This is a genomic window from Actinomadura meyerae, from assembly GCF_900188445.1.
Taxonomy (GTDB): Bacteria; Actinomycetota; Actinomycetes; order Streptosporangiales; family Streptosporangiaceae; genus Spirillospora; species Spirillospora meyerae.
This window is the reverse complement of the sequence record NZ_FZOR01000031.1, coordinates 1-54,672: the sequence shown is the minus strand read 5'-3', so window position 1 is coordinate 54,672 and position 54,672 is coordinate 1. Positions and strand designations below refer to the sequence as shown.

The 54,672-nt window shown below is 74.2% G+C and carries 55 protein-coding genes (1 of these 55 only partly in view); 34 read left to right on the top strand and 21 right to left on the bottom strand.

The window, feature by feature from the left end; all coding sequences use genetic code 11:
- Together CHF16_RS27310 and CHF16_RS27305 are read left to right on the top strand one after the other, a co-directional pair.
- Nucleotides 1-126, top strand: partial view of an FtsX-like permease family protein gene (locus CHF16_RS27310; RefSeq protein ID WP_089329005.1) — the 3' portion only. Its footprint begins 1,743 nt before the window's first position; 126 of the gene's 1,869 nt are visible here — the last part of the coding sequence; its start codon lies beyond the left edge, outside the window; the stop codon is at nt 124-126.
- Between the two features lie 678 nt (nt 127-804).
- Nucleotides 805-2,034, top strand: coding sequence for a hypothetical protein (locus tag CHF16_RS27305; protein ID WP_089329004.1), 1,230 nt, complete (start codon nt 805-807; stop codon nt 2,032-2,034).
- 90 nt (nt 2,035-2,124) lie between these two features.
- Here CHF16_RS27305 and CHF16_RS27300 read toward each other — a convergent pair whose 3' ends face one another.
- The gene (locus CHF16_RS27300) at nt 2,125-2,913 is read right to left on the bottom strand and encodes a hypothetical protein (RefSeq protein WP_089329003.1); all 789 of its coding nucleotides are present in this window, start codon (nt 2,911-2,913) and stop codon (nt 2,125-2,127) included.
- Nucleotides 2,914-3,091: 178 nt separating this feature from the next.
- Between CHF16_RS27300 and CHF16_RS27295 the strand changes: the two genes are divergently transcribed.
- Nucleotides 3,092-4,021 (top strand): aldo/keto reductase, encoded by a 930-nt coding sequence (locus CHF16_RS27295; RefSeq protein ID WP_089329002.1) that lies wholly within the window; start codon nt 3,092-3,094, stop codon nt 4,019-4,021.
- 100 nt (nt 4,022-4,121) lie between these two features.
- Nucleotides 4,122-4,994: a serine/threonine-protein kinase gene (locus CHF16_RS27290; protein ID WP_218826857.1), complete on the top strand. Its 873-nt coding sequence runs from the start codon at nt 4,122-4,124 to the stop codon at nt 4,992-4,994.
- A 12-nt stretch (nt 4,995-5,006) separates the two neighbouring features.
- Here the strand turns inward: CHF16_RS27290 and CHF16_RS27285 are convergent, their stop codons facing one another.
- Nucleotides 5,007-5,669 (bottom strand): thiaminase II/PqqC family protein, encoded by a 663-nt coding sequence (locus CHF16_RS27285; protein ID WP_089329000.1) that lies wholly within the window; start codon nt 5,667-5,669, stop codon nt 5,007-5,009.
- A gap of 129 nt (nt 5,670-5,798) precedes the next feature.
- Here CHF16_RS27285 and CHF16_RS27280 point away from each other — a divergent pair, with 129 nt between their 5' ends.
- The 5 genes from CHF16_RS27280 (at nt 5,799) to CHF16_RS27255 (ending at nt 10,046) form a co-directional block, all read left to right on the top strand.
- A complete protein-coding gene (locus tag CHF16_RS27280; RefSeq protein ID WP_089328999.1) occupies nt 5,799-7,082 on the top strand; it encodes a citrate synthase in 1,284 nt (427 codons plus the stop codon).
- A gap of 192 nt (nt 7,083-7,274) precedes the next feature.
- Nucleotides 7,275-8,024: a phosphotransferase enzyme family protein gene (locus tag CHF16_RS27275; protein ID WP_089328998.1), complete on the top strand. Its 750-nt coding sequence runs from the start codon at nt 7,275-7,277 to the stop codon at nt 8,022-8,024.
- A gap of 158 nt (nt 8,025-8,182) precedes the next feature.
- The gene (locus tag CHF16_RS27270) at nt 8,183-9,085 is read left to right on the top strand and encodes a hypothetical protein (protein ID WP_089328997.1); all 903 of its coding nucleotides are present in this window, start codon (nt 8,183-8,185) and stop codon (nt 9,083-9,085) included.
- A gap of 11 nt (nt 9,086-9,096) precedes the next feature.
- Entirely contained in the window at nt 9,097-9,750 is a 654-nt protein-coding gene (locus CHF16_RS41530) for a nucleoside triphosphate pyrophosphohydrolase (protein ID WP_245869298.1), read from the top strand.
- Nucleotides 9,751-9,815: 65 nt separating this feature from the next.
- Nucleotides 9,816-10,046 (top strand): hypothetical protein, encoded by a 231-nt coding sequence (locus CHF16_RS27255; protein ID WP_089328996.1) that lies wholly within the window; start codon nt 9,816-9,818, stop codon nt 10,044-10,046.
- A 128-nt stretch (nt 10,047-10,174) separates the two neighbouring features.
- Here the strand turns inward: CHF16_RS27255 and CHF16_RS27250 are convergent, their stop codons facing one another.
- Nucleotides 10,175-10,870: a TetR/AcrR family transcriptional regulator gene (locus tag CHF16_RS27250; protein ID WP_089328995.1), complete on the bottom strand. Its 696-nt coding sequence runs from the start codon at nt 10,868-10,870 to the stop codon at nt 10,175-10,177.
- A 104-nt stretch (nt 10,871-10,974) separates the two neighbouring features.
- On the opposite strand from CHF16_RS27250, the gene CHF16_RS27245 reads away from it, so the two are divergent.
- A complete protein-coding gene (locus tag CHF16_RS27245) occupies nt 10,975-11,877 on the top strand; it encodes a TIGR03620 family F420-dependent LLM class oxidoreductase (protein ID WP_089328994.1) in 903 nt (300 codons plus the stop codon).
- Between the two features lie 22 nt (nt 11,878-11,899).
- Here the strand turns inward: CHF16_RS27245 and CHF16_RS27240 are convergent, their stop codons facing one another.
- Together CHF16_RS27240 and CHF16_RS27235 are read right to left on the bottom strand one after the other, a co-directional pair.
- Nucleotides 11,900-12,556, bottom strand: a complete 657-nt coding sequence (locus tag CHF16_RS27240; protein ID WP_089328993.1) for a response regulator — start codon at nt 12,554-12,556, stop codon at nt 11,900-11,902.
- A 9-nt stretch (nt 12,557-12,565) separates the two neighbouring features.
- Nucleotides 12,566-13,699, bottom strand: coding sequence for a sensor histidine kinase (locus tag CHF16_RS27235; RefSeq protein ID WP_218826856.1), 1,134 nt, complete (start codon nt 13,697-13,699; stop codon nt 12,566-12,568).
- Between the two features lie 157 nt (nt 13,700-13,856).
- Between CHF16_RS27235 and CHF16_RS27230 the strand changes: the two genes are divergently transcribed.
- Genes CHF16_RS27230 through CHF16_RS27220 form a run of 3 tightly spaced genes read left to right on the top strand, consistent with a single transcriptional unit; the run spans nt 13,857 to nt 16,326 of the window.
- Nucleotides 13,857-14,762 (top strand): ABC transporter ATP-binding protein, encoded by a 906-nt coding sequence (locus tag CHF16_RS27230; protein ID WP_089328992.1) that lies wholly within the window; start codon nt 13,857-13,859, stop codon nt 14,760-14,762.
- Nucleotides 14,759-15,547 (top strand): ABC transporter permease, encoded by a 789-nt coding sequence (locus tag CHF16_RS27225; RefSeq protein WP_089328991.1) that lies wholly within the window; start codon nt 14,759-14,761, stop codon nt 15,545-15,547. Before CHF16_RS27230 ends, CHF16_RS27225 begins: the two co-directional genes overlap by 4 nt.
- On the top strand, nt 15,547-16,326 hold the full coding sequence (locus CHF16_RS27220; RefSeq protein ID WP_089328990.1) for an ABC transporter permease: 780 nt from the start codon (nt 15,547-15,549) through the stop codon (nt 16,324-16,326). The genes CHF16_RS27225 and CHF16_RS27220 overlap by 1 nt, the downstream gene beginning before the upstream one ends.
- Before the next feature lie 98 nt (nt 16,327-16,424).
- Here the strand turns inward: CHF16_RS27220 and CHF16_RS27215 are convergent, their stop codons facing one another.
- Nucleotides 16,425-16,739 (bottom strand): hypothetical protein, encoded by a 315-nt coding sequence (locus tag CHF16_RS27215; RefSeq protein WP_089328989.1) that lies wholly within the window; start codon nt 16,737-16,739, stop codon nt 16,425-16,427.
- Nucleotides 16,740-17,316: 577 nt separating this feature from the next.
- On the opposite strand from CHF16_RS27215, the gene CHF16_RS27210 reads away from it, so the two are divergent.
- Nucleotides 17,317-18,183: a helix-turn-helix domain-containing protein gene (locus CHF16_RS27210; protein ID WP_089329041.1), complete on the top strand. Its 867-nt coding sequence runs from the start codon at nt 17,317-17,319 to the stop codon at nt 18,181-18,183.
- Nucleotides 18,184-18,214: 31 nt separating this feature from the next.
- On the opposite strand, the gene paaI is transcribed toward CHF16_RS27210, so the two are convergent.
- Nucleotides 18,215-18,655, bottom strand: coding sequence for a hydroxyphenylacetyl-CoA thioesterase PaaI (gene paaI / locus CHF16_RS27205; protein ID WP_342750132.1), 441 nt, complete (start codon nt 18,653-18,655; stop codon nt 18,215-18,217).
- A 145-nt stretch (nt 18,656-18,800) separates the two neighbouring features.
- Here paaI and CHF16_RS27200 point away from each other — a divergent pair, with 145 nt between their 5' ends.
- The 9 genes from CHF16_RS27200 to CHF16_RS27160 all read left to right on the top strand — a co-directional run bounded on the left by CHF16_RS27200 (nt 18,801) and on the right by CHF16_RS27160 (nt 27,453).
- Nucleotides 18,801-19,202: a nitroreductase family deazaflavin-dependent oxidoreductase gene (locus CHF16_RS27200; protein ID WP_089328988.1), complete on the top strand. Its 402-nt coding sequence runs from the start codon at nt 18,801-18,803 to the stop codon at nt 19,200-19,202.
- Nucleotides 19,203-19,370: 168 nt separating this feature from the next.
- Entirely contained in the window at nt 19,371-20,450 is a 1,080-nt protein-coding gene (locus CHF16_RS27195) for a phosphotransferase enzyme family protein (RefSeq protein WP_179271722.1), read from the top strand.
- Nucleotides 20,451-20,570: 120 nt separating this feature from the next.
- Entirely contained in the window at nt 20,571-21,437 is an 867-nt protein-coding gene (locus CHF16_RS27190; protein WP_089328986.1) for an NAD(P)-dependent oxidoreductase, read from the top strand.
- 104 nt (nt 21,438-21,541) lie between these two features.
- Nucleotides 21,542-21,931: a VOC family protein gene (locus tag CHF16_RS27185; protein ID WP_089328985.1), complete on the top strand. Its 390-nt coding sequence runs from the start codon at nt 21,542-21,544 to the stop codon at nt 21,929-21,931.
- A gap of 13 nt (nt 21,932-21,944) precedes the next feature.
- Nucleotides 21,945-22,577: a class I SAM-dependent methyltransferase gene (locus CHF16_RS27180; protein ID WP_089328984.1), complete on the top strand. Its 633-nt coding sequence runs from the start codon at nt 21,945-21,947 to the stop codon at nt 22,575-22,577.
- 65 nt (nt 22,578-22,642) lie between these two features.
- On the top strand, nt 22,643-23,536 hold the full coding sequence (locus CHF16_RS27175; RefSeq protein WP_089328983.1) for a hypothetical protein: 894 nt from the start codon (nt 22,643-22,645) through the stop codon (nt 23,534-23,536).
- Nucleotides 23,533-24,627, top strand: coding sequence for a hypothetical protein (locus tag CHF16_RS27170; protein ID WP_089328982.1), 1,095 nt, complete (start codon nt 23,533-23,535; stop codon nt 24,625-24,627). Before CHF16_RS27175 ends, CHF16_RS27170 begins: the two co-directional genes overlap by 4 nt.
- Before the next feature lie 7 nt (nt 24,628-24,634).
- The gene (locus tag CHF16_RS27165) at nt 24,635-26,107 is read left to right on the top strand and encodes a hypothetical protein (protein WP_089328981.1); all 1,473 of its coding nucleotides are present in this window, start codon (nt 24,635-24,637) and stop codon (nt 26,105-26,107) included.
- Entirely contained in the window at nt 26,104-27,453 is a 1,350-nt protein-coding gene (locus CHF16_RS27160) for an AAA family ATPase (protein ID WP_089329039.1), read from the top strand. Before CHF16_RS27165 ends, CHF16_RS27160 begins: the two co-directional genes overlap by 4 nt.
- Before the next feature lie 41 nt (nt 27,454-27,494).
- Here CHF16_RS27160 and CHF16_RS27155 read toward each other — a convergent pair whose 3' ends face one another.
- Nucleotides 27,495-28,283, bottom strand: a complete 789-nt coding sequence (locus tag CHF16_RS27155) for an ABC transporter ATP-binding protein (protein WP_218826855.1) — start codon at nt 28,281-28,283, stop codon at nt 27,495-27,497.
- A 191-nt stretch (nt 28,284-28,474) separates the two neighbouring features.
- Here CHF16_RS27155 and CHF16_RS27150 point away from each other — a divergent pair, with 191 nt between their 5' ends.
- From CHF16_RS27150 to CHF16_RS27140, 3 genes are all read left to right on the top strand, one after another.
- A complete protein-coding gene (locus tag CHF16_RS27150; protein WP_089328980.1) occupies nt 28,475-28,990 on the top strand; it encodes a hypothetical protein in 516 nt (171 codons plus the stop codon).
- Between the two features lie 120 nt (nt 28,991-29,110).
- Complete coding sequence (locus CHF16_RS27145; protein WP_089328979.1) at nt 29,111-29,800, top strand: thioesterase family protein; 690 nt, start codon at nt 29,111-29,113, stop codon at nt 29,798-29,800.
- A gap of 139 nt (nt 29,801-29,939) precedes the next feature.
- The gene (locus tag CHF16_RS27140) at nt 29,940-30,155 is read left to right on the top strand and encodes a hypothetical protein (RefSeq protein WP_089328978.1); all 216 of its coding nucleotides are present in this window, start codon (nt 29,940-29,942) and stop codon (nt 30,153-30,155) included.
- Nucleotides 30,156-30,217: 62 nt separating this feature from the next.
- Here CHF16_RS27140 and CHF16_RS27135 read toward each other — a convergent pair whose 3' ends face one another.
- Complete coding sequence (locus CHF16_RS27135; RefSeq protein ID WP_245869295.1) at nt 30,218-31,855, bottom strand: coiled-coil domain-containing protein; 1,638 nt, start codon at nt 31,853-31,855, stop codon at nt 30,218-30,220.
- A 27-nt stretch (nt 31,856-31,882) separates the two neighbouring features.
- On the bottom strand, nt 31,883-32,884 hold the full coding sequence (gene pip / locus CHF16_RS27130) for a prolyl aminopeptidase (RefSeq protein ID WP_089328977.1): 1,002 nt from the start codon (nt 32,882-32,884) through the stop codon (nt 31,883-31,885).
- Nucleotides 32,885-32,947: 63 nt separating this feature from the next.
- Here pip and CHF16_RS27125 point away from each other — a divergent pair, with 63 nt between their 5' ends.
- Complete coding sequence (locus tag CHF16_RS27125) at nt 32,948-33,172, top strand: hypothetical protein (RefSeq protein ID WP_089328976.1); 225 nt, start codon at nt 32,948-32,950, stop codon at nt 33,170-33,172.
- A gap of 35 nt (nt 33,173-33,207) precedes the next feature.
- On the opposite strand, the gene hrpA is transcribed toward CHF16_RS27125, so the two are convergent.
- Nucleotides 33,208-37,155: an ATP-dependent RNA helicase HrpA gene (gene hrpA / locus CHF16_RS27120; protein ID WP_089328975.1), complete on the bottom strand. Its 3,948-nt coding sequence runs from the start codon at nt 37,153-37,155 to the stop codon at nt 33,208-33,210.
- A gap of 209 nt (nt 37,156-37,364) precedes the next feature.
- Here hrpA and CHF16_RS27115 point away from each other — a divergent pair, with 209 nt between their 5' ends.
- A complete protein-coding gene (locus CHF16_RS27115) occupies nt 37,365-38,810 on the top strand; it encodes a serine/threonine-protein kinase (RefSeq protein ID WP_218826854.1) in 1,446 nt (481 codons plus the stop codon).
- Between the two features lie 27 nt (nt 38,811-38,837).
- Here the strand turns inward: CHF16_RS27115 and CHF16_RS27110 are convergent, their stop codons facing one another.
- Nucleotides 38,838-39,746 carry an SDR family oxidoreductase gene (locus CHF16_RS27110; protein WP_089328973.1) on the bottom strand — a complete coding sequence of 303 codons (909 nt, stop codon included), beginning with the start codon at nt 39,744-39,746 and terminating at the stop codon, nt 38,838-38,840.
- Complete coding sequence (locus CHF16_RS27105; protein WP_089328972.1) at nt 39,743-40,516, bottom strand: SDR family oxidoreductase; 774 nt, start codon at nt 40,514-40,516, stop codon at nt 39,743-39,745. Before CHF16_RS27105 ends, CHF16_RS27110 begins: the two co-directional genes overlap by 4 nt.
- A gap of 54 nt (nt 40,517-40,570) precedes the next feature.
- On the opposite strand from CHF16_RS27105, the gene CHF16_RS27100 reads away from it, so the two are divergent.
- Genes CHF16_RS27100 through CHF16_RS27085 form a run of 4 tightly spaced genes read left to right on the top strand, consistent with a single transcriptional unit; the run spans nt 40,571 to nt 44,022 of the window.
- On the top strand, nt 40,571-41,317 hold the full coding sequence (locus tag CHF16_RS27100; RefSeq protein WP_089328971.1) for an enoyl-CoA hydratase family protein: 747 nt from the start codon (nt 40,571-40,573) through the stop codon (nt 41,315-41,317).
- An 11-nt stretch (nt 41,318-41,328) separates the two neighbouring features.
- Nucleotides 41,329-42,180: a CoA transferase subunit A gene (locus tag CHF16_RS27095; protein ID WP_089329037.1), complete on the top strand. Its 852-nt coding sequence runs from the start codon at nt 41,329-41,331 to the stop codon at nt 42,178-42,180.
- Nucleotides 42,177-42,908 (top strand): CoA-transferase subunit beta, encoded by a 732-nt coding sequence (locus CHF16_RS27090; RefSeq protein ID WP_089328970.1) that lies wholly within the window; start codon nt 42,177-42,179, stop codon nt 42,906-42,908. The genes CHF16_RS27095 and CHF16_RS27090 overlap by 4 nt, the downstream gene beginning before the upstream one ends.
- Before the next feature lie 52 nt (nt 42,909-42,960).
- Nucleotides 42,961-44,022 carry an NAD(P)H-dependent flavin oxidoreductase gene (locus CHF16_RS27085; protein ID WP_089328969.1) on the top strand — a complete coding sequence of 354 codons (1,062 nt, stop codon included), beginning with the start codon at nt 42,961-42,963 and terminating at the stop codon, nt 44,020-44,022.
- 82 nt (nt 44,023-44,104) lie between these two features.
- Here the strand turns inward: CHF16_RS27085 and CHF16_RS27080 are convergent, their stop codons facing one another.
- The 6 genes from CHF16_RS27080 to CHF16_RS27055 form a co-directional block, all read right to left on the bottom strand.
- Nucleotides 44,105-45,085: a quinone oxidoreductase family protein gene (locus CHF16_RS27080; protein WP_089328968.1), complete on the bottom strand. Its 981-nt coding sequence runs from the start codon at nt 45,083-45,085 to the stop codon at nt 44,105-44,107.
- On the bottom strand, nt 45,085-46,095 hold the full coding sequence (locus tag CHF16_RS27075) for an aldo/keto reductase (protein WP_089328967.1): 1,011 nt from the start codon (nt 46,093-46,095) through the stop codon (nt 45,085-45,087). Before CHF16_RS27075 ends, CHF16_RS27080 begins: the two co-directional genes overlap by 1 nt.
- A 140-nt stretch (nt 46,096-46,235) precedes the next feature.
- On the bottom strand, nt 46,236-47,096 hold the full coding sequence (locus CHF16_RS27070) for a helix-turn-helix transcriptional regulator (RefSeq protein ID WP_089328966.1): 861 nt from the start codon (nt 47,094-47,096) through the stop codon (nt 46,236-46,238).
- A 38-nt stretch (nt 47,097-47,134) separates the two neighbouring features.
- On the bottom strand, nt 47,135-48,316 hold the full coding sequence (locus CHF16_RS27065; protein WP_089328965.1) for an acyl-CoA dehydrogenase family protein: 1,182 nt from the start codon (nt 48,314-48,316) through the stop codon (nt 47,135-47,137).
- A gap of 26 nt (nt 48,317-48,342) precedes the next feature.
- The gene (locus CHF16_RS27060; RefSeq protein ID WP_089328964.1) at nt 48,343-49,119 is read right to left on the bottom strand and encodes an enoyl-CoA hydratase/isomerase family protein; all 777 of its coding nucleotides are present in this window, start codon (nt 49,117-49,119) and stop codon (nt 48,343-48,345) included.
- Nucleotides 49,120-49,168: 49 nt separating this feature from the next.
- Nucleotides 49,169-49,864, bottom strand: a complete 696-nt coding sequence (locus tag CHF16_RS27055; protein WP_089328963.1) for a GntR family transcriptional regulator — start codon at nt 49,862-49,864, stop codon at nt 49,169-49,171.
- 91 nt (nt 49,865-49,955) lie between these two features.
- Between CHF16_RS27055 and CHF16_RS27050 the strand changes: the two genes are divergently transcribed.
- Nucleotides 49,956-51,107: an acyl-CoA dehydrogenase family protein gene (locus CHF16_RS27050; RefSeq protein WP_179271721.1), complete on the top strand. Its 1,152-nt coding sequence runs from the start codon at nt 49,956-49,958 to the stop codon at nt 51,105-51,107.
- A gap of 16 nt (nt 51,108-51,123) precedes the next feature.
- Here the strand turns inward: CHF16_RS27050 and glpK are convergent, their stop codons facing one another.
- Nucleotides 51,124-52,650, bottom strand: a complete 1,527-nt coding sequence (gene glpK / locus CHF16_RS27045; RefSeq protein ID WP_089328961.1) for a glycerol kinase GlpK — start codon at nt 52,648-52,650, stop codon at nt 51,124-51,126.
- A gap of 42 nt (nt 52,651-52,692) precedes the next feature.
- A complete protein-coding gene (locus tag CHF16_RS27040) occupies nt 52,693-53,460 on the bottom strand; it encodes an IclR family transcriptional regulator (RefSeq protein WP_089328960.1) in 768 nt (255 codons plus the stop codon).
- A 247-nt stretch (nt 53,461-53,707) separates the two neighbouring features.
- Here CHF16_RS27040 and CHF16_RS27035 point away from each other — a divergent pair, with 247 nt between their 5' ends.
- Nucleotides 53,708-54,544 (top strand): MIP/aquaporin family protein, encoded by an 837-nt coding sequence (locus tag CHF16_RS27035; protein ID WP_089328959.1) that lies wholly within the window; start codon nt 53,708-53,710, stop codon nt 54,542-54,544.
- The last annotated feature ends 128 nt before the right edge of the window (nt 54,545-54,672 follow it).

Genomic DNA, 54,672 nt, shown 5'->3' with positions numbered 1-54,672 from the left:
GCGGTCCTGCTCACGGCGCAGCGCCGGGAGATGGTCCTGCCGACGGCGCTGCTCGGCGGCATCGCCGCGACCGCCGGGCTGGCCGGCGGCGCGACGATCAGCTCGGCGAGCCCGCTCAACCCCTAAAGCGCCGGCGTCTTCGCCGGCCTGCTCGCGCTCGGCGCGATCGCCCTGCTGGCCGCCGACCGGACGGCGCGGCCCGTGCTCGAACGAGCCGGCACCGATCTCTCCGAACGCGAATAGCCCGAACGCGCAGGGGACGCCCGAATCGGAAGGTCGCCACGTCGCCTGGCTGACGGGGGTACATTGCAAGCAATTCGTGTGGCGGAAGCACATCCCCCAGCACCCCGCGATACACCGGACATTACATCCGGGTGGACGAATCGCCACAAGCGCGGCAAATTAGCAGGAAGGCATCTCGTCCGCACTTTCCCCGGGGCGATAACACCGAGTGAGACTTATAACACCGTGTGGTCACCCATACATGCCGTCCCGCCGCCTTCCGGACGGGCCGGCCATTGTCGCATCATCCGCGAACCCGCCCCCCGGACCTTTCGGCCCACCGCCCGGGAAAGGCGAGCCTGCGGGCCGACACGCCGAGGATTTCCGCCTTTGCGGCACGTCGCCACGGCCCCTGCATGACATCATCTGTCTTTGCCTCCATCCACGACATAACACACATTTCCGCCGCCACCCCGGCAGCACGGATCGTTCAGTCGAGTGTGAGCAATGTTCAACGCTCCGTAGCCAAATTGACTACGATCGGCATTCTCACGGTGACCGACGCGATCCCCCGGGGCGAAGATGATCCGCTTTCTGGCACATCCCAGGCTCGCCGGCCTGCTCGGCGACTGGTTCCGCTGCACCTGCGGCGTGCTGGGCTGCACCGCGGTGGCCGGCGCGATCTCCATCGGAGCCGCCGCGGCGTCGCAGGCCGCCGCGCATCCCGAGCCGGGAGTGCGCAGATCCGTGCCGCAGGTCTGCCGCCACACCGTGACCATCGGCGACTGGCGCAAGTGCAAGGAGGCATGGCGGTCGATGTACGAGAGGTCTCGCAGAGGATCGGGCCGCGGCCGGGACTTCCCCCGCTGGGCGGGCCGGCACGGCTGGAAGCCCGAGTCCGGGCGGAAGAAGCCGCCCTCCCCGGCACCGCTCCTGAAGCCGAGCCCCCGCGGCGGGCGGCCGGATCCCCCGCTCGACGAGTCCCCGGCCCCCGACCGGACGCCGCCCCCTCCCCCGACAGCGCCCGCCCGCGAGCCGGCGCGCGTACGGGAGCGGGCGGACGAGGTGGAGTCACGTCCCCCCTCCCTGCAGCCGGTGCTGCTGCTGAGCCTGCTCATCCCCGCCGCGGCGGCGATCTGCTACCCCTTCCGGCACCGGCTCTACGCCGTCGCCGCGGGCCTGCCCACCCTCGGCCTCCCCGAGGAGGAGCCGGCCCCCGCCCGCTTCGGCCACCGACCGGCCTGCGACCCGTTCGCCGCCCCGGCCACGGGCCTGGCCGGGCCGGGCGCGGTCTCCACCGCGCGGGTCCTGGCCCTGACCGCCCTCGACGAGCACGGCGACGACTGCCTGGTCGTGGTCCCGCGCCCCGACGCGACCACCCTCTTCGGGCTGGCCGAGGACGAACTGCTCGACGACGACACGGACGGGCTCTTCATCCCGGGCAACCTCGACGCGGCCCTCGCCTACCTGGAGACCGAACTCGTCATCCGCGAGAACACCGGCGTGACGAGGGCGAGGCGGCTCCTCCTGGTGGCCGACTGCAGCCAGGAGCCCGACCGGATCCAGGCGCTTCTCACCCGGCACCCCGGCGGCGCCTCCGCGATCCTCCTCGGCCCGTGGCCGGGCGACCGGGCCGTGATCGACGACACCGGGCGGGTCACCGCCCCGGCCGGCCTGGCCGCCGGCCTGCCCGACCACGTTCCGGCGCTCTCCCGCACCGAGGCCCGCGACCGTCTCCTCGCGGCCCTGGCACGGCACAAGAAGCCCGAGAAGCCCTCCCCCAAACGCCGCTCCTCCCCCCGCCGTCCCTGACCTCGCCCCCTGGGCCGTCGCATCGAAGGCCCATGCCCGCCCCCTCCACCTGGCACCTCTGCCGTCCGGGCACGGCCCGGCAAGTCTGCGTCAGCAGGCGGCGGCCTCCCGGCGGCCCGCGAGTTCGGCTCTGAGGGCGCGGAGGTTCCGCAGGGCCCGGCTCATGACGCCGATGTCCGGCGGCTGCTCGGCGTCGCCGTCCACGTAGGCGAAGCAGCGCAGCATCCAGCCGCGCGCCACGTCCTCCGCATGGGATTCGGCCTCGCGTTTCCTGGCGAGGGCCAGGTGCCGTTTCTCCTCGGCGATCTCGCCGGCCAGGCGGTCGTCCGCCCTCAGCGCCTGGATGTCGGCGAGGGCGTACCGGCCGAGGCGGTCCGTCGCGAGCCCGCGCTCGCTCGCGACGCGGTCGAACGTGCGGCGGGGCCAGCCGAGTATCGCCATCGCGCCGCCCGTGTCGACGGAGTCCATGAGCGGGCCCTTCCGCGTCGAGACGACGGCGCGGACGGCCTCCGGGTCGAGGGCGTCCAGGTCGCGCAGGAGGTACACCGGGTGCCCGCGGAAGGTGCTGACGACGTCGAGCGCGCCTTGGGCGACCAGGACCTCGACGTCCCGCCGCTCCACGTCGAGGCTCACCCGCGCGGCCAGGCGGGCGGCCGCGCGCGAGGAGCCGACCGGCGGATCGTCGCCGAATCGGGCGATGACCTCCCGGCCGGCCTCCCGGGCCTTCTCGGCGAGACCGGCGGACCAGCGGCCGTCGTCCAGGTCGGGGCCGGGGAGGACGCCGTGCTCCAGGCCCACGCGCAGCTGCCACCGCGTGAGCCCGAGACGGACGGCGAACTGGTGGGGGCCGTACTGCGTGCGGTCGGTCTGCGCAGCCATTGCCGTGCCTTTCGTCGCGGGTTCGACATTGACGCTCCTCAGCCTCACGGACCGGACCTCCCGCGAGCTATGGAACGCGATTCTGTGGACAGTCCGCGGACGTGTGGCGGATTTATCGGAAAACCCGGGGCAATTGACCCGGTCTTCGGGAGAGGGCACGGCATGCGAGGCTGTATCCATGGAGCGCTTGGGAATCGGGCTCGCGGCCCTGGGGCGGCCCGCTTACATCAACGTGGGACGGGCCGGGGAACTGCCGCCGGAGCGCAGCGTGGACCTGATGCGCGAAGCCACGTGGAACGTCCTCGACACCGCCTATGCGGCCGGCGTCCGATGGGTGGACACGGCACGTTCGTACGGCAGGGCCGAGGAGTTCCTCGGCGGCTGGCTCAGCGCACGCGCACCCGATGGCGTGACCGTGTCCAGCAAGTGGGGCTACACCTATGTCGGCGACTGGAAGACCGACGCCGAGGTGCACGAGGTCAAGGAGCACTCCCTCGACCGCTACCGCGCCCAGTACCGGGAGACCCGCGAACTGCTGGACGGGCACCTTTCCCTGTACCAGGTCCACTCCCTGACTGAGGAGAGCCCGCTGTTCCAGGACGTCCGGCTGCAGGAGGCTATGGCCGAGCTGAGCGCCGAGGGCATCCGCGTCGGTTTCTCCACCTCAGGCCCCAGGCAGGCCGAGACGATCCGCCGGGCGATGGAACTGGACGTCTCCGGCCAGAGGCTCTTCACCTCCGTCCAGTCGACCTGGAACGTCCTGGAGACCTCGGCCGAGGACGCCCTGCGCGAGGCCCACGCGGAGGGGCTGCACGTCATGCTCAAGGAGGTGCTGGCCAACGGGCGGCTCGCCGTTCAGCCGCCCGCCGCAGTGCTGGCCATCGCGTCCGAGAACGGTGTACGGCCGGACGCGGTCGCCCTGGCGGCGGCCCTCGGCCGGCCCTGGGCCGGGACCGTCCTGATCGGTGCGGTCAGCCCGGCCCAGCTGCGGTCGAACCTGGCCGCGTCGACGCTGTCCCTCGACGAGGACGAGCTGGCGGCACTGGCGGAACTGCGCGTCTCCCCCGAGCGCTACTGGGCCGAACGCGGCGCGCTGCCCTGGACGTGACCTCCGCGAGCTGCCGGACGGGCGTCCGCCCATGGCACGATTGAGCGCGGCCCACCATGATCGGATCCTCCCCTTGCCCATGCAGTCAGAACTTCCAGACGTGATCGGCCCGTACCGCGTGGTCGCCCGGCTCGGAGCCGGTGGGATGGGCGAGGTGTTCCTCGGCGCGTCACCCAGCAGGCGCCTCGTCGCCGTGAAGGTGATCCGGCCGGAACTCCTGGACGATCCGCGGTGGCGGGAGCGGTTCCGCCGCGAGGTGACGTCCGCGCGGGCGGTCAGCGGGTTCTACACGGCCCCCGTCGTCGACGCCGATCCGGACGCGGACCGGCCGTGGCTCGCCACCCAGTACATCCGGGGCGTGAGCCTGGCCAGGGTCGTCCGGGAGAAGGGTCCGCTGCGCGAGCGCACGGCCTGCCGCCTCGGGGCGGGGCTCGCCGAGGCGCTGATCGCGATCCACCGGGCGGGCATCGTGCACCGCGACCTGAAGCCGTCCAACGTCCTGCTGGCGTCCGACGGGCCGAGGGTGATCGACTTCGGCATCGCGAGGCCGCTGGACGCGCTGCCGCTGTCGCGCACCGAGATTCTCGGCACTCCCGCCTACATGTCGCCCGAGCAGGCCCTCGGCGACCCCGTCCATCCCGAGAGCGACGTGTTCTCCCTCGGCTCGACGCTCGTGTTCGCGGCCACGGGAGCCGCCCCGTTCGGCACCGGCCACAAGGTCCGCGCACGCATCGTCCACGGCGAACCGGACCTCACCCCTCTGCCCGCCCCCTTGGTCGGGCTCGTGAGCCGCTGCCTGAGCAAGGACCCCGGAGAGCGTCCCACTCCGGAGCAGGTCCTCGTCGCCCTGTCCACGCTGCTGGACGCGCACTACGGCGAGGAATGGCCGCCCGTGGACGTCGAGCAGCTCATCGGCGCGCAGGAGCGGACCCTGGTCGACATCACCGGGGAGCTGCCCACGCTCAGGGAGTGACGGGACGCCCGGTTACGGCAGGTCCTGCGCGAGCACGTCCCAGAAGGCGGTCTCGTAGGCGTGCAGGAGGCGGGCCGCGCGCGCGGCCTCGACCGGGTCGTCACCGGAGGCCAGCCCGGACGCGATCACGTCGAGGGCCTGCTCCTCGAAGCCGGGCGGGGACTCGGCGAAGAACTCGAAGAAACCGACCGCGTCCCCGGAGAGGCCGTACCGGGTCTGGAGGGCCCGCGCCGTACGCGCACAGTACGAGCCCCACTCCGCGAGGTTGGCGAGCATGGCCAGGGCGACCTCGCTGACCGTCCCGAAGGCCGCCTTCTGCGCGAGGAAGGCCGGATAGGCCTGCGCCAGCGGTTTCGGCTCGTACGCCATGAGATTCTTCTCACTCTGGCCGAGCGCGGCGGCGAACTCCCGCAGCAGCCCCAGGGCGTGCGCCTCGCCCTGCGCGAGTCCCAGGAACAGCTCTCCCGAGGACGAATTCGGGAATCGCGCCGCCAGCAGGGCGAAACTTCGCCTATCGCTGCCAACGATCCGATACTCCTCGCCCGCAAGCCAGACCAGGCGTTCCCGGGGCACATCGCCCGTCTCCAGCATGTCGACGAAGCGGTTCGCCGGCGCCGCGCCCGCGAGTTCCCCGCGAGTGCGCGCGACGAGTTCCGCGGCCCTGTCATCGGTCACGCCTCCACGGGAGCACCCGAGCCGCCCCGCGGTCAACCGGGACGCGCCGGATCGGCGTTGGTGATCACGTGGATACGATGAGGAGCAGAACGTCTACGCAGGTGTGGACCCAGTTGGGAGTGAGCGAGTATGTCGGATTTCGAGCTCGACCACGCGGGCGGCCGGATGCCTCTGGAGGTCTCCGAGGCGACCGAGGGGCCGTCAGGGCTGGTCGTGGGCAGCCTCCTGAAAGAGACGGGGCATGTCACGCTCGATCCCGGCTTCACCAACACCGCGTCCACCACGTCGGCGATCACCTATATCGACGGTGAGGCGGGGATCCTCCGCTACCGGGGCTACCCCATCGAGGAACTGGCGGAGAAGTCGTCCTTCCTCGAGGTGGCCTACCTGCTGATCTACGGCGAGCTTCCGACGACCGACCAGCTCGACACGTTCACCGACAAGGTGCGCAACCACACGCTGCTGGACGAGAAGTTCCGCGCGTTCTTCTCCGCGTTCCCGCGCCGGGCCCACCCGATGGCCGTGCTGTCGTCCGCGGTCAGCGCCCTGTCGACGTTCTACCAGGACAGCCTCGACCCGTTCGACCCCGAGCAGGTCGACCAGTCGAGCATCCGGCTCATCGCCAAGCTGCCCACGATCGCGGCGTACGCCTACAAGACCTCCAACGGGCAGCCCCTGCTGTACCCCGACAACTCCCTCGGGTACGTGGAGAACTTCCTCCGCATGATGTTCGGGCTGCCCACGCAGCCCTACGAGATCGACCCCGAGATCGCCCGGGTGCTGGACATGCTGTTCGTCCTGCACGCCGACCACGAGCAGAACTGCTCGACCTCGACCGTGCGGCTGGTGGGCTCCAGCCAGGCGAACCTCTTCTCGTCGGTGTCGGCGGGCGTGGACGCCCTGTTCGGCCCGCTGCACGGCGGCGCCAACCAGGCCGTCTTGGAGATGCTGGAGCGCATCCACGAGGACGGCGACGACATCGACTCGTTCGTGGCGCGCGTCAAGAAGAAGGAGCCCGGCGTCAAGCTGATGGGCTTCGGCCACCGCGTCTACCGCAACTACGACCCGCGCGCCGCGGTCGTGAAGAAGGCCACGGGCAAGGTCCTGGACGCGCTCGGCAAGTCCGACCCCCTGCTGGACCTGGCCATGCGCCTCGAAGAGGTCGCGCTGAGCGACGACTACTTCGTCGAGCGCAAGCTCTACCCGAACGTGGACTTCTACACGGGCGTCATCTACAAGGCGATGGGCTTCCCGACCAACGCGTTCACCGTCCTGTTCGCGCTCGGCCGGCTGCCCGGCTGGATCGCCCAGTGGCGCGAGATGATGAACGACCCGGCCACCAAGATCGGACGCCCGCGCCAGGTGTACGTGGGCCCGGGCGAGCGCCACTACGTGGCCGCCTCCGAGCGCTGATGGCCGCACGCCCACCCCCGGGCGTCCAGCCGGACACCCCGGGGCCCTTATCAGCATGAGAACGATCGCCTCTGCGGGGCGGTACCCGAAAGATCGGGTGCCGCCCCGTTCACGTGCGGGTGCGTACGGGTGATCTGTGATCTTCGCGCCTGCACGGGACGCGGTCATGGCTCGCGGCGTGAGAATGAGGAGATGGAGGAGGACCTTCGCGCCTGGGGCAACATCCGGATCACGGGGAGGCCGGGCGGCGGTAACCGCAACCACGTGCGGGAGGCTGTCGCGGGCGATGGGCGGCGATTGGCGGTACGGCGGAGTAGGCGAACGGTAAGGGCACTGGACTGGGAGTTGGACCTCCTGGAACATCTGGGCGGGTGTGGCTTCACTGTCCCGGCTGTAGTGCCCACACTGGACGGTCGGCGCCACGTGCGGGGGGTGGTGGTGCAGGAGTGGCTCGATGGGCGCCCGCCCGCAGCTGGGGATTGGGTGGCCGTGGCCGCTGACCTGCGGCGGTTGCATGCGGTCACGCGAGGCTGGTCGCAGCGTCCCGGGTTCCGGTCCACCCGCGACCTGTTGCTTCATGAGTGCGGTGGGGACGTTGATCTGTCGGCGATGCCGCGGGCAGCCGTCCGGGCCTGCCGCGAGGCGTGGCGCGGGCTCGTCGGCGTCCCCATGGCGGTGGTGCACGGTGATCCCGGGCCCGGCAATATCCGGGTGACCCCGAGTGGCGTTGGTTTCCTGGACTGGGACGAGGCCCGGGTCGACCACGTTGACCTCGACCTGGCCGACCTGCCGATTCCGGTTCTGCCCGCCGCCCGGCAGGCACGCGCCCGTGCCGCCGTCCACGCTTGGGAGGCTGCCTGCGGCTGGCGCATCGAGAACGATTACGCCCGGCGACGCCTCGCGGACCTGAAGATCACCCGTAGGGCGGGAGAAGGCCGCTGACGGGTGAGCAGCCGGCGGCCGAGCCACCATGCGCGAAGGCGGGCGATGCGCCGCGCGCCTTGACCCGGATATCCACAGAACCCCGTTCTAGTGAACGTGCGCGGCGGCCTCCTCGACGCTGGACGACGAACGCCGGTCCAGGCAACGAGGAGGCTGCCATGCGCGTCACCATCACGGTTCCCGAAGAGACGACCGCCGGCTTCGTGATCGCGGCCGGCAAGGATCCCGGCGACCCCGCGGCGCTCCACCGCCGGCTCCCGGGCTCCCTGGGCACGGCGACGGCGGAGCGCCCCGGTACGCCGCACCTCGCGATCGCCTGTCATCCCGCCGAGGATTCCCCCTGGGACCTGAGCGACGTGAACGGCGACGATCGGGACGATGCGGAGCGGGCCCGCCGCGCCCCATGGCACATCGGCGTCACCGCCGTTCTTCCGTCCGGTGAGGTGCCGTCCGGTCCGCAGGTCGCACGCGCCACGGCCGGGGCGATCGCCGAGTCGCTCCGCGGGGTGCTCGTGGACCTCGCCACCGGCCGCACGCTGCCGGTGGCGCGCCTCGGCCGCCTGAACGGCTCCGCCCTCGCCGACGAGTGGCTCGGCGCGTGCCTGCCGCCCTACCGAGACTCCGGCCGCTGCACCGCCGACGAGGACGACATCGACGGCTGCGCCTGCGTCGCGCTCCGGACCACCGGGCTGCGCCGCTTCGGCATCCCGGAACTGGAGATCACCGGGGTGGCGTGCCCGCACGACCTGGCCGCGCTCAACCTCCTCCGCACGACCGCGCAACGGCTGCTCCCCCTGGGGCGGCACCCCGGCGACCACGTGCTCCCGGATGAGCTCAGGCTGACGAGCGCCGACTTCTCGGCCTTCTGGGGCATTCGGGACCCCATGTGGGACGACGGCCCCGTCCCGGTGCGCCTGGCCGAAGTCGCTCCCCACCGCCTGGGCATCCGGCCTCCGAGGAGCTTCCCGGGCACGCTCAACGAATGGCTCTGGGACGAACTACCGCCCATCCTCCACGAACTCGTCACCTGCGACCCCGACCGAACGACCGCACACGGCTAACGTCGGGGCCCATGGACGAGGTGGAAGCGCCAGGGGCGTTGGAAAGCGTGCTGGCCGATGTCAGAAGCGAACGTCATGCCCAGGACCGCATGTGGGGCGTGCAGGAGTTCCCCGACGGGAGCGGCCCGGAGTTCGGCGACGAGGCGGAGCGGGCCAAGCGAGAGTGCGCCACCGCCTGGACGAAGGGGGAGCTGACGTGGCGGCACATCCTGGCCGAGGAGTTCTTCGAGGCCCTCGCCGAGTCGGACCCGGTCGCCCTCCGGAACGAGCTGGTGCAGACCGCCGCCGTCGCGGTGAAGTGGATCCAGTCCCTGGACCGGCGGCACGGCGCGGTGGTCCACGCGGCCGAGGAAGGCGGCTCGACGGAGAAGCTCGTCCGGGACCGGATACCCGAGATCATCCGGGCGTCCGGCGAGGAGCCGGAGACGCGTGTCGCCGACCGGGCGGAGTACGCCGGGTGGCTCCGCGCCAAGCTCGTCGAGGAGGCGGGCGAGTACATCGCGAGCGGCGACCCGGGCGAACTCGCCGATGTACTCGAGGTCGTCCATGCGCTCGCCGCGACCCACGGGCTCACGCCCGCCGGACTGGAGCGGCGGCGTGCCGCCAAAGCGGCCGAAAGAGGCGGTTTCGACGAGCGGCTGATCCTTCGTCTCCGGAGCCGATGACCGTTCCTTCGACTGCGGCGCGTTTCCCCATCTCTCGAACACCTGTTCGGGTAGCGTGTCGTCCCGTGCTGATCGATGAACCCGTTTCCACGGAGACCACGTCCACCGGCCGACCGTCCCGCATCACCGGCCGGCGGGGCAGCTACCGGGTCCGCCGGGTGCTTGAGGAGTGGCAGGCCCCCGGGCAGGCGAGGTACTACCGCCTCCAGGTCGCCACGCCGGACGGCCTCGCCATCGCGGAGGTCCACAGCCCCGGTGGCGACGCCCCGTGGACGCTCCACAGGATCTGGTCCTGATCCTGAGGACGACGGCGCGGCCATGGCCGGAGCGGCGTCACCGCATTCCCAGTCCGGCCGCCAGCTCTGGAGGAACGGGCTCGCGTGGGCCCATGGTCCGGACAGGGTGCCCGAGGGCACGGCCGGGCTCAACCGGATTTCGGCGCGCCCCGCTTGCGCCGGTGGGCCTTCTGGCGGCATGCGGCGCCGCAGTAGCGGGCGGGGCGGCCCGTCGAGGCCGGCGTGAAGGGGGCCCCGCACAGCTCGCAGCGGGCGGCGTGAGTTTCGTTTCGTTTCGTTACTTCCGGGCGGAGCGCGTCGTAGGCCAGGGACGCCAGGCGGCCGTCGCCGCCCTGCCGGCGCTCCATGTACATCGCGGCCGACATGAGGGCGCGCACGTCCTGGACGCCGACGTCGCCGCGCACCGCGCCGGCGGCCTGGGCCCTGCACAGCAGCACGTCGAGCGCCGCGGTGAACCGCGCGTCCGCGCCGCACACGTCGAAGTCGCCCAGGTCGGCCGCCAGCGCCTCGCTCAGCGCGTGGTTCACCATGGCCCGCCGGACGATCTTCGTAACGAAACCGTGGAAGGCCGCGCCCGGGTCGGCCGCGTCCCCGAGCGCCTCCGCCTCGGCCACGATCTGCTCGACGCGGTCGCTGACGACGGCCGCGAACAGCGCCTCCTTGGTCGGGAAGTTCCGGTACACCGTGCCCGCCCCGACCCCGGCGCGGCGCGCGATGTCGTCGAGCGGGACGAGGCGGCCCTCGGCCGCGAACGCCTCGTACGCGGCCCGCAGGATGCGCTCGCGGTTCCGGCGGGCGTCGGCGCGCCGGGGCTCGCTGCTCACACCGTCCTCCTTCGCCGCGGCGGCGCGCCCGTCGCGTTGACAAGCGGGGCGGTCGTTCCGGTAACGTCCTAAGCGGGTTGTACGTTCCGATTATAGGAGGACCGATGACGGTCACTGCGGTACGGCTGATGCGGGAGCGGCTGGGCAGGGTGGGCGCGGGACTGATGACGCCGATCGCGCCCGCGGACGAATGGCGGCGGGCGGCCCGGCGCATCGAGGACGCGGGCTACGGGTCGCTCTGGACGAACGAGGCCATCGGCGGCCGCGAGGTGTTCACCCAGCTCAGCGTCCTACTCGGGGCGACGGAGCGGATCGTCGCCGGCTCGGGGGTCGCGAACCTGTGGGCGCGGCACCCCGCCGCCATGCAGGGCGCGGCGTCCGTCCTCGCGGACGCCCATCCGGGCCGGCTCGCGCTCGGCGTGGGCGTCAGCATGCCCGCGTTCGTCGAGCAGAGCGGGCAGCAGTGGACGAGCCCGCTGGCGCGGATGCGCGACTACCTCAACGGGATGGACGCGGCGGTCGCGGCCGCGCCGGTGCCCGAGGTGCCGTTCCCCCGGCTGGTGGCGGCGCTCGGACCGAAGATGCAGGGTCTCGCGCGCGACCAGGCGGACGGGGCGCTGCCCGCCGCGATGCCCGTCGAGCACACCAGGGCGACCAGGGAGCGGCTCGGCCCGGACAAGCTCCTGATCGTCTTCATCAGCGTGATCCTGGAGGCGGATGCCGCCAAGGCGCGCGCCGCCGCCCGCCAAGTGCCGCTCCTCTCCATTCCCGGCTCGCCCTACGTACGCGCGCTGCGGGAGCTGGGGTATCCGGAGGAGGCACTGGCCGACGGCGGCTCGGACGAGGTCGTCGACGCATGCTTCGCGTGGGGCGACGAGGCCGCGATCGGCAAGCGGGTCCAGGCCCATCTGGACGCCGGCGCCGACCACGTGGTCGCCATGGCCCCCGCACCGGATCTGGCGTCGTCCGCCGATCTGTACGAGCGGCTCGCCCCCGCGCTGGTCTGAGCGGCCCGCCCTCCGCGCCGGCCTAGCCGGGCTGGACCAGGCGCGTCTCGTAGGCGGCGATCACCAGCTGCGCCCGGTCGCGGGCCCCCAGCTTGGAGAGCAGGTGGCCGATGTGGGTCTTCACCGTGGCGGGGCTGAGGTGGAGGTGCTCGGCCAGCTCGGCGTTGGACAGGCCGCGGGCGATGAGCGTGAGGACCTCCCGCTCCCGGTCGGTCAGCGCCTCCAGCGCGGCGGGCGGCGGCTGGACGGGGGCGGGGCGGCGGACGAACTCGGCGATCAGGCGGCGGGTCACCGTGGGGGCGAGCAGCGCCTCGCCCGCGGCGACGGCCCGGACGGCGGACAGCAGGTCGGCGGGCGGGGTGTCCTTCAGCAGGAAGCCGCTCGCTCCGGCCTTCAGCGCCGCGTACACGTAGGAGTCCAGGTCGAAGGTCGTGAGGATCAGGACGCGCACGTCCGGGAGGTCGGCGCAGATCCGCCGGGTCGCCTCGATGCCGTCCATCTCCGGCATGCGGACGTCCATGAGGACGACGTCGGGGCGCTCCCGCGCGGCGAGCTCGACGGCCTCGGCGCCGGTGCCGGCCTCGCCGACGGCGCGGAGGCCGGGCGCGGTGTCGATGAGGACGCGGAAGCTGCCGCGCAGCAGGGCCTGGTCGTCGGCGACGAGGACGCGCAGTTCCAACTGTCTTTCCTAGGGTTCGTACGGGAAGTCGGCGGACACGGCGAATCCGCCGCCCCGCCGGGGCCCGGCGGTGAAGTCGCCGCCGTACATCATGACGCGTTCGCGCATGCCGATGAGCCCGTGGCCCCCGTCGCCGCCGGGCAGGACGCGGGTACCGGGCCCGTCGTCGGTGACGTCGATCCGCACGCGCCGCCCGTCGGCGCGGATGCGCACGTCGCACCGGGCGGGCGCGGCGTGCTTGACGACGTTCGTGACCGCCTCCTGGACGATGCGGTAGGCGGACAGGGCGACGCCTTCGGGCAGGGCGGGGGCGTCCACCTCCAGGTCGACGTGCACGCCGGCCATCGCGGCGCGCTCCGCGAGGGCGGTGAGGTCGGCGAGGCCGGGGGCCGGCCCGAGGTCGGTGTCGGTGCGCAGCACGCCGAGGAGGTGGCGCATCTCCGCCAGGGAGCTGCGGCTGGTCGTCTCGATGACGCGGAGGGCGTCGAGCGCCTCCTCGGGGCGGGCCTCCGCGACGTGGACGGCCACGCCGGCCTTCACGGCGATCAGGCTCATGCTGTGCGCGACGACGTCGTGGAGCTCGCGGGCGATGCGGAGCCGCTCGTCCGAGACGGCCTGGTCGACGAGGCGGCGGGCGGCGCGGCCGGCCTCGGCGCGGCGCTCCCGGACGACGCGGCCGAGCGTCCAGGAGGCGCCGAGGACGGCGAGCCCGAGCACCGCCTCCCCGGCGATCTCCGCGTGCCAGTCGGCGGGTCCGACGATGGCGCCGCCGAAGATCAGGACGGCGCTGGCGGCGCCGATCAGCGGGGTGGGGATCCAGCGGCGGCGCCGCCGGGCCAGCGCGACCGGGTACAGCGCGTACGCGGCGGCCGCGTAGGAGTCGAACGGCAGCCCGAGCAGCAGCGCCGCGGTGGACGCGGCCAGCACGGCGGCGAAGACGGGGACCGGCCACAGCCGCCGCACCGCGAGCGGCAGGCCCGCCGCGGCGGCGACCGGGACGGCGGCGAGCGCGGAGGTCTCCGGAGCGGCGGAGAGCGTCAGCATCAGCAGCGTGTAGACGACCGCGGCCCCGGCGTCCAGCCAGAGGAGGGCCCGCCGGCCGAACCGCCTGGCGAGCGGTGAGCGCAGTTCGGATTCGTCCACGTCACGACGGTAGCGGGCGGGGCGGGGCGGTGCCTCCGACCACCGGCCGTCATACCGGGGGCGGAGGCGGAGCCCGGTGCTCCCCGCAGGGGCGGACGGGCGGGTCCCGCCCGCGCTCCGATGCGCGGCGGGCCCGCCCGGCGGGAGCGTTGACCGCATGATCGAGGTACGCGAACTGACCAAGCGCTACGGCGGGACGACGGCGGTGGACCGCCTGTCCTTCGCCGTGCGGCCGGGGACGGTGACCGGCTTCCTCGGCCCGAACGGCGCCGGGAAGTCCACGACGATGCGCGTCCTGCTGGGCCTGGACCGGGCGGACTCCGGCGAGGCGCTGGTGAACGGCGGCCGGTACGCGGCGCTGCGGCGGCCGATGCGGGAGGTGGGCGCCCTGCTGGACGCGGGCGCCGTGCACGGCGGGCGCCGCGCGTTCGACCACCTCGGCTGGCTGGCGCGCAGCAACGGGATCGGGACGCGCCGGGTGGCGGACGTGCTGGAGCGGGTCGGTCTCGCCGGGGTGGCGCGCCGGCGGGTCGGCGGGTTCTCGCTCGGCATGCGGCAGCGGCTCGGCATCGCGGCGGCGCTGCTCGGCGACCCGGGCGTGCTGATGTTCGACGAGCCGGTGAACGGGCTGGACCCGGACGGCGTCCGCTGGATCCGCGAGCTGATGCGCTCGCTGGCCGCGGAGGGGCGGACGGTGCTGATCTCCAGCCATCTGATGAGCGAGATGGAGCTGACCGCCGACCGGCTCATCGTCATCGGGCGGGGCCGGCTGATCGCGGACACGTCGGTGCGGGAGCTGGCCGACCGGTTCCGGCAGGGCGTCCTGGTGCGCTCCCCGCGGCCCGCCGAGCTGTCGGCGGTGCTGGCCCGCGCCGGCGGCGGCGTCGAGTCCGCGCCGGACGGGGCCCTCATCGTCACCGGGCTCGACGTCGCCGCGATCGGCGACGCGGCCGCGGCGAACGGCATCCCGCTGTACGAGGTGACGCCGCGCAACGCGTCGCTGGAGGAGGCGTACATGCGGCTGACCGCGGGCAGCGCCGAGTTCGGGGCGGTGGCGCGATGAGCGGCCCGGCCGCCGACGCGATCGCGGCGGAGTGGTACAAGCTGCGGACCGTCCGCTCCACGGCCGCCGTCCTCGGCACGGTCGCCGCCTTCGTGCTGCTGTGCGCGCTGTGGTCGTGGTACGTGGCCCGCTACTGGGACGGGCTTTCGCCGGAGCGGCGGGCGACGGCGCGGGCGGCACCGGCGGAGCAGCCGCTCGTGCTCGCGCTGCCCGTGTGCGCGGTGGTGCTCGGGGCCCTGACGCTGACGTCGGAGTACTCGTCCGGGATGATCCGGACGACGCTGGCCGCGATGCCGCGCCGGTCCGGGACGTTCCTGGCGAAGGCGATCGTCGCGGCGGCCCTCATGGCGGCCGCGGCCGGGGCGGCGCTCGCCGCCGGCACGGTCGCGGGCGCGGTCATCGTCGGCGACCGGGCGGTGCCGACGTTCCAGGGGCGGACGGCCGAGGTCGCGGCGCACCTGCTGTGGGTCGGGCTGGAGACGGCGGCGATCACCCTCGTCGCGTTCGGGCTGGGCGCGGTGCTGCGCTCGACGGCGGCGACGATCACCGGCGGCATGGCCGTGCTGTTCGTGCTGCCCCCGCTCGTCCGGCTGCTGCCGTCCCCGTGGGACGAGCGGATCTGGTCGGCGCTGCCCGGCGGGCTGGCGAACCAGATCGCGGCGGCGCCGGGCTCGTCCGGCGACACCGGGGTCCTGTCCCCGCCGGCGGCGGTGGCGCTGCTGGCGGCCTATGTCGCCGTGGCGCTCGGAGCCGGCGCTTACGCGTTCACGAGGAGGGACGCCTGATGCCGGACGTTCTCGCGGCCGAGTGGTGGAAGCTCCGCTCGGTCCGCTCCACCTACGCGGTGCTGGCGGTGACGGCCGCGTTCACCGGCATCGTCGTGCTGCTGGCGTTCCAGATGGCGCACGTCTGGGACGGCCTCGACGCCGACCGCCGCGACGACCTCCTGCTGCGCCCGCTGCAGGAGATGGCGAGCTGGGTGGCGTCGCTGAGCCTCGGCGTGCTCGGGGTGCTGTCGGCCACGTCCGAGTACCGGACGGGCATGATCCGCACGAGCATCACCGCGGTGCCGAGGCGCACGACGCTGCTGGCGGCCAAGGCCGCGGTGGTCGCGGTGGTCGCCGCCGTCGCCGGGCAGGCCGCGGCGGTCGGCGCGTTCCTCGGCACGCGGGCCGTGATCGGCGACCGGCCCTTCGCCGACCAGCGGGCGCCCATCGCGCAGGACCTGCCGGACATCGTGCTCGCCGGGACGGTGGTGCCGGTGTTCGCGCTGCTCGGCCTGGCGTTCGGCGTCCTGCTGCGCTCCGCTGCGGGAGCCATCGTGGCGCTGGTCTTCGTGTGGCACATGCTTCCGGTGCTCGTCCAGCACCTGCCGGGCCCGTGGGGAGAGCGCGCCGGGTCGGTGATGCTCGCGGGCCTGCCCCGGCAGATGGCCGGGCTCAGCGCGGAGAACTCCATCTACGGCGATCTGCTGTCACCGGGGCAGGCCGCGGCCGTGCTGGCCGGGTACGCGCTCGTCCCGCTCGCGCTCGCGGCCTTCGTCCTGACCCGGCGCGACGCCTGACCTCACGTGGCAGGATCCCGCGCCCCGCGCGCGCCAGGATCCGGCGCGGCGGGATCCGGCGCGGTGCCCGAGCCGGGCCCGGTCAAGGGCCCGGCTCGTCAGAACCGGCCGGCCTGGAGCGAGGTCGCCCGGACGGCCAGGCGCTCGCGGAGCATGTCGATGGCCTCGTCGATGCGGGGCGCGGCGGCCTGGGCGCGGACGCGCCGGCCGTTCAGGTCGACGACGGCCTGCGCCAGCGCCGGGCGCGGCAGCGACGGGTCGTTGACGACGCTCAGCGTGACCTGCACGGAGGTGGCGCCGCGGGCTCCGGCGAGCGCCGTGCGGACGGCGCGCTCCGCCGCCGCGCGCTCGTGCGCCGAGACGTCGCCCGAGGTCAGGAACCGGATCTCCGGCCGCTGACGGGTCGCGTTCATGGTTCCCCCAAATGGATGGTGGTTGCCGTCTGATCGGCGGTGCGGCGGCGCGGCCGCCGCCTCGTCCTGATCAACGCCTCGCGGCCCGGAATCTTGCCCGCGCGGGACGAGAGCTTCGTCACGCGTCCGGACGCCGCGCCCCGTACTCGCCGCCGAAGGTTCACCAAAACGCGTGACGTGCGACATTCACGCGTATCACGACGGATCTGGGAATGGCCTGTCAGGATTTGCGGGCCAATGCCGAGAACGGCGCGTAAATGGCCGGCCGGCGGCACCGCGCCCTCCGGTGAAATGGGCCGGGAGCCGGCTTCACCCGCCCGCGAGCGCCACGGTCCGCAGCCGGACCGCCACCGACAGCACAGGTCATCGGGCATCTGCACGTGCACGGCGGCGCACCCCTGCCGCGACGCGCCCGCGGACGAGCGCGTTTTCCATCCCTCCCAAAAAGGTGCCCGCATCCTCTAACATAGGGCGGTGCCGTGCGGCCCACACGCAGACCCGTCGACTGGCTGGTGACCCCTTGTCGCAGGATTCAGCTGCCCCAACACCTCCGTCCGAAGGTGATCCGGCCGGACGGCTGATCGATTATCCCCGGCGCGGCGGCCCCACCGTCCTGCGCATTCTGCTCGGCGCGCAACTGCGGCGCCTGCGCGAGTCCCGGGGCATCTCCACCGAGCAGGCGGGCTACGAGATCCGCGGCTCGCACTCCAAGATCAGCCGGATGGAGCTCGGCCGGGTCGGCTTCAAGGAGCGCGACGTCGCCGACCTGCTCACGCTCTACGGCGTCTCCGAGCCTGACGAGCGCGCACCGCTGCTGGCGCTGGCCAAGGAGGCCAACAACCCCGGCTGGTGGCACCGCTACGGCGACATCCTGCCGAGCTGGTTCGAGGTGTACCTCGGCCTGGAGGAGGCGGCCTCGCTGCTGCGCACCTACGAGCTGCAGTTCGTCCCCGGGCTGCTGCAGACCGAGGACTACGCGCGCGCCGTCGTCCGGCTCGGCTACTCCGACGCCTCGGAGGAGGAGGTCGAGCGGCGCGTCCAGGTCCGCACGACGCGGCAGGAGCGGTTCACCTCCCCCGACGCGCCGACGCTGTGGGCCGTGCTGGACGAGGCGGTCGTGCGCCGCCCGCTCGGCGGCCGCGAGGTGATGCGGGCCCAGATCAGGCATCTGATCGAGGTGTCGGAGCTGTCCCACGTGACGCTGCAGATCGTGCCGTTCGGGGCGGGCGGGCACGCGGCGGCGGGCGGCCCGTTCACGATCCTGCGCTTCGCCGAGCCCGGCCTGTCCGACGTCGTCTACCTGGAGCAGCTCACCAGCGCGCTCTACCTCGACAAGCCGACGGACGTCGACACCTACATGCGCGCGATGAACAACCTGTGCATCACGGCCGCGCGGCCCGACGACACCACCAGGATCCTCGCCGACATCCTCAAGGAACTCTGAGCCGCGCCGCGAGCGTCCCGGAGGCCCCCGGCTAGAGGGCTTCGCCGCCGATGACGCGCGCGCCCCGGCTGCGGCTGCCGCCACGGAACTCGGCGATGACGTCGCCGTCGGGGACGCGGCGCACCGTCACGTCGTAGATGCCGCTGCGCCCGAAGCGGACCCGTTCGGACGCGGACGCCTCCAGCACGTCCCCGGCGCGCGCGCTCGCCACGAACACCACGTCCGCCGACGCGGCGACCGTCACGGCGTCATGGGTGTTGCACGCGTAGGCGAACGCGGAGTCGGCGAGCAGGAACACGTAGCCGCCGTGCGCGATCCCGAAGCCGTTCACCATGGTCTCGGAGACCGCCATGCGCAGCCGCGCCCGGCCGGGCGCGACCTCCACGACCTCCATGGCGAGGTCCTGGGCGACCTTGTCCCGTGCGTACATCGTCTCGGCGCATCGCCGCGCCACCTCTGCCGCGTCGTCCACCGGCCCAGGGTAGAGGGCCGCGCCCACCCGCCGGACGGCCGCGCGGGCCTGGCTTGAGAGTCGCACCGCTGGGAAGGTCATCGGCATTCCGGAGGTTGCACCCGTGGCCGCGACAACGGCCGGAGCCATGAGGAGGAACGGGACCATGCTGTACGGCGACGAACACGTCCGGCGCTACCAGGAGACCGACGGCGCGGAAGGGCACGACTGGCAGGGCACGACGACGCTGCTGCTCACGACGAAGGGCCGCAAGACCGGCAAGGAGTACACGACGCCCCTCATCTACCAGCCCCACGGCGACGCCTACCTCGTCGTCGCGTCCAAGGGCGGCGCGGACGAACCGCCGTCCTGGTATCTCAATCTGCAGGCGAACCCGGAGGTGAAGGTGCAGGTGAAGGGCGACAAGTTCACCGCCCGCGCGCGCACCGCGACCCCGGAGGAGAAGCCGGAGATGTGGCGGAAGATGGCCGCGGTCTGGCCCGACTACGACGAGTACCAGAAGAAGACGAGCCGCGAGATCCCCGTGGTCGTGCTGGAGCGCGCCTGACACCGCCGGCCGCGGCTCGGCGCACCGCGGACGCGTTCGTCACGCCGCCGGACGCGGGCTCGCCGCCCACGGCCCGGCAGGTTCGCTTTCGCCGCGCGGGCGGGGCGTGTAGCGTCGTCGTAGAACATCCATTCGACCGCCGTCCGCCGACGCAGCCGAGGTGCCGGGGTGCCCACGTCGCAGAGCACTGAGACCCGACCGAGTGCCGACACCGATCCGGTGCCGCCGCGGCTGCTGCGGCGCTGGGACGTCGGCGCCGAGGCGGCGGCGAGCCCGCTGCCCGCCGGGCCCGGCGGCCGGTGCTGGCGGGTCGACGCCGCCGCGGGGGCGTTCTTCCTCCGCGAGTACGCCGAGCCCGACCGCCGCCGCGTCCGCTTCCAGCACACCGTCACCGCCGCCCTGGACGCGGCGGGGCTGCCGGTGCTCGCGCCGCTGCCGGCGCGCGGCGGCCGGACGCTGGTCACCGCCGCCGGCCGCGGCTACGTCCTGTACCCGTGGGTCGGCGGCCGCCGGCGCGGCGGGCTGGAGCTCACGTTCGCGGGGTGCGAGGCCCTCGGCGCGCTGCTCGGCCGGCTGCACGCGGCGCTGGACGAGCTGACCGGCCCCGTCCAGCAGAGCATGCTGGTGCCGACGCCGCGCGCCGCCGACGCGGCCGCCGCCGTCGAGCGGATGCTGGCGGACGTCCCCGGCGACGGCGACGGCACCGACTTCGACGCGCTGACCGCGCGCCGGCTGCGCGAGCGGCGCGACCTCCTCGCCGAGTTCGCCGGGCACCAGCCGCCCGACATCGAGGTGAGCACGGTCGGGCACCTGCACGGCTCGTTCCACGCGGACCACCTGCGCTACGGCGGGTCGGGCAACGTGACCGCCGTCCTCGGCTGGGACGGGCTGACGACGGGCCCGGTGGCCGGCGAGGTCGTCCGCTCGGCGGCGCGGCTGTTCGCCTGCGAGGACGAGCGCGGCCTCGACCTCGACCGCGTGCAGGCGTTCGTGCGCGGGCACCGCTCGGCCTACCCGCTGGACGCCGGGCAGATCCAGGCCGCCGTGCACCGCGAGTGGTGGGAGCGGCTCTGCGACGTCGCGCCGCTGCGGCACCGGTACCTCGGCGAGAACGGCGCCGGCGGGCGCGGGGCGGCGGCGCTGGTCGCGTGGTGGTCGGCGCAGCTCGACCGCACCCTCGACGCGTTCGCCGCGCCGTACACGGACGCGTACGCCGACGCGCCGGACGACGGCCACGCCTTCGGCTGACCGGCCCGGGGCTCGCCCGCCCGCCACCGGGTAGGGGACCCGTGATGCGGAGCGCACCGCCCTGTGCCAGGATGGCGACCGCACCATTATGAACTGTCTAGTCCAAAACTGGAGGGCGAGATGACGCAGATCGCGATGCTCGGCACGGGGATCATGGGGGCGGCGATGGCCCGGAACCTGCTGCGCGCCGGCCACCGGGTCGCCGCCTGGAACCGGACCGCCGCGCGGGCCGAGCCGCTCGCCGCCGACGGCGCCGCCGTGGCGGGCTCCCCCGCCGAGGCCGTGGCGGGCGCCGAGGTCGTCATCACCATGCTGAAGGACGGCGAGACCGCGCTGTCGGTGATGGCCGAGGCGGCGCCCTCGCTGCGGGAGGGCCAGGTCTGGGCGCAGATGGGCACGGTCGGCCTCGCGTCGCTGGAGCGGCTCGCCGGGTTCGCCGCCGAGCACGGCCTCACGTTCGTCGACGCGCCCGTCCAGGGCACGAAGCAGCCCGCCGAGCAGGGCAAGCTCATCGTGCTCGCCGCGGGCCCGCAGGACGCGCGCGGCGTGCTCGGCCCGGTGTTCGACGCGGTCGGCGCCCGCACGCTGTGGCTGGACGAGAGCGGCGCCGGCGGCGCGGGCACCCGGCTGAAGCTCGCGGCGGTCAGCTACGCCATCTCGCTGACCTCGGTCGTGGCCGAGTCCGTCGCGCTGACCAAGGGCCTCGGGCTGGACCCGGCGCTGCTCGGCGAGGTCCTCACCGGCGGCCCGCTCGACAGCGTCTACCTGCAGGCGAAGATGAAGGCCATGGTCGAGGGCGACTTCGAGCCGAGCTTCGCCGTCCGCAACGCGGAGACCAACACCCGGATCATCCACGAGGCGGCGGAGGCGGCGGGCATCCGGGTGGACGTCAACGACGCCGTCGGCGAACGGTTCCGGCGCGTCATCGAGCAGGGCCACGGCGACGAGGACATGGCCGCCACCTACCGCGCGAGCTTCCCGGCCTGACCCTGCCTCGTCCGGTCTGGTCCGCGGCCGGTCCCGTACGCGCGCGGCCCGGCGCGGGCGTGGCGGTGCGCCGGGGCCGGGCCGCGGCGGGCGAGGATGGGGGCATGGACGTTCTGAGCAGCCGCATCCTGCTGCGCCCGCCCGACCCCGCGCGCACCCGGGCCTTCTACCGCGACGTGCTCGGTCTCGCCGTCTACCGGGAGTTCGGCCCCGCCGGCTCCCCCGGCGTCGTGTTCTTCCTCGGCCCCGGCTTCCTGGAGGTGTCGGGGCACGGCGCGGGCGAGACCGGGGCGTCTCCGCTGATCTGGCTCCAGGTGCGGGACGTGCGCGCCGAGCACGAGCGGCTCGCCGCGGCGGGCGCGCACGTCACCCGGGAGCCGCGCGAGGAGCCGTGGGGCCTGGTCGAGATGTGGATCGAGGACCCCGACGGCGTCAAGATCGTTATCGTGGAGGTCCCGGAGGGGCACCCCCTGCGCCGCGACCCCCGCTCCTGACCCGGCGGTGACGATGACCCGCGACCTGCCAGACCACGGCCTGCCGAACGGCGACTACTGGAACCACAACGTCCACTACCACGGCCTCGTCCTGCGCAACGTGCCGCGCGGCTGCGGCGAGGCGCTGGACGTCGGCTGCGGGGACGGGCTGCTCGTGCGCCGCCTCGCGCCCCGCGCCGCCCGCGTCACCGGGCTGGACCGGTCGGCGGAGATGATCGGCAGGGCGCGGCGGCTGAGCGGGGGCGCGGGCAACGTCCGCTTCGTCGAGGCCGGTCTCCTGGAGCACGACCTGGAGGCGGAGCACTACGACTTCGTGTGCAGCGTCGCCGCGATCCACCACATGGACTTCGTCAAGGGCGTGACGGCGATGCGCGACGCCGTCCGGCCGGGCGGGAGCCTCGTCGTCATCGGCCTGGCGAACAACCGGGGCGCGCGCGACTGGGCGTTCTCGGCGCTCGGCGTCCCCGCCCACCACGCGCTGCGGCTGCGTCACCGGCGGCTCGCGGGCGACCCGGGCGCACCCGTGCTCGACCCGGCCATGACCTGGGGCGAGGTGCGCCAGGAGGCGCTCCGGCTGCTGCCCGGTGCCGTCTTCCGACGGCACCTGCTGTGGCGGTACTCGATCGTGTGGCGCAGGCCGCGCTGACCCGCTCCCCCGCCGGAAACTGGAAAACACTGGAATTGTCCGGAAGTACCTGTACTGTCTGCCGCATGTCCCCGCCCCCCGGCGGCGCGGCCGACGGCGCCCCGACCCCCGACGAGCTGGAGGCGCGCATCACCGGGTTGCGCGCCGCCGTCCGGCGGGCCGTGGCCGCGGGCGACCGGCGGGAGGCGCGCGGGCTGCGCGCCCGGCTCCGCGAGGCCGAGCAGGCGTGGGACGAAGCGGTCCTCGGCGGCGGCGAGGCCGAGCCGGAGCCCCGCCGCGACCGGCCCGCCCGCCCGGACCGCGGGCCGAGCGGCGGTGAGCGCGGCGGCGAGCGCGGGCTGCTGCCCGTCCGCGACCAGGTCCACCAGGCGCTGACGCTGCTCGGCGCGCCGGCCGCGCCGAAGCTGATCGGGTCGGTCTACGCGGCGTTCTTCCCCGGCGAGATCGCGGCGTCCCGGCTGACGAGCCTGCGCCGCGACGAGGAGCGCTCCTTCCGCACCGCGCCGTACGCGCGGCCGTACTACCTGTGCGCCGCGCTGACCGCCGACCTGCTCGCCCCCGCGCGCGGGCTGCTCACCGTGAGCACCTGGCCGCTGGAGCGGCGGATCGTCGGCCCGCTGAGCCCGCGGACCGACTTCCTCACCGCCGCGGTGCGCCTCGCCGAGCACGCCGGCCGCGGCACGCCTTCCCCGGACGTCCAGCGGCTGCTGTGGCGTTTCGCGTCCAACATTCCCGGTGCGGTCACCGGTACGGTCGGTACGGCCGATCCGGAGGCGCTCGCCGCCGCCGCACGGGCCGAACTGGACGTGCACCGCGAACCGGACCTGCGCCGCCGCGGCGCCGCCGCGGCCCGCGCCCGGGAGCGGCTCGACGACGCGGAGCGGCTGTTCGGCAGCCGGCTGCGCGCCGTGCGGGCCTCCGGGCGGCGCCCTGCCCTCAACGGAGAGACGGACCGATGACCGACACCGCACCGGACCTGGACCGGCTGCGCGGCGGCACTCCCCCGCGCAACCACGACGCCCGCACGATCGCCGCGCTGACGTCCAATCCGGGCTGCGCCCGGCGCGGGCTGATGGACGCGGCCGGCGTCGACAAGGACGCGGTGGCCCGCGCCCTCGGGTTCCCCGCGCCGTTCGGGCAGTCGCAGTTCGCGATCACGCGCGGGAACGCGTTCGAGGCGCAGGTGAAGGCGGACGGGTGCGCGGAGCTGCTGACGCTGCTGCGCGAGCGGCTCGGCCTCGACGTGCCGGAGGTCGCCTACGACGACCTGGAGGTCGTCGCCGGCAACGAGGGCCGGGAGCTGCGGCACTCGCGGACGCGGCGGCTGCTCGCCCGCGCGCTGGAGTCGGGCGAGGGCACGCTGTTCGACCATCCGCTGCTGCGGCTGGAGATCGCCGGGTACCCGGCCTACCTGGAGCCGGACGTCATCGCGTTCCAGCTCGCGGGGCGGCTGCACGTCATCGAGATCAAGTCGTTCGCCGTCGTGGACGGGCAGGCCGAGCCGGAGCAGGTCGCCGCGGCGGCCCGCCAGTCGGCGGTGTACGTGCTGGCGCTGCGCCGGCTGGTGGCCGAGCTCGGGCACGACCCGGCGCGCGTCTCGCACGAGGTGTTCCTGGTCTGCCCGGAGAACTTCTCCAACCGGCCGACGGCGACGCCGCTGGACGTGCGGCCGCAGCTCGCCGTCCTGGAACGGCAGCTCGCGCGGCTCACCCGCGTCGACGCGCTGCTGGCCGAGCTGCCCGGCGGGCTGACGTTCGAGGTCGGCGACGACCTGGCGGAGTCGGTGCGGGCCGTGGAGGCGCGGTACTCGCCCGAGTGCATGTCGGGCTGCGAGATGGCGCTGTTCTGCCGGGACGAGGCGCGCGCGTGCGGCGCGACGGGCGCGCTCGGCCGGTCCGTCCGCGACGACCTCGGCGGCGTCGACACGATCGGCGCGGCGCTGGCGCTGGCCGACGGCTCGCTCGCCCCGTCCGACGACCTGGCCGAGACCGCCGAGCAGCTGCGCGCCGCCGCGCGGCTGCGCGCCGAGGCGCTGCACGGGGCGGCGTGACCCGCCGATGAGCGCACTGTCCTCGCTCGCGCAGCTGCAGGCGGTGGCCGAGGGGGTCGCGCAGCCGCTCGCGACCGTGCGGCACTGCCGGGTGTCCGAGGCGCCCCTGGTCCTGGTCCCGCTGAAGCTGGCCGGGGAGGCGGCGGCGCCGCTCGCCGTGCTGGCCGGGAGCGCGCCGGACGCCCCGACGCTGCTGGTCGTGCCGCAGCCGCGCAACCGCGACCTGCGGTTCCGGTTCGCCGCCGCGCTCGGCCGGCTCGTGCTGAACCACATCGAGACCAGCCGGGGCGAGGTGGAGCCGCTCCCGCCCGGCAAGGAGGGCGAGGAGCGGATCCGCTACGGGGACGCGCCGCAGCTGCTCGTCCCGAACCGGGGCGGCGTCGCGTTCCTGCGGCTGATGGGCCGGTCGACGCGGTTCCGCAGCACCGAGGGCCCGTACGCGGTCGATCCGGCGGTGCCGGTGCTCGGCCGGTGGCTGACGTGGTTCGCCGAGCGGTTCGACCACCCCGGGTCGTCGCTGCTGATGGCGATGACGGAGGCGCTGCGGCTGCACTGGGCGACGGGCCAGAGCTCGCTGGAGGACGGCAACCTCGCGGCGCTGATGGGCTGGATCGACCCGCCGGACGGCATGGACGGCCCGGCCGCCGCGGCTCGCGCCGAGGACCCCGTCCTCTGCCCGCCGGCGGGGCCGACCACCGACCCGACGTTCGACAACGAGGTCCTCGCCCCGGCGATCGCCGCCTACGACCGGGCCGGGCCGGGCTCGCGCGCCGAGGAGCGGCTGCGGGACGTCCTCGCCGGGCAGCTCACCCCGACGTGGGAGCTGATGTGGCGGGGCGTCGAGCTGCTCCGCGCCCTGCCGGAGGGCGCGAGCGTGCCGCGCCGCTGGGAGCGCGACCGGGACGCGTTCACCTATTACCACCAGACGTTCGGCGAGGCGTATCCTCAGGCGCGCCGCGACCCGCCCGTCCGCGCGGCCCGGCGGCTGCACGACCTCGAGCGCGCGCAGGACGCCTACGAGGCGCAGCGGGCGTTCGACGACCCGCTGGTCATGGCCGAGCACCGGCTGGCCGGCGCGGCGTTCGGCGGGACGGTCACCGAGTGCGACCCGGCCCGGCTCGACGAGTCGGGCAAGCGCCCCAAGCTGCGCCCGCTGCTGCGGGTCGGCACGGCGGACCCGGTGCGGCTCGACGTCGGGACGACGGTGTGCAGCGCGGCGCGGCCCGCGCTCAAGGGGAGGATCGTGGAGATCGCTGACGGTTCGGTGCTGCTGGAGCTGACGGGCGGGATGGGCCGCAAGCTCACCCCGGAGCCGGGCGCCGTCCCGGAGGCGGGCGCGCGGGTCTGCTTCACCTCGCTGACGGAGGGCTCGTTCGGCGCGGCGAGGTTCCCCGACCGCGAGGACACGCCGTGGACGCACGGCGGCCCGCCCGGCGAGTACGCGCCGACCCACGAGGACGCCGAGGAGGAGTGGGCGTGAGCGGGCACGCGGGCCGCCGCCTCGCGCCGGTGGCGGCGGACGAGCCGGACCCGTCGGCGGCCGCGGGGCGGGTCGTCGACGCCGTCCTCGCCGACCTCGCGGGCGGGCACCGCGGCGTGGTCGTCGACTCGCCCCCGGGCGCGGGCAAGTCGACGCTGGTGGTCCGCGCCGCCGCGCACCTGGCCGAGGCCGGCGAGCGGCTGATGATCGTGGCGCAGACCAACGAGCAGGTCGACGACCTCATCGAGCGGATCGCGGGCCGGCACCCGGGGATCACGCTGGGGCGGCTGTCGGCGGCGGGGTACGCGCCGTCGGAGCGGGTGCTGGCCCATCCGCAGGTGCGGGTGGCGCAGAAGGCCGCCGACCTCGCCGAGCAGACCGTCGTGATCGCCACGGCGGCGAAGTGGGCGACGCTGTCGGACGGCTCGTGGCCGTGGGCGATCGTCGACGAGGCGTACCAGATGCGCTCGGACATGCTGCTGCGCATCGCCGGCCGGTTCGAGCGGGCGCTGTTCGTCGGCGACCCCGGCCAGCTCGACCCGTTCTCCACGGTGGAGGTCGAGCGCTGGACCGGCCTCACCTGGGACCCGATGCGCAGCGCGGTGTCGGTGCTGCTGGCGCACAACCCGGACCTGCCCGTCCACCGGCTGCCGGTGTCGTGGCGGCTGCCCGCGTCGGCGGCGCCCGTCGTGTCGCGGGCGTTCTACCCGTTCACCGGGTTCCGCGCCGGGACGGAGCCGGGCGACCGGCGGCTGGAGTTCGGCGCGCGCGGCATGGGCACCACCTACGACCGCGCGCTCGAAGAGGCGGCGGCGACCGGCTGGGCCCTGTACGAGTTGCCGGCGCGGCACACGCTGCGCACCGACGCCGAGGCGGTCCGCGCGACGGCGGCGCTCGCCGTCCGGCTCCTGCAGCGCGGCCCCGTCGCGCACTCCGAGCAGGGGTCGGCGCCGGTGGACGCCGCCCGCGTCGCGATCGGGGCCGCGCACCGCGACCAGGTGACGGCGATCCGCGCCGCGCTCGGCCCGCACGGCGAGGGCATCACCGTCGACACCGCGAACCGGCTGCAGGGCCGCGAGTACGACGTGACGGTCGTGCTGCACCCGCTGTCGGGGCGGCGCGACGCGACCGCGTTCCACCTGGAGTCGGGGCGGCTGTGCGTGCTCACGTCCCGGCACCGGCACGCGTGCGTGGTGGTGGCGCGGGCGGGCATCCCCGAGCTGCTGGACGCGCACCCGTCCGCCGAGCCGGTGCACCTCGGCGTCCCGGTGAAGTTCCCGGACGGCTGGGAGGCGAACCAGTCGGTCCTCGCCCACCTGTCCGGCCACCGCGTCGCCGGCGGCTGACCCGCGGGCGGACGCCCCGGGCCGGAAGGGGGAAGGGCCGGTCAGGCCGGGCCCGCGGTCGCGGCCCAGCGGCCGCGGTGGCGGGTGATCGTGATCGGGTGGTCGAAGCAGGCGCTGACCAGCTCCGTCGTGAGCACCTCGCCCGCCGGGCCGGAGGCGAGCACCCGGCCCTCGCGCAGCAGCAGCGCGTGGCTGGTGCTGGTCGGCAGCTCCTCCAGGTGGTGCGTGACGAGCACGGTGGTCAGGTCCGGCCGCTCGCTGCGCAGCTGGTCGATGCTCTGCAGCAGCCGCTCCCGCGCGGCGACGTCGAGGCCCGTGGCGGGCTCGTCGAGCAGCAGCAGCGGCGGGTCGGGCATCAGCGCCCTGGCGATCAGCGTCCGGCCCCGCTCGCCCTGCGACAGGGTCGGCCAGCGGGCCTCCGCGCGCGCCGACAGGCCCATGAGGTCGATCAGCTCGCCGGCGCGGCGCAGGTCGGCGCCGGTGGGCCGCCAGCGCGGGACGAGCTCGATGGTGCCGGTCACGCCGGTCAGCACGATCTCCCGGACGGTCCGCGCCGACTCCAGGGGGTGCCGCGGGTTGACCTGCCCGATCAGCTTCCGCAGGTCGTGGACGTCGACCCGGCCGAGCCTGCGGCCGAGGATCTCCGCCGTCCCGCGCGTCGGGTGGGTGTAGGCGCCGAGGATGCCGAGCAGCGTGCTCTTCCCCGCGCCGTTCGGGCCGATCAGCGCCCAGTGCTCGCCGCGCAGCACGGTCATCGTGACCCGGTCGAGCAGCGTCCTGCGCTCGCGGACCAGATCGATCTTGTCGGCGTTGAGCACGACGTCGGACACGGGACCTCCCGATTCGATGGCTCGGCATGGGGCACGCGGGGAGTGTGCGGCGCGCGGGGACGCGGAGGCCGGGATCGCCGGGGCGGGCGCGTCGGTGAGGATCTTCAACGTACCCGAGCGGCGCCGCCGGTTCGACGGAGGCGTCCGGCCGGATACTGTGAGACCGGTGCCTCAGCGATCAGGGGAGGGACATGGAGGACATCGGCCTCATGTGCGCTCGCTGCGGCGGCGAGGTGCACGACGTGACGCACAACCGCGAGGGCTCGCTGGACGGCGTCGGCTACCGGCACAACCGGCGGGTCGAGCCGTGGGACCACGAGCTCGAGCTGGCGGTCGGCGAGGCCCTCCCGCGCGAGCCGGGCTGCGACTTCTGCGGCGCGTCCGGGCCGAGCTGGCTCTACTACCCCACGCTCGACCCCGACGACACCGACATGTTCGAGGTGGAGCTCGACACCACCGACCTCTCCGACGACGACACCGCCGTGGCCGTCCTCAACATGCTGTACCCGTGGTACGCGTGCGACACGTGCTCGGTGCTGGTCGCCGACCGCAACATCGACGTGCTCATCGCCCGCGCCCTCGACCTCACCCCCGTCCCGCCGGACGGCCCCGTCGACGAGGACACCGTCCGCGCCCGGCTCCAGGCGTCCCTCTCGGTCTTCTTCACCACGCGGCCGGGCCGCCCCCAGCCGTCCCGCGCCGTCTAGCGGCCCGGCGGGGGTGCGCCCGCGGGTGCCGGTCCGGCGCACCCCAGCGGGCCGATTGTCGGCGGCGGTCATTAAGCTCTATCCCGTTTCGGTGGGATGAGCACGTGCACGGGGGCAGAAATGATCATTGACCGGCGGTTCCACGGGCCGGACGGGTCGGGGAACGGCGGCTACGTGGCGGGCCGCCTGGCGGGCCGGGTCCCGGTCGACACGGTGACGGTGACGCTGCGGCAGCCGCCGCCGCTCGGCACCGAGCTGACCGTGACGGCCGAGGACGAGCGGGGGCACAGCGTCCGGCTGTGGGACGGGGATCGGCTGATCGCGGAGGCGCTCGCGGGGGCGATCGTCGTCCCGCCGATCGCGGCGGTCCCGTTCGAGGCGGCGCGGGAGGCGGCGGAGAAGTTCCGGACGCAGGAGAACCACCCGTTCCCGCGCTGCTTCGTCTGCGGGCCGGAGCGCGAGCCCGGCGACGGGCTGCGGCTGGAGCCGGGGCCCGTGGGCGAGGGGAGCGTCGCGGCGCCGTGGGTGCCCGACCGGGTCCCCGAGCGGGAGCTGGTGTGGGCGGCGCTCGACTGCCCGGGCGGCTGGTCGTTCGACGTGGCGGGCCGCCCGGCGGTGCTCGGCACCATGACCGCGCAGGTGATGGACGTGCCGGAGGCCGGCGAGCGGTGCGTCGTGGTGGGGCTCGCGCGCAGCCGCGAGGGCCGCAAGATGCACGCGGCGACCGCGCTGTACGGGGCCGGCGGGCGGCTGCTGGGCCGCGCCGAGCAGATCTGGATCGAGATCGACCCCGAGTCCTTCGGCCGCTGAGCCCGGCCGCCGGCCGATGATCCGCAATCGGCCGGCCCCTGCCGGTTCCGCATGGTTCGCGGAAATGTGTCGCCCGGCACGGTCGCCCGGGCCGGTCCGCTGTTCAATCTGAGCTGCCGCGGATACGGAGGCGGAGCTCATGCGCGGAGACGGGTTGCTCATCCTGGGGCTGGCGGCCCTGGCGATCTACACGGGCGTCCACTGGGAGCGGGCGCGCCGCAGCGTGACGGACCTGCGGCTGAGCCGCCGCCGGATCGCCACCCTGCGGCGGACGGCGGCGCGCGAGCGCGGCCACGTCATGCTGATCAGCGCCGTGGCGGTGGCGGCGTTCTTCCTCGCGGTCCGGTACGGCTGACCCCGGGCGGCGGGCCGCCCGGGGGCCGTGTCACGGACCGGGGCGCCTCACAGGCGAGCGGGTCACGGCCCGGCGAAGAGGGGGTCCTCGCGGTCGACGCCGTTCAGCGGGCGGCCGTGGTGCTGCGCCTCGGTGCCCGGCACCTGGTGCCCGCCGGTGCCCGAGCCCGGCGTCCCGTTCGGTGCGGGGGCCGGGTAGGGCAGCGGCGCGCCCAGTGGAGCCATCGCGCCGTTCGGCGCGGCACCGCCCGGAGCGCCGCTCTGGGCGGCGTTGCCCTGGCCGGCGCCAGCCTGCCCGGCACCGCTCTGGGACGCACCGCTCTGGACTGCGCCGTTCGGGCCGCCGATCGGGGGCGGGCCGGGCGGCAGTCCGGCGGCGAGCGCGCCGGAGCCGTTCGGGACGCCCGGGGCGCTCGGAATGCCCGGCGCACTCGGAATGCCCGGGGTGTTCGGGACGCCCGGCGGGGGCACCGGGGTGCCGCCGCCCGGCATCCGGCCGCCCGGCGGGACGCTCGACGACAGCGTGCCCTGGGTGAACTGGTCGACCTGGCGGCGGGCGCGGTCGGCCTCGGCGCGGGCGGCGTCGCGCTCCTCGGCGAGCGCGGTGAGCGCGGCCTGCTGGTCGGCGACCGACTGCGAGAGCTGCCGCAGCTGCACGGCCTGCTCGTTGACCTTGCCGGCCAGCTCGTCCCGCTCGGTCGTGGCGGCGGCGGCCTGGGCCCTGGCGGCGTCGCGGTCCTTGACGGCCTCGTCGGCGCGGGCGTTGGCGCGGACGACCTCCGCCTCGGCCTCCGACTGGGCGCGCAGCGCGGCGGTCCGCTCGGCCTCGGCCTTGCTGGCGGCCTGCATGGCGCGCTGCCGCTGCGCCTCGGTGTCGCGCATGGCGTTGCGCAGGTCCTCGGCGCCCTGCTTGGCGACGGCTGCCTCCACCCGCTGCGCCTCGGCGGCGCCCTCGGCCTCGGCGAGCTTGGCGTGCAGCCCGACGAGCTCGGCCCGCGCCGCCTCCAAGGCGGCGAGCAGCTCGGTCTCGCGGGCGGCGACCCGGTCGCGCTCGCTCTCGGCGGCGAGCTTGGCCGTCACCGACTGCTGCGCGATCTGGTGGGCCTCCTCCCATGCCTGCTGGGCGGCGTCGCGCTTGGCGGTGGCGAGCCGGGCCTCCTCGCGGGCGCGCCCGGCGTCCTGCTCGGCCGCCTCGGCGCGCTTGCGGGCGGCGGACGCCTCCTGCCACGCCTCCTCCGCCTTGCGCTGGGAGGCGTCCCGCTCGCTCTGCGCGATGGCGAGCTCGCGGGCGGCCTCGGCGCGCACCTCGGCGACCCGCCGCTCGACGCCGGCGACGCTCAGCTCGGAGGTCAGCGAGTCGGCGAGCAGGTCGGCGGCCTTCTCCAGCCGCTCGACCATCTCCCACGCCGACGCGACCTGCCCGGTGAGGCCGGGCGCGTCCCGCCCGCGGTCGCGGCGCTCGCGGGCCTCGCGGGCGCAGGCGCCCTCGTTGTCCTGGCAGTAGCGCACGGCGCGGGCCGCACCGACCGGCTGCGGGACGGGGCGCCCGCAGTTGGCGCACGGCCAGACCGCGACGGGGTCCCCCACGCGGGCGACCGCGGTCTCGGTGCCTTCCCCCGCGCCCTCGGAGACCGCGCCGCCCTGGGGAGCCGCGGCCGTCCCCTCGGGGCCGCTATTGTCGCGCTCTTCGCTCTTAGGCATGGAATGAACCATACGCACTGATGCGAGTCACCGCAGTGACTTGTGAGGCGGATGTGGGAGTGCCCACGTCGTCGTGAAGTGAGCGGCGAACGCGTCGGTGGCGGCGATGAGCCGGTCGCGCGTGCCGGGCTCGCTCCCGCCGTGGCCGGCGTCCTCGACGATGTGGAACTCCGCCTCCGGCCAGGCGCGATGCAGGTCCCACGCCTGGTCCGGAGGGGTCTTCACGTCGTAGCGGCCGTTGACGATCACGGCCGGGATGTGCCGGATGCGGTCGACCCCGGCGAGCAGGCCCTCCGCCGGGAGGAAGCCGCCGGCGGCGATGTAGTGGACCAGGATGCGGGCGAACCCCAGCACGAGGGCGTCGTCCAGCTCCGGCGGCGGGACGGGCAGCAGCGTGTTCGCCGCCAGCTCCCAGTCCATCAGCGCGCGGGCGGCCGGCAGGTGCACCGCCGGGTCGGGGTCGCGGAGGCGGCGGCCGTAGGCGGCGAGCAGGTCGTCCCGCTCGGCGGGCGGCACCGCGTCCCGGAACGCCGCCCACTCCGCGGGGAACAGATGCGCCGCGCCCGTCGGGGTGAACGCCCACGCCTCGTCGGACGGCCGGACGAGGTAGACGCCGCGCAGCACCATCGCGGCGACCCGGTCCGGGTGCGCCTGCGCGTAGGACAGCGCGAGGGTGCTGCCCCAGCTACCGCCGAACACGAGCCAGCGGTCGATGCCGAGGTGCTCGCGCAGGCGCTCGATGTCGGCGACGAGGTGGGGCGTGGTGTTGCGCTCCAGCGAGACCGCCGGGTCGCCCGCGTGCGGGACGCTCCGGCCGCAGTTCCGCTGGTCGAACAGCACGACCCGGTACCTCGCGGGGTCGAAGAAGCGCCGGTTGTCGGGCAGCAGCCCGCCGCCGGGCCCGCCGTGCAGGAACAGCGCGGGCGCGCCGTCCGGGGTCCCGCACGTCTCCCAGTAGATCCGGTCGCCGCCGCCGACGTCGAGAAGCCCCGACTCGTACGGTTCGATCGGCGGATAGAACTCTCGCAAACCCGTGTCCCCCGTCCCGCGCCCTACCGAAGATCATCCGCGGTGCAGACTACCCTCCACTACATGACGCAGCCGAGGTGCACCCAGTGCGGGATCGAGGATCTGGAACCGGGCTTCATCGAGGACGCGGGCGAGCATTCCCGCGGCTACGCGCGCTGGATCGCCGGCCCGCTGGAGCGCGGCATCTTCGGCGGGGCCAAGCGGATGGGCCGCCAGCGCTGGCAGGTCGACGCCTGGCGGTGCCGGCAGTGCGGCCACCTGGAACTCTGGGCCGCCACCCCCACCTGAGCCGAACTCCCACCTGAGCTACAGCCCCACCTGGGCTACAGCTGGGCCATCGCCTTGCGGATGCGCTTGTCGGAGACCGGGAAGCGCGTCCCGAGCTGTTGCGCGAAGAGGCTGACGCGCAGCTCCTCCAGCATCCAGCGGATCTGCCGGGCGGGCTCCTCGTCGCGGCGGGACGGATGCAGGCGCCGCAGCGCCTGCTCGTACTCCTGCCCCAGGACGTCGGCCTGGTGCGCGAGCATCCGGTCGCGGCCGGGGTTCTCGGGCAGCTTGTCGAGCCGCACCTGGAGGGCGCGCAGGTAGCGGGGCAGGTCGGGCAGCCGCGCCCAGCCCGTCTCGGTGACGAAGCCGGGGTGGATCAGCGCCGCGAGGCGGCCGCGGACGTCGGTCAGCGCCGGGACGAGCGTGAGGCTCGCGGTGCCGCGCACCCGCCGGTCCACCTCGTGGGCCTCGGCGAGGATCCGCTCCACCAGGCCGACGACCTGCGCGGTCGCGTCGTGCAGGTCGGCGCGGACGCGGTCGTACAGGGCGCGGAACCCGGCCTCGTCCCACGCGGGCCCGCCCGCCTCGGCGATCAGCCGGTCGGCGGCGGCGGTGACGCAGTCGTCGAACAGCGCCGCGACCGACCCGTGCGGGTTGTGGCTCAGCGCGAGCTTGCCCTGGTTGGTCAGGCGGCCCTGGATGAGCTTCACCGGGGACGGCGCGTTCAGCAGGATCAGGCGGCGCGTGCCGAGCCACATCGCGCGGCGCTGCTCGGCCTCCGTCTCGTACATGCGCACGGCGACGGTGTCGCCCTCGTCGGTGAGCGCCGGGTACGCCTTGACCTCGTAGCCGCCCTGCTTGCGCTCGTAGGTGCGGGGCAACTCCCCGATCGTCCACTCGGTGAGGCCGGACCGCTCGACGGTGGACGCCGCCTTCGACAGCGTCCCGCGCACCTTGCCGGCGAGGCGGCGCTTCAGCTCGTCGAGGTCGGTGCCCTCGCCGAGCGTGCGGGCCTTCCCGGGTGCGCCGCCGTCCACGACGCGGAACGTGATGCGCAAGTGGGCGGGCAGCCGGGAGGTGTCCCACGCCTCGCGGGCGATGGGCACGCTCGTCAGCGCGGTCAGCTCGCGCTCCAGCGCGTCCAGCAGCGGCTCGCTGCGCGGCGCGACGCGGTCGAGGACCTTGCGGGCGTAGTCGGGCGCCGGGACGAAGTTGACCCGCAGCTGCTTCGGCAGCGACCGGATCAGCTCGGTCACCAGCTCGGCGCGCAGCCCGGGGACCTGCCACTCGAACCCGTCCGGCCGCACCTGGTTGAGGACCTGGACGGGGATGTGCACGGTGACGCCGTCGGCGTCGGTGCCGGGCTCGAACTGGTAGGTCAGGCGCAGCCGCAGCGGGCCCTGCTTCCACACGTCCGGGTAGTCGGCCTCGCTGACCCCGCCCGCGGTCTCGTTGATCAGCATCGACTTCTCGAACCCGAGCAGGTCGGGGTCGGTGCGCCGGGCCTTCTTCCACCAGGCGTCGAAGTGCCGACCGGACACGACGTCCTCGGGGATCCGCGCGTCGTAGAAGTCGAAGAGGGTCTCGTCGTCGACGAGGATGTCGCGGCGCCGGGCGCGGTGCTCCAGCTCCTCCACCTCGTCCAGCAGGGCGCGGTTGTCGTGGAAGAACCGGTGGGTGGTGTCCCAGTCGCCCTCGACGAGCGCGTGCCGGATGAACAGCTCGCGCGACAGCGCCGGGTCGATGCGGCCGTAGTTGACGCGCCGGTCGGCGACGATCGGCACCCCGTAGAGGGTGACCTTCTCGTGCGCCATGACGGCCGCCTGCTTCTTCGACCAGTGCGGCTCGCTGTAGTTGCGCTTGACCAGGTGCCCGGCGAGCGGCTCGATCCAGTCCGGCTCGATCTTGGCGTTGACGCGGCCCCACAGCCGGGAGGTCTCCACCAGCTCCGCGGACATCACCCAGCGCGGCGGCTTCTTGAACAGCGCCGACCCGGGGAACACGGCGAACTTGGCGCCGCGCGCGCCGAGGTACTCCTGGCCGCGGCGCTGCTTGCCGTCCTTCTTGTCGGCGTCCATCAGCCCGATGTGGGAGAGCAGGCCGGCGAGCAGCGAGGTGTGGATGCGGTCCGGCGGCGCGTCGGCGGTGTTGAGCGTGACGCCGAGCGCCTTGGCGACCTGCTTGAGCTGGCCGTGCAGGTCCTGCCATTCGCGGACGCGCAGGAAGTGCAGGAACTCGTTCTTGCACATGCGGCGGAACGCGCTGCCCGACAGCTCCCGCTGCCGCTCGCGCAGGTAGTTCCACAGGTTCAGGTAGGCCAGGAAGTCCGAGGTCGGGTCGGCGAACCGGCGGTGCTTCTCGTCGGCGGCCTGCTGGTGCTCGGCGGGGCGCTCGCGCGGGTCCTGGATGGACAGCGCCGACGCGATGACCAGTACCTCCCGGACGCAGCCGTTCTTGTCGGCCTCCAGGACCATGCGGCCCAGCCGCGGGTCGATGGGCAGCTGGGCGAGGCGGCGGCCGAGGGGGGTGAGCCGCTTGCGCGGGTCCTTCTCGGCGGGGTCGATCGCGCCGAGCTCGTGCAGCAGGTCGACGCCCGCCTTGATGTTGCGGCGGTCCGGCGGCTCCACGAACGGGAACGCGGCGATGTCGCCGAGGCCGAGCGAGGTCATCTGCAGGATGACCGACGCGAGGTTGGTGCGCAGGATCTCCGGGTCGGTGAACTCGGGGCGGGACTCGAAGTCCTCCTCGGAGTACAGCCGGATGCAGATGCCCTCGGACACGCGCCCGCAGCGGCCCTTGCGCTGGTTCGCCGACGCCTGCGACACCGGCTCGATCGGGAGCCGCTGCACCTTCAGCCGGTGGCTGTAGCGGGAGATGCGCGCGGTGCCGGGGTCGACGACGTACTTGATGCCGGGGACGGTCAGGGAGGTCTCGGCGACGTTGGTGGCGAGGACGACGCGCCGCCCGCGGTGCGGCTGGAACACCCGGTGCTGCTCGGCCGCGGACAGCCGCGCGTACAGCGGCAGTACCTCGGTCGTGCCCTTCTGCCGGGTGAAGTGCTTGGTCAGCGCGTCGGCGGTGTCGCGGATCTCCCGCTCGCCGCTGAGGAAGACGAGCACGTCGCCGGGGGCCTCGCGGCCCAGCTCGTCCACGGCGTCCACGATCGCCTGGATCTGGTCGCGGTCGGGGTCGGCGGACGGGTCCTCGGGGTCGATGACGGGCCGGTACCGGACCTCCACCGGATAGGTGCGGCCCGACACCTCCACGATCGGCGCGTCCCCGAAGTGCTTCGAGAACCGCTCGGGGTCGATGGTCGCCGAGGTGATGATCACCTTGAGGTCGGGCCGGCGGGGCAGGATCTCCTTGACGTAGCCGAGCAGGAAGTCGATGTTGAGGCTGCGCTCGTGCGCCTCGTCGATGATCAGCGTGTCGTACTGGCGGAGCAGCCGGTCGGTCTGGATCTCGGCGAGCAGGATCCCGTCGGTCATCAGCTTGACGAGCGTGTCGTCGCTGGAGCGGTCGGTGAAGCGCACCTTGTAGCCGACGGTCTCGCCCAGCTCGGTGCCCAGCTCCTCGGCGATGCGGTCGGCGACCGTCCGGGCCGCGAGCCGCCGCGGCTGGGTGTGCCCGATCGAGCCGAGCACGCCCCGGCCGAGCTCCAGGCACACCTTGGGGATCTGGGTGGTCTTGCCGGACCCGGTCTCGCCCGCGACGATCACGACCTGGTGGTCGCGGACCGCGGCGAGGATGTCGTCCTTCTTCTGCGACACCGGCAGCTCGGCCGGGTAGGTGATCGCGGGCACGGCGGCGCGCCGCCGCTCGACCCGCCGCGCGGCGGCCTCGACGTCGGCGGCGATCTCCTCGGCGACCTTCGCGCGGCGCGCGGCGTCCCGCATCTTCTGGACGCCGTCGATCCGGCGGCGCAGCCGGTGCTGGTCGCGGAGCATCAGCTCCGGCAGGCGCGCGCGCAGATCGGCGAGCGGCGATTTCACACTCGTCCCCATAACCATCGTCAAGGATAGGGTTCCGGGCACCCGGCCCTGCTGACCCCACAACCTTCGCACCGTAGCCGGACCGCCCCGTACCGGGCGATCCATTTTCCCGCCGTTACAACGCCCCCGGCCGGAACCACATTCCGGTCGCACACGCTGCGTCGTCATTCATTCACGGAAAGTCCTCGCACTGGGGGGCCGCCTCCGTCATCATGGGTGAAGTGGAACCCCCGACCGCCGCGGGCCGCCACCGGATCGACCGCCTGCTCGGCTCGGGCGGGTTCGCCTCGGTGTGGCTCGGCCACGACCCGGACCTCGACGCCCCCGTCGCGGTCAAGATCCTCGGCGAGCACTGGACGCTCCGCGCCGACGTGCGGGAGCGGTTCGTGCAGGAGGCGCGGCTGCTGCGCCGCGCCGACTCGCACCGGCTGGTGCAGGTCTTCGACATCGGCGAGCTGCCGGACGGGCGGCCCTACTTCGTGATGACCTACGCCGACCGGGGCACGCTCGCGGACCGGCTGGCCGGCGGCCCGCTCCCGGCCGACGAGGCGCTGCGCGCCGCGCTGGAGATCGCCCGCGGCGTGCAGGACCTGCACGACCTCGGCATCGTGCACCGCGACCTCAAGCCGTCCAACATCCTGCTGCGGTCGGTGCCGGGCGGCGGCGAGCGGCTCATGATCGCCGATCTCGGGATCGCGCGCTGCGGGGACCACCTGTCCTGCCTGACGCTGCCCGCGGGCTCCCCCGGCTACATGGCCCCCGAGCAGGCGCAGGTCGACGGCGCCCCCGACCACCGCGCCGACGTCTACGGCCTCGGCGCGCTCACCCACCGCCTGCTGACCGGGGAGCCGCCCGCGGTGCCCCCGCGGCCGCCGGGCGAGGCGCGGCCCGGCGTTCCGCCCGCGGTGGACGCGGTCGTGCTGCGCGCGCTCGACCCCGACCGCGAGCGGCGCTGGCCGTCGGCCGCGGCGTTCGCGGACGCGCTCGCCGCCGCTGAGACCGCCGGGACCGGCGAGGCCACCGGGTCCCCCGGCGCCGAGGGTGGGCGGGGCACCGCCACCGTCCCGGCCTGGGCGGTGGGCCGGCGCGCCCGCTTCCGGTCGCTGGCCGCCGCGACCGCGCTGGCGGCGGTGGCGACCGGCGCCGCCGGGACGTACTGGGCGGTCGCCGGGCGGGCGGGCGACACCGCGCCCCGCCCGGCGGGCCGGTGGCTGCGGGCCGGCTCCGACATCCCCGCCCGGTACCGCGGCCTGATCGTCGAGGCGGGGACGTGGTGCCGGATGCCGGGGCTGAGCCCGGCGCTGATCGCGGCGATGCTGAAGGCGGAGAGCGGCTTCGACCCGCACCTGTCCGACCCGGCGAAGGACGAGTACGGCATCGCCCGCTGGACGCCGCGGGTCCTGGGCTTCTGGCAGCCAAGCGGGCTCGACCACCCCGAGCCCGCCCCGGACGAGATCACGCCGGAGCTGTCGATCCCGGCGATGGGCCGCTTCCTGTGCTTCTGGGGCAAGAGGCTGAGGCACGTGCCGGGCGACCCGGCGCTGAACCTCGCCGCCGCCTACCGGACGTCGTCCAGGAAGGTGGTGAAGGCGGGCGGTGTGCCCGCCGAGGCCAGGCCCTACACCGAGCTGGTCAGCCGCTACATGAACGACTACCGGCCGCGCTGACGCCGCGTCCGGCCGCGCGGTTCCGGCTCAGCCGGCGCCGTAGACGGGCTCGGGGTCGGGCGCCTTGGCCAGCAGGTCCCTGACGACGTCACCGACCTCGGCCGGGTCCCAGCGGGCGCCCTTGTCGGCCGTGGGGCCGTGCCGGAAGGCGTCCATCACGCAGATCTTGCCGCCCTCGGCCTCGAAGACGCGGCCCGTCACGCCGCGCGACCCGGCGGAGCCGAGCCAGACGACGAGCGGGGAGACGTTCTCCGGGGCCATCGCGTCGAACTCGCCCTCGGCCGGAGCGGCCATCGTCTGCGCGAAGACCTCCTCGGTCATCCGGGTGCGGGCGGCGGGCGCGATCGCGTTGACGGCCACGCCGTACCGGCCCAGCTCGGCGGACGCGACGAGCGTCAGCCCCACGATGCCGGCCTTGGCGGCGGAGTAGTTGCCCTGCCCGACGCTGCCGAGCAGCCCGGCGCCGGACGAGGTGTTGATCACGCGGGCGTCGACCTCGCGGCCCGCCTTGCTCTCCGCCCGCCAGTACCGGCCGGCGTGCTTGAGCGGCAGGAAGTGCCCCTTGAGGTGGACGCGCATGACGGCGTCCCACTCGTCCTCGCCGAGGTTGACCAGCATGCGGTCGCGCAGGAACCCGGCGTTGTTGACGAGGGTGTCGAGCCGCCCGAACGTGTCGACGGCCGCCGCGACCAGGGCGGCGGCGCCCGCGTCGGTGGCGATGTCGTCGGTGCTGGCGACGGCCCTGCCGCCGAGCGCCTCGATCTCCCGGACGACGTCGTGCGCGGGGCCGCCGGACGCCTCGCCGGTGCCGTCCCGCGCGACGCCGAGGTCGTTCACGACGACGAGGGCGCCCTGGCGGGCGAACTCCAGCGCGTGGGCGCGGCCGAGCCCGCGGCCGGCGCCGGTGACGGCGACCACCCGGTCCTTGCAGATCATCGTGACTCCTCCTTGTTCACGGTGGCGGCGTCCAGGAAGGCGGGGCGCTCTCCCCCGCCGTGGACGTGCATCGACGCGCCGCTGACGTAGGACGCGAGGTCCGACGCGAGGAACGCGCAGGCGGCGCCGATGTCGTAGGGGTCGGCGAGCCGGCCGAGCGGGACGGTCCCGGCGACGGCCGCGATACCGTCCTCGTCGCCGTAGTGCAGGTGGGACAGCTCGGTGCGGACCATCCCGAGGATCAGCGTGTTGACCCGGATGTGCGGCGCCCACTCGACGGCGAGCGACGTGGTGAGGCTGTGCAGGCCGGCCTTGGCGGCGCCGTAGGCGGCGGTGCCGGGCGAGGGCCGCACCCCGCTCACGCTGCCGATGTTGACGACCGAGCCGCCGCCGCGCGCCATGATCTTCGGTTGCAGCGCCCGCGCCATGATCAGCGCCGAGGTCAGGTTCAGTTCGATGATCTTGACGTGGGTGCGCAGGCTTCCGTCGGCGACCGGCAGGTACGGCGCGCCGCCCGCGTTGTTGACCAGCACGTCGACGCCGTCGAGGCCGTCGGCGAACTCCTGCACGGCGTCCGGGTCGCGCACGTCCAGCGAGACGAACCGCGCCGTGCGGCCGCCCGCCTCCGGAAGCGCCTCGGGTTCGCGCCGGGCGACCGCGACGACGTCGGCGCCCGCCTCCAGCAGGGCGCGGCTGATCCCGGCGCCGACCCCGCGCACGCCCCCCGTGACCACGGCGGTCCGGCCGCCCAGGTCGAGCGTCAGTGACATTCCGCCTCCTCTGCTACCTTCTGTTCTAACAAATGTTTGGTGGAAAGGTAGCGCATGGGAGTCTCCACCACGACCCTGGACGGGGTCGCCGAGATCGTCGTGGACGCGCCGCCGGTCAACGCGCTGACCGTCGCGGGCTGGTACGAGCTGGCCGACGCGGTGCTCGCCGCCGGCCGCGACCCCGAGGTCGGCGCGGTCGTGCTCCGGGCCGAGGGCCGGGGCTTCAACGCGGGCGTCGACATCAAGGAGATGCAGAGCACCGAGGGCCACGCCGCCCTCGTCGGCGCGAACCGCGGCTGCTACGCCGCCTTCGCCGCCGTGTACGACTGCGAGGTCCCGGTCGTCGCCGCGGTCCACGGCTTCTGCCTGGGCGGCGGGATCGGCCTGGCCGGCAACGCCGACATCGTGGTCGCCTCGCAGGACGCGTACTTCGGGCTGCCGGAGGTGGACCGGGGCGCCCTCGGCGCCGCGACCCACCTGGCCCGGCTCGTCCCGCAGCACCTGATGCGCGCGATGGTCTACACGTGCCGCAACGTCACGGCGGAGGAGCTGCACCACCACGGCTCGGTGCTGGAGGTCGTCCCGGCGGGCGAGCTGCGCGCCAAGGCCATGGAGGTCGCCGCCGGCATCGCCGCCAAGGACCGGTACGTGATCCGGCGGGCCAAGGAGTCGCTGAACGGCATCGACCCGGTCGACGTCAAGCGCAGCTACCGCTACGAGCAGGGCTTCACGTTCGAGCTGAACCTCGTCGGCGCGGGCGACGAGCACCGTGACGCCTTCGTCGCGAAGGGGGCCAAGTGAGTTCCAAGGTGATGTCGGCCGACGAGGTCGCCGCGTCGCTGGAGAGCGGCATGACCGTCGGGATCGGCGGCTGGGGGTCGCGGCGCAAGCCGATGGCGCTCGTCCGGGCGATCCTCCGCTCCCCCGTCACCGACCTGACGGTGGTGAGCTACGGCGGCCCGGACGTGGGCCTGCTGTGCGCGGCCGGGAAGGTCCGGCGGCTGGTCACGGCGTTCGTGACGATGGACTCGATCCCGCTGGAGCCGCACTTCCGGCAGGCGCGCCAGACGGGCGCGATCGAGCTGACCGAGTACGACGAGGGCATGTTCCTGTTCGGGCTGTACGCGGCGGCGCACCGGCTGCCGTTCCTGCCGACCCCGGTCGGGCTCGGCTCGGACGTGATGAAGGTCAACCCGGAGCTGAAGACGGTCCGGTCGCCGTACGACGACGCGACCGAGCTGGTCGCCGTCCCTCCGCTGACGATGGACGTCGCGCTCGTGCACATGAACCGCGCCGACGCGCGCGGCAACGCCCAGTACCTCGGCCCCGACCCCTACATGGACGACCTGTTCGCCAAGGCGGCCGGGCGCACCTACGTGTCGTGCGAGCGGCTGGTCGACACGGCCGACTTCGCCAAGGAGGGGCCGGTCCAGTCGATGCTGATCAGCCGGTCGCATGTGGCGGGCGTGGTGGAGACCCCGAACGGGGCGCACTTCACCGACTGCGTGCCCGACTTCGGGCGGGACGAGAAGTTCCAGAAGCTCTACGCGCAGTCGGCGGCCGACCCGGAGAAGTGGGCCGAGTTCAGCGAGCGGTTCCTGTCCGGCGACGAGGCCGCCTACCAGGACGCCGTCCGGGCCTGGCGCGAGGAGGAGTCCCGATGAGTGACGTGACGCGCGCGGAGGTGTGCGCCGCGGCGTGCGCCGACCTGTTCCGCGGCGACGGGGAGATCGTCGCGGCGGCGGTGGCGGGGTTCGTGCCGATGCTGGGGTCCCGGCTGGCGCGGGCGACGTTCGAGCCCGACCTGCTGACGACCGACGGCGGGCCGGCGCTGAGCGCCGAGCCCGTCCCGCTCGGCCGGCCGGCGGAGACCGCCGAGGGCTGGCTGCCGTTCCGCGACCACCTGTGGCTCGTGCTGAACGGCCGCCGGCACGTGGTGATGGGGCCGAGCCAGATCGACGCGCACGGCAACACCAACATCTCGTGCATCGGCGACTGGGAGCGGCCGTCCCGGCAGCTCCTCGGGGTACGCGGCGGGCCCGGCAACACGCGGCTGAACACGACGAGCTACTGGGTGCCGAAGCACTCCGCGCGCGTGTTCACCGAGAAGGTCGACATGGTCAGCGGCGTCGGCTGGGACCGGGGCGCGCACGAGATCCGCGCGGTCGTGACCAACCTCGCCGTCCTCGACTTCGAGACCCCCGACCGGCGGATGCGGCTGCGCTCGGTCCACCCGGGCGTGAGCGTCGCGGACGTCACCGCCGCCACCGGGTTCGAGCTGGCCGTCCCGGACGAGGTGCCCGAGACGCGGCTGCCCGACGAGACCGAACTGCGGATCATGCGCGAGGTCCTCGACCCGAAGGGGCTGCGCGAGCGGGAGGTCCCGGCATGAGACGGGCGCACCCGGAGTGCGGGGCGCCGGTCTCCCGAAGGAGGGGGGCCTGATGGAGCAGATGCTCGACACCCCGCTGACCCGGCTGGCCGGCGTGCGGCACCCGGTCGTGCAGACCGGCATGGGCTGGGTGGCCGGGCCGCGGCTCGTCACCGCCGTGGCGAACGCGGGCGGGCTCGGCGTCCTGGCCTCGGCGACGATGACGCTCGACCAGCTCGCCGACGCGATCCACGAGGTGAAGGACCGCACGGACGCCCCGTTCGGGGTCAACCTGCGGGCGGACGCCGGCGACGCGGGCGACCGCATCGACCTGCTGATCAAGGAGGGCGTGAAGGTCGCCTCGTTCGCGCTCGCGCCCAAGCGGGAGCTGATCGCCAAGCTGAAGGACGCCGGGCTCGTGGTGATCCCGTCGGTCGGCGCGCGGCGGCACGCGGAGAAGGTCGCGGGCTGGGGCGCGGACGCCGTGCTCGTCCAGGGCGGCGAGGGCGGCGGCCACACCGGCGCCGTCGCCACCACGCTGCTGCTGCCGCAGGTGGTGGACGCGGTGGACATCCCGGTCATCGCGGCCGGCGGCTTCTTCGACGGGCGCGGCCTCGCCGCCGCGCTCTCCTACGGGGCGGCCGGCGTCGCGATGGGCACCCGGTTCCTGCTGACGTCCGACAGCTCGGTGCCCGACGCGGTCAAGCAGGTGTACCTGCGGACCGGCGACACCGTGGTGACGCGGCAGGTCGACGGCATGCCCCACCGCGTGCTGCGCAGCGAGCTGGTCGACACGCTGGAGCGGTCGGGCCGGATCGGCGGGCTCGTCCGGGCGGTGCGCAACGGCGCCCGGTTCAAGAAGCTGTCCGGGATGTCGTGGCGGGAGATGATCGCCGACGGCAAGGCGATGAAGCACGGCAAGGACCTGTCGTGGTCGCAGGTGCTGATGGCCGCGAACACGCCGATGCTGCTGAAGGCGGCCATGGTGGACGGCCGCCCGGACCTCGGCGTGATGGCCTCGGGCCAGGTCGTCGGCGTCATCGACGACCTGCCCACCTGCGGCCAGCTCATCGACGGCATCGTGCGGCAGGCCGCGGCGGCGATCACCGCCCAGCAGTCCCTTCTCGTGCGCTGAGGCGCCCCGGGCCGCACGAAACGGCCGCCGGTCCCCCGCGGAGATCCGCGCGGGGACCGGCGGCCGTGCCGCTTGCGGCGGGTCAGCCGCTCACGGCGAGGACGAGCTTCCCGGTCGTGGCGCCCGACTCGATGCGCTCGTGCGCCTCGGCGGCCCGCTCCAGGGGCAGTTCCTCGACCTGGACGCGCAGGTCGCCGGAGGCCGCGGCGGCCACCGCGCGGCGCAGGGCGCGGCCCGCCTCGGCCGGGAACGTGCCCGCGAACGCGGCGAGGTTGAACCCGGACACCGTCTTGTTGGTGAACCACAGCTCGTTCGCCGGGACGCCCACGTCGTCCGCACCGGACGCGTTGCCCATCACCACCATCCGGCCCATCGGGGCGAGCGCGTCCAGGCTCGCGCGGCGGGCCGGGCCGCCGACCATGTCCACGACGATGTCGAAGCCGCGGCCGCCGGTGAGGCGGCCGGCCTCGCCCGCCAGGCCGGCGCGCAGCACGACGTCGTCGTAGCCGAACCCGCGCGCGGCCTCGATCTTGGCCGGGCCGCCGACCGTGCCGGCCACCCGCCCCGCGCCGAGCAGCCGGGCCGCCTGGCCGAGCTGGCTGCCGACGCCCCCGGCCGCCGCGTGCACGAGCACGGTCTCGCCCGGCTCGATGCGCGCGACGCGGTCCAGGACGAGGAACGCGGTGGCGCCGTTGGACGGGACGGCCGCCGCGACGTCCAGCCCGAGGTCCAGGCCGTCGAGCGGGGCGACGAGGTCGGCGGAGGTCACCGCGACCTCGGCGTAGCCGCCGCTGTCCACGATCGTGAGGGCGGCGACGGGCTGGCCCCTGCGCAGCCCCTCGACGTCCGGCCCGACCTCCCTGATGCGTCCGGACACCTCGATGCCGGGGACGAACGGCAGCGGCACGTCCACGACGCCCCGCCGGTACAGCACCTCGGCGAAGTTCGCCCCCGCGTACGCGACGTCGATGGACACCTGGCCCGGCCCCGGCTCGGGGGCCTTCATCTCGGCCTCGCGCAGCACGTCCGCGCCGCCGAACTCCGGAATCGTGATCGCGCGCATCAGTACCGGTCTCCCACGGGCGCGGGGACCCGGTCCAGCTCGGCCAGGTCGGCTTCGGTGAGGTCGAGGCCGGCGGCGCCGGCGTTGTCGTGCAGGTAGCGCCGCTTCTTCGTGCCGGGGATCGGGATGACGTGGTCGCCCTGCGCGAGCGTCCAGGCGATCGCCACCTGCGCGGGCGTCGCGCCGTGCCGCGCGGCGACGGCCTTGACGGCCTCCACGATGCGCAGGTTGGCACGCAGGGCGCCGTCCTGGAAGCGCGGGTTGCCGGCCCGGAAGTCGGTGTCCTCGAACTCGGCGGAGGTCACCGTCCCGGTGAGGAAGCCGCGGCCGAGCGGGGAGTACGGCACGAACGCGGCGCCGTTGGCGGCGCACCAGCCCACCACGTCGCCCACTCCCCCGCCGGCACCGGACATGTCGCCGGGGATGACGCCCGCGCGGCCGCCGGGCGCGCCCAGGGCGTCGCGCGTCCACAGCGACAGCTCCGACTGGATCGCCGCGACCGGGTGGATCGCGTGCGCCTCGGCGGCCTGCGCGACGCTCACCTCCGACAGCCCCAGCCTGCGGACCTTGCCCTCGGCGACCAGCTCCGCCATCGCTCCCCAGGACTCGGCGAGCGGCACGTCCGGGTCGACCCGGTGCAGGTAGTACAGGTCGATCACGTCGGTGCCGAGGCGGCGCAGGCTGTCCTCGGCGGATCCCTTGACGAACTCGGGGCGGCCGTCCCGGACGATGTCGCGGGCGGACGGCGGCTCCAGGGACAGGCCCGTCTTCGTGGCGACGACCGCCTCGTCCCGGCGGCCCTCCAGCGCGCGCCCGACGAGGGTCTCGTTGTGGCCGGAGCCGTAGCGCTGCGCGGTGTCCAGGAACGTCACGCCGAGGTCGAGGGCCTCCCGGATCAGCGCGACCGACGCCTCGTCGTCCCGTTCCGACGCGGTGTAGGCCCAGCTCATCCCCATGCACCCGAGCCCGACGGCGCCCACCGGCCTGCCCGCGAAATCACGCGTTCTCATGATTCGTCCTCCATCAGTTCCGCTGACGAGGACGATCCTGCTGGACCGGGGCCGGGGACGGCAGACTCCGCTGAACCTGGGTCTGGCACCACCACCCTCAGGGGGCGGGGTCGGGCGGTGGGCCGGGTCGGCCGGCGGGGTCAGCCGGCGGCGGGCAGGGCGCGGCCGGCCATCAGTCGTTCGAGGCGCTCCCGCGTTCCGGTGCCCGGCCGCGGGTTGTGCAGCACCAGGTGGTGGCCCGGACGGTCGGCCAGCGGCAGCAGCGTCCCCTCGAAGACCAGCTCGCCCGCCTCGGGATGGTTGATCGCCTTGACCGCCAGGGGCGGCGCGCTCACCTCGTGGCGCGGCCACAGCTCGGCGAACTCGGGGCTGGCGGCCAGCATGTCGGCGATGAGCCGGTCGAAGCCGGGGTCGTCGGGGTAGCGGGCGGCGTCGGCCCGGAACCGCGCGACGACGTCGGGGGCGGCGGCGGTCCAGTGCGCGTGCATCGACCGGTAGCGGACGTTGGTGAAGAACGTCACCAGGCAGTTGTGGTCGGTGTCGCCGTAGCCGAAGACCTCGCGGGCCGCGTCGTTGATGGCGAGGAAGTTCCAGTGCCGGTCGCGGATGTAGGCGGGGCGCGGCAGCCAGGCGTCCAGGACGCGCTGGAGCTCCGGCGTGACCGGGACGGCCGGGTCGGCCTCCGCCCGCGGCGGGTTCAGGCCCGCGAGCAGGTACAGGTGCTCGCGCTCGGCTTCGTCCAGCCTCAGCGCGCGCGCCACCGCGTCGAGGACGTCGCCGGAGACCTTGATGTCGCGGCCCTGCTCCAGCCACGTGTACCAGGACACCCCGACCCCGGCGAGGACGGCGACCTCCTCGCGGCGCAGGCCCGGCGTGCGGCGCCGCCCGCCGTCGGGCATGCCGACGTCGGCGGGGGTGAGCCGGGCGCGGCGGGTCCGCAGGAAGTCGCGCAGTTCGTCGCGGCGGCGGCCGGGGGCGGAGGCTGGGGTCGGACTTGCCATGGCGCCACGATAACGGCCGCCCCCGTCCGGCCGGGAGGTCAGCCCGCGCCGTCCAGCAGCCTGCGGCCGATGATCATCTTCTGGATGTCGGCGGTGCCCTCGCCGATCAGCAGCATCGGCGCCTCCCGGTAGAGCCGCTCGATCTCGAACTCCGTGGAGTACCCGTAGCCGCCGTGGATGCGGAAGGCGTCCTCGACGACCTCCTTGCAGTACTCACTGGCCAGGTACTTCGCCATGCCCGCCTCGAGGTCGTTGCGCTCGCCGGAGTCCTTGCGCCGCGCCGCCATGACCATCATCTGGTGCGCGGCCTCGACCTTGGTGGCCATCTCGGCGAGGCGGAACAGGACGGCCTGGTGGTCGGCGATGGGCCGGCCGAACGTCTCGCGCTGCCGCGCGTAGCCGAGGGCCAGCTCGTAGGCGCGCCTGGCGACGCCGCAGCCGCGCGCCGCGACGTTGACGCGGCCGACCTCGACGCCGTCCATCATCTGGTAGAAGCCGCGGCCGGGCGCGCCGCCGAGGATCCGGGCCGCGGGGACGCGGTACCCGTCGAAGAGCAGCTCGGTGGTGTCGACGCCCTTGTAGCCCATCTTCTCGATCTTGCCCGGGACGGTCAGGCCGGGCGCGACCTCGCCGAAGCCGGGGGTCTTGTCGACGAGGAACGTGGTCATGCCGCGGTGCCCGGCGTCCGGGTCGGTCTTGACCAGCGTCGCGACGAGGTTGGCCGAGGCGCCGTTGGTCAGCCACATCTTCCGGCCGTTGATCACGTAGTCGCCGCCGTCGGGGACGGCGCGGGTGGTGATGGCGGAGACGTCGGAGCCGCAGCCGGGCTCCGACATCGAGAACGCGCCGCGGACCTCCCCCGTCGCCATCCTCGGCAGGTAGTGCGCCTTCTGCTCCTCGGTGCCGTGGTGGGCGATCATCCACGCGACGATGAAGTGGGTGTTGACGATGCCGGACACGCTCATCCAGCCGCGCGACAGCTCCTCCACGACCAGCGCGTACGTCAGCAGCGACGCGCCCAGCCCGCCGTGCTCCTCACCGATCATCAGGCCGAACAGCCCGAGGTCCTTCATGCCGTCGACGATCGCCTGCGGGTACTCGTCGGCGTGCTCCAGGGCGGCGGCGACCGGGAGGATCTCCCGGTCGACGAACGCGCGGACGGTCGCGACGATCTCCCGCTGCTCGTCCGACAGCCCGTGCGTCTGCTGCAGCCTGCTCATCCGTGCTCCCTTTCCGGCCTGAAGCCCTAGCGGCCCTCGAAACGCGGCGGGCGGCGCTCGGCGAACGCGGCGCGGCCCTCGGCGAAGTCGGCGCTGCCGAACAGCGCGGTCTGCTCCTCCAGCTCGGCCTCCAGCAGCCCGTCCGGTTCGAGGTCGGTGCAGGCCAGCAACCGCTTGGCGGCGGCGACCGAGAGCGGGGCGAGCGCGGCGGACTCGGCGGCCAGGCCGAGCGCGGCGTCCAGGGCTCCGCCGGGCGGCGCGAGGGAGTCGGCGAGGCCGATCTCGTAGGCACGCGGCGCGGGGACGGTGCGCCCGAAGACGAGCATCTCCTTGGCGCGGCCCATGCCGACGCGGCGCGGAAGCGTCCAGAGCAGGCCGCCGTCGGCGACGAGGCCGACCTTGCCGAACGCGGCGACGAACCGGGCGTCCTCGGCGGCGACCACGTGGTCGCAGACGGCGGCGAGGGACACCCCGAGCCCGGCGGCGGCGCCCTCGACGGCGGCGATCACGGGCGTGCCGCACGTCGCGATGAGCCGGACGGCCTCGTGCAGGGGGTCGAGCCGGGCGCGGACGTCCTCCGGCGCGGCGCCCTCCATCGACCGGACGTCGCCGCCCGCCGAGAACGTCCGGCCGGCGCCGGTCAGCACGATCGCCCGGACGGCGGGGTCGTCGGCGGCGCGCCGCAGTTCGGCCAGCAGCAGCAGCCGCATCGGAATGTCGACCGCGTTGCGCGCCTCCGGCCGGTTCAGCGTGAGCACCCGCGCGGTGTCGCGGTCGGTGACCGTGACCACCTGGTCGTCCATGCGCCCTCCCGAAAATTTTTTATACGATACGCGCCCGAGCCGGGCGGCCTCACTCCGGCTCGTCCGCCCAGAAGCCCCGGGCCTCCAGATGCACGACCAGCAGGGTGCCCGCATGCCTGATGTGGGCGCGCATCGCCTGCCGCGCCGCCTCGGCGTCCCCGGCGCGCAGCGCGGCGAGGACGAGCCGGTGGTCGTCGACCGACGCCCGCGTCCAGCCCTCGATCCCGGCGTAGAAGCGGCGCGGCGCGTACCGGACCACGGTCTGCAGCAGCCACGCCGTCTTCGGCGACTCCGCGCGCAGGTTGATCAGCCGGTGGAACTGGTGGTTGGCCCGCTCGACGCCCTCCGGGTCTCCGGCCTCGAACGCCTGCTCCAGCAGCGCCTGCGTCCGGTCGAGGGCGTCGAGGTCGGTCTCGGCGGCGCGGCCGGCGGCGCGGGCCGCCAGTTCGCCCGCGAAGTACGCCTGCGCCTCGAACAGGTCCTGGACGTCCTGCCGGGTGAGCGGCGCCGGCATGAACCCGCGGCGCGGCTCCAGCGTGACGAAGCCCTCGCCGCGCAGCGACAGCAGGGCCTCCCGGACCGGGGTGACGCTGATTCCGAGGTCCTCGGCGATCCGCTCCAGCCGGAGGAACTCGCCGTGCCTCACCTGGCCCGACATGATCATGTCGCGGACGTGCGCGGCCACCTCGTCGCTCAGCTGGCGGCGCCGGCCGAGGGCCGGGCCGCCGGAACCGGCAGCGGTCATCGTGCCCTCCGGGCGCCTGCGGTATTTTCACATCAAATATATGAGAGATCGCCCCCGTGCGGGAGCCCGTCGGGAGGAGGGTGGAGCCGCCGTGTTCACGCTCAGTGACGAGGAGCGCGCCATCGTCGAGGTCGTCGCGGACTTCGTCGACAGGGAGGTCCGCCCGGTCGCCCGGGACCTGGAGCACGCGGGCGCGTACCCCGAGCGCCTCATCGACCGGATGAAGGAGCTCGGCGTCTACGGCCTCGCGGTGCCCGCGCCCTACGGCGACGTCGCCGTCTCCAAGGCGTGCTACGCGCTCGTCACCGAGGAGCTGGCGCGCGGCTGGATGACCCTGGCCGGCGCGTTCGGCGGGCACACGGTCGTCTCGCACCTGCTCGCGGTGTTCGGCACCGAGGAGCAGAAGGCCCGCTACCTGCCCCGGATGGCGACCGGCGAGCTGCGGGCCACGATGGCGCTCACCGAGCCGTCCGGCGGCTCGGACCTCCAGGCGATGACCACGACCGCGCGGCGGGACGGCGACCGGTACGTCGTCGACGGCGCCAAGATGTGGATCACCAACGCGCGCATGTCGGGGCTCATCGCGCTGCTGTGCAAGACCGACCCGGGTGCCACGCCGCGGCACCGGGGCATCAGCATCCTGCTGGTGGAGAAGGGCCCCGGCCTGACCGTCTCCCGCGACCTGCCGAAGCTCGGCTACAAGGGCGTGGAGAGCTGCGAGCTGTCCTTCGACGGCTACGAGGCGCCCCTCGACGCGCTGCTCGGCGGCGAGGAGGGATGCGGCTTCGCCCAGATGATGCGGGGCCTGGAAGTGGGCCGCATCCAGGTCGCGGCGCGCGCGCTCGGCGTCGGCCGCGCCGCCCTGGAGGACTCCATCCGCTACGCCCAGGAGCGCGAGGCGTTCGGCAAGCCGATCTGGCAGCACCAGTCGATCGGCAACTACCTCGCCGACATGGCCACGCAGCTGCGGGCCGCGCGGCTGCTCACCCTCGACGCCGCCCGGCGCCTGGACGCGGGCGAGCGCTGCGACATGGAGGCGGGCATGGCCAAGCTCTACGCGTCCGAGGCCGCGATGCGGATCGCGCTGGACGCCGTCCGCATCCACGGCGCGGCGGGCTACTCCACCGAGTTCGACGTCGAGCGCTACTTCCGCGACGCCCCGCTGATGATCGTCGGCGAGGGGACCAACGAGATCCAGCGCAACGTCATCGTCAAGCAGCTGATCGAGCGCAACCGGATCTGAGACGCGGGGCGCCGCGTCACGGTGCGGTCGCGGGGTCCTCGCCGGCGCGGATCCAGCCGAACGTGCGCTCCACGGCCCGCTTCCAGTTGTCGTACTCGGCGGCGCGCCGCGCCGGCTCCATCGCCGGGACCCAGCGGGCGGCCCGGTGCCAGTTGCGGCGCAGCCCTTCGAGGCTCGCCCAGTAGCCGACGGCGAGCCCGGCGGCGTAGGCGGCGCCGAGCGACACCGTCTCGACCACCATCGGCCGCTCCACCGGCACGTTCAGCACGTCCGCGACCATCTGCATGACGAGGTTGTCGGACGTCATGCCGCCGTCGGCCTTCAGCTCCTTCAGGCCGAGGCCCGAGTCGGCGTTCATCGCGTCCACGACCTCGCGGGTCTGCCACCCGGTCGCCTCCAGCACGGCCCGCGCCAGGTGCCCCTTGGTGATGTAGGAGGTGAGGCCGACGATGATGCCGCGCGCCTCGCTGCGCCAGTGCGGCGCGAACAGCCCGGAGAAGGCCGGGACGATGTAGCAGCCGCCGTTGTCGTCGACCGACCGGGCCAGGGTCTCGATCTCCGGCGCGGTGGAGATCAGTCCGAGGCCGTCCCGGAACCACTGGACGAGCGCCCCGGTGATCGCGATCGAGCCCTCCAGCGCGTACACCGCCGGCTCGTCGCCGATCTTGTAGCCGACGGTGGTGAGCAGCCCGTTCGCCGACTTCACCGGCGTGGTGCCGGTGTTCATCAGCAGGAACGCGCCCGTCCCGTAGGTGCACTTGGTCTCGCCCGGGGAGAAGCACGTCTGGCCGAACAGGGCGGCCTGCTGGTCGCCGAGGGCGGCGCCGATCAGCACCCCCGGGAACACTCGGCGGGCCGTCCCGTAGGTCTCGGTGGACGACCTGATCTCCGGCAGCATCGCGGCCGGCACGCCGAAGAAGTCGAGCAGGCCGGCGTCCCAGGTCAGGGAGCGCAGGTCCATCAGCAGGGTGCGGCCGGCGTTGGTCACGTCGGTGACGTGCACGCCGCCGTCGACGCCGCCGCTGAGGTTCCAGATGAGCCAGCTCTCCATCGTGCCGAACAGCACCTCACCGCGTTCGGCGCGCTCCCGCAGGCCGGGCGTGTGGTCGAGCATCCAGCGGATGCGCGGGGCGGAGAAGTAGGTGGCCAGCGGCAGCCCGCTGCGCTCGGTGACCATCGCGGCGCCGGGCGCGCGGGCCAGCTCGTCCACCAGGGCGCCGGTGCGCATGTCCTGCCAGACGATGGCGCGGCCGATCGGGACCCCGGTCAGCCGGTCCCACAGGACGGTCGTCTCCCGCTGGTTGGCGATCCCGACCGCCGCGACCTGGTCGGCGGTCACCCCCGCCTGCGCGAGCGCCTCGGGGGCGATCCGCTCCAGGTTGCGCCAGATCTCCATCGGGTCGTGCTCGACCCAGCCGGGCTTCGGGAAGTGCTGCCGGTGCTCGCGCTGCGCCACCGACACCAGCCGGCCGCCGTGGTCGAACAGGATGCACCGCGTCGATGTGGTGCCCTGGTCGATCGACATCACGTAGCGCTCGGTCACGGCCGCTCCCCTCCCCCGGCGCGCGCCGCCGGGGCCGCGGCGTCACCAGCGTGAGCCGCCGAGGTCGCGGGAGACGGCGCGGGCCGCGTCCCGCACGTACGCGACGAGCCGCGGTTCGGGGACGCGCCGGGCGTCGCAGATCCGCTCGACCGCACCGGAGATGCCGATGGCCCCGACCACCAGCCCGCCGTACCCGCGGATCGGCGCGGCGATGCCCGCCTCGCCGATCGACAGCTCCTCGGTCTCGGCGGCCCAGCCGTTCTCCCGCACCCGGGTGGCGGCCCGTGCGAGTTCGCGCGGATCGGTGATGGTGCGCCGGCAGTAGGACTCCAGCACGGTGTCGCGGATGGACGCGGCCGCGTTGGCGTCGTGGGCGAGCAGCGCCTTGCCGAGGGCGGTGGCGTGCAGCGGCAGCAGCGACCCGACGTCCATGGCCTGGAGGGTGTCGTCGGGGCGGAACACGTGGTGGACGACCAGGACCTTGCCCTCCAGCAGGGTCCCGATGCGGACGGCCTCGCCGCTGCGCGAGGCGAGCGCGTCGGCCCAGTTGATGGCGCGGGACCGCAGCTCGTTGACGTCCAGGTAGCTGGTTCCGAGATGCAGCAGGGCCGCGCCGAGCTGGTACTTGCCGCTGGAGCCGTCCTGCTCGACGAAGCCGACGCGCTCCAGGGTGCGCAGGATGCCGTGCGCGGTGCCGCGGGCGAGCCCGAGCGAGCTGGCGATCTCGCCCACGCCGAGCCGGCCCGAACTGGCGGCGAGCAGCCGCAGGATCGCGGCGGCGCGCTCGATCGACTGCACGGGTCCGGGCACGGATCCCAGGGTAGTTCTCCCGGCAGGGTGCCGACAATGTCGACACACGTCGTGATTGTCGCCCCGTACGGTCCGATCTGCCCGGATTCTGTGATCTCGTGCACAGACTGGAGGGTAACCGGCGCCGGGCGGCGGGGAAAGTGTTCGACATTGTCGGCGGCCTCCCGTTGTCCCGGCCTCCTCCGCGACTTACCGTCTGGCCAGCCTCACGGGGCCTCGCGTCCACCCCACCTGCCGAGGAGTGCCCATGACGGAACGCACCGCGGAACGACCGAGAATCCCCTCGCTCGCCGGTGAGCTCGCGGCCGAGTTCGCCGGCACCATGATCCTGATCCTGTTCGGCGTCGGCGTCGTCGCGCAGGTCGCGGCCGCCGACATCGGCGACCACGACAGCATCGCCTGGGCCTGGGGGCTCGGCGTCACGCTCGGCGTCTACGTCGCCGCGCGGATCAGCGGCGCCCACCTCAACCCGGCCGTCACCGTCGGGCTCGCCGTGTTCCGGGAGTTCGCCTGGCGCAAGACCGCGCCCTACATCGCCGCGCAGACGGCGGGCGCGTTCATCGCGGCGCTGCTCGTCCGCTGGAACTACAGCGAGGTGCTCGCCAAGGTCGACCCCGGCCACACGATCAAGACGCAGGGCGTCTTCTCCACCCTGCCCGGCAACGGCACCCTCCCGGTCGGCACCTGGGGCGCGTTCCGCGACCAGGTCATCGGCACCGCGATCCTGCTGTTCGTGATCAAGGCGCTGACCGACGTCCGGAACTCGCCGCCGCTGGCGAACCTGGCCCCGTTCCTGATCGGCCTGCTGGTGGTCGGGATCGGGATGGCGTTCGGCACCGACGCCGGCTACGCGATCAACCCGGCCCGCGACTTCGGCCCCCGGCTCGCCTCCTTCCTGACCGGCTACGGCGGCGCGTGGCGGGACCAGTACGGCGACCTGTACTTCTGGGTGCCGATCGTGGCGCCATTGATCGGCGGCGTCCTCGGCGTCGGGCTCTACAAGGCCCTGATCGGGCGGTTCCTGCCCGCCGAGGAGCCCGCCCAGGACATCGCCAAGCCCGAACCGCAGTACGAGACGGCCTGACCGCCTCGCACCCTCATCCCAGGAGACCGCACGCATGGCCGACTTCGTCGGTGCCCTCGACCAGGGCACGACCAGCACCCGCTTCATGATCTTCGATCACGGCGGGAACGAGATCGCGCGCCACCAGC

What these genes read in the sequence shown, in the direction of transcription:
- CHF16_RS27305 (WP_089329004.1), top strand. Translation starts at nt 805, where the DNA reads ATGATCCGCTTTCTGGCACATCCCAGGCTCGCCGGCCTGCTCGGCGAC.
- CHF16_RS27300 (WP_089329003.1), bottom strand. Translation starts at nt 2,913, where the DNA reads ATGGCTGCGCAGACCGACCGCACGCAGTACGGCCCCCACCAGTTCGCC.
- CHF16_RS27295 (WP_089329002.1), top strand. Translation starts at nt 3,092, where the DNA reads ATGGAGCGCTTGGGAATCGGGCTCGCGGCCCTGGGGCGGCCCGCTTAC.
- CHF16_RS27280 (WP_089328999.1), top strand. Translation starts at nt 5,799, where the DNA reads ATGTCGGATTTCGAGCTCGACCACGCGGGCGGCCGGATGCCTCTGGAG.
- CHF16_RS27275 (WP_089328998.1), top strand. Translation starts at nt 7,275, where the DNA reads ATGGAGGAGGACCTTCGCGCCTGGGGCAACATCCGGATCACGGGGAGG.
- CHF16_RS27270 (WP_089328997.1), top strand. Translation starts at nt 8,183, where the DNA reads ATGCGCGTCACCATCACGGTTCCCGAAGAGACGACCGCCGGCTTCGTG.
- CHF16_RS41530 (WP_245869298.1), top strand. Translation starts at nt 9,097, where the DNA reads ATGGACGAGGTGGAAGCGCCAGGGGCGTTGGAAAGCGTGCTGGCCGAT.
- CHF16_RS27245 (WP_089328994.1), top strand. Translation starts at nt 10,975, where the DNA reads ATGACGGTCACTGCGGTACGGCTGATGCGGGAGCGGCTGGGCAGGGTG.
- CHF16_RS27230 (WP_089328992.1), top strand. Translation starts at nt 13,857, where the DNA reads ATGATCGAGGTACGCGAACTGACCAAGCGCTACGGCGGGACGACGGCG.
- CHF16_RS27225 (WP_089328991.1), top strand. Translation starts at nt 14,759, where the DNA reads ATGAGCGGCCCGGCCGCCGACGCGATCGCGGCGGAGTGGTACAAGCTG.
- CHF16_RS27220 (WP_089328990.1), top strand. Translation starts at nt 15,547, where the DNA reads ATGCCGGACGTTCTCGCGGCCGAGTGGTGGAAGCTCCGCTCGGTCCGC.
- CHF16_RS27215 (WP_089328989.1), bottom strand. Translation starts at nt 16,739, where the DNA reads ATGAACGCGACCCGTCAGCGGCCGGAGATCCGGTTCCTGACCTCGGGC.
- CHF16_RS27200 (WP_089328988.1), top strand. Translation starts at nt 18,801, where the DNA reads ATGCTGTACGGCGACGAACACGTCCGGCGCTACCAGGAGACCGACGGC.
- CHF16_RS27190 (WP_089328986.1), top strand. Translation starts at nt 20,571, where the DNA reads ATGACGCAGATCGCGATGCTCGGCACGGGGATCATGGGGGCGGCGATG.
- CHF16_RS27185 (WP_089328985.1), top strand. Translation starts at nt 21,542, where the DNA reads ATGGACGTTCTGAGCAGCCGCATCCTGCTGCGCCCGCCCGACCCCGCG.
- CHF16_RS27180 (WP_089328984.1), top strand. Translation starts at nt 21,945, where the DNA reads ATGACCCGCGACCTGCCAGACCACGGCCTGCCGAACGGCGACTACTGG.
- CHF16_RS27175 (WP_089328983.1), top strand. Translation starts at nt 22,643, where the DNA reads ATGTCCCCGCCCCCCGGCGGCGCGGCCGACGGCGCCCCGACCCCCGAC.
- CHF16_RS27170 (WP_089328982.1), top strand. Translation starts at nt 23,533, where the DNA reads ATGACCGACACCGCACCGGACCTGGACCGGCTGCGCGGCGGCACTCCC.
- CHF16_RS27165 (WP_089328981.1), top strand. Translation starts at nt 24,635, where the DNA reads ATGAGCGCACTGTCCTCGCTCGCGCAGCTGCAGGCGGTGGCCGAGGGG.
- CHF16_RS27150 (WP_089328980.1), top strand. Translation starts at nt 28,475, where the DNA reads ATGGAGGACATCGGCCTCATGTGCGCTCGCTGCGGCGGCGAGGTGCAC.
- CHF16_RS27145 (WP_089328979.1), top strand. Translation starts at nt 29,111, where the DNA reads ATGATCATTGACCGGCGGTTCCACGGGCCGGACGGGTCGGGGAACGGC.
- CHF16_RS27140 (WP_089328978.1), top strand. Translation starts at nt 29,940, where the DNA reads ATGCGCGGAGACGGGTTGCTCATCCTGGGGCTGGCGGCCCTGGCGATC.
- CHF16_RS27135 (WP_245869295.1), bottom strand. Translation starts at nt 31,855, where the DNA reads ATGCCTAAGAGCGAAGAGCGCGACAATAGCGGCCCCGAGGGGACGGCC.
- CHF16_RS27125 (WP_089328976.1), top strand. Translation starts at nt 32,948, where the DNA reads ATGACGCAGCCGAGGTGCACCCAGTGCGGGATCGAGGATCTGGAACCG.
- hrpA (WP_089328975.1), bottom strand. Translation starts at nt 37,155, where the DNA reads ATGGGGACGAGTGTGAAATCGCCGCTCGCCGATCTGCGCGCGCGCCTG.
- CHF16_RS27110 (WP_089328973.1), bottom strand. Translation starts at nt 39,746, where the DNA reads ATGATCTGCAAGGACCGGGTGGTCGCCGTCACCGGCGCCGGCCGCGGG.
- CHF16_RS27105 (WP_089328972.1), bottom strand. Translation starts at nt 40,516, where the DNA reads ATGTCACTGACGCTCGACCTGGGCGGCCGGACCGCCGTGGTCACGGGG.
- CHF16_RS27100 (WP_089328971.1), top strand. Translation starts at nt 40,571, where the DNA reads ATGGGAGTCTCCACCACGACCCTGGACGGGGTCGCCGAGATCGTCGTG.
- CHF16_RS27095 (WP_089329037.1), top strand. Translation starts at nt 41,329, where the DNA reads ATGTCGGCCGACGAGGTCGCCGCGTCGCTGGAGAGCGGCATGACCGTC.
- CHF16_RS27090 (WP_089328970.1), top strand. Translation starts at nt 42,177, where the DNA reads ATGAGTGACGTGACGCGCGCGGAGGTGTGCGCCGCGGCGTGCGCCGAC.
- CHF16_RS27085 (WP_089328969.1), top strand. Translation starts at nt 42,961, where the DNA reads ATGGAGCAGATGCTCGACACCCCGCTGACCCGGCTGGCCGGCGTGCGG.
- CHF16_RS27080 (WP_089328968.1), bottom strand. Translation starts at nt 45,085, where the DNA reads ATGCGCGCGATCACGATTCCGGAGTTCGGCGGCGCGGACGTGCTGCGC.
- CHF16_RS27075 (WP_089328967.1), bottom strand. Translation starts at nt 46,095, where the DNA reads ATGAGAACGCGTGATTTCGCGGGCAGGCCGGTGGGCGCCGTCGGGCTC.
- CHF16_RS27070 (WP_089328966.1), bottom strand. Translation starts at nt 47,096, where the DNA reads ATGGCAAGTCCGACCCCAGCCTCCGCCCCCGGCCGCCGCCGCGACGAA.
- CHF16_RS27065 (WP_089328965.1), bottom strand. Translation starts at nt 48,316, where the DNA reads ATGAGCAGGCTGCAGCAGACGCACGGGCTGTCGGACGAGCAGCGGGAG.
- CHF16_RS27060 (WP_089328964.1), bottom strand. Translation starts at nt 49,119, where the DNA reads ATGGACGACCAGGTGGTCACGGTCACCGACCGCGACACCGCGCGGGTG.
- CHF16_RS27055 (WP_089328963.1), bottom strand. Translation starts at nt 49,864, where the DNA reads ATGACCGCTGCCGGTTCCGGCGGCCCGGCCCTCGGCCGGCGCCGCCAG.
- CHF16_RS27035 (WP_089328959.1), top strand. Translation starts at nt 53,708, where the DNA reads ATGACGGAACGCACCGCGGAACGACCGAGAATCCCCTCGCTCGCCGGT.